We start from the raw sequence: 57,671 nt of genomic DNA on the forward strand, positions 1-57,671 counted from the left end.
CACCGTTCGGAATGAATGGCTCGACCAATATATCATCGAAAGTATTGAGGAGGCGCAGGAATTTGCCACGCAGTGGCTATGGACCTACAACAACGAACGTCCCAATATGGGCATCGGCGGCGTAACGCCCGCACAGAAACTGAAAATGGCCGCGTGATTTCTACTGACGAGCCCCGTTAAAAACGGGGGGATTACCACTCGACGACATGCTTCCATGGAACTTCAAGACGTCAAGCTAAGACACAAGTGGTTCGCAGTGGAGTGCTCCCCATTTCACCGGACAGGTCGGCTAGTTTGATTTAGCCCTGATGAACTGCCGAGGGGAAGCCATCTTGAGCGCGGAATGTGGATGGATTTCATTATAGTCCTCGATCCATCCGTCGATGAACTGGAGCGCTGTTTCTGCGTCCGGTAGTGCTGCGATGCGAATATAATCCCGCTTCAGGGTTTTGACGAAGGCCTCCGACATGCCGTTCGACTGCGGGCTGGCGACCGGCGTGAAGCAGGGTGTCAGATTGAGTGCTTGCGCAAACAGCCTCGTGTCCCTCGCGGTGTAAGCAGAGCCGTTGTCCGAGAGATGCTCGATTGCATGTGGGGCTCTGGTTCCATTGAAGCGTTTCTCGACCGCCTCCAGCATCATGTCGCGCACGTCTGAGCCGGAGATGCCCGCGTTGGCGACCGCCGTCCAGGCAATGATCTCGCGGTCGAAGGCGTCGATGATGAAGGCGAGACGGATGACCTCGCCGTTCCAGCAGGTGAACTCCAGCCCATCCGAGCACCAGCGCAGGTTGGAGCGCATGACCATGACCTTGCCATCGTGGAGGCGGCCCTTGCGAACGGCTGTGTGCTTTTCCAGCAGCATGGCGTGGTTGCCCATGATGCGATGGACCCGTTTGGCGTTGATGACAGGCTTATCGGCGGCTCGCCTTTCGCGATTGAGGAGCGCGGCGATCCGCCGATAGCCATAGGTTGGCCTTTGATCTACCAGCCTGCGAATGATGGGCAAAAGCTCTGCATCCTCGGCCTTGTGATAGGAGCCGCGCGGCTTCGATCTGCCTTTCAGCCGCTCGTTGAGGTTGGAACGGGATACGCCCAGCGTGTCTGCGACGGCCTTCATCGCGAACCGTCCTTCGGCAACAAGATCGGCCGCGATATCCGTTTTTTTGAGTCTGCTTTGGACAAGGCTTCCCGAAGGATTTCGACCTCCATCGTCTTGCGGCCGAGCATGCGCTCTAGCTCGCGGACGCGATCTTCCAGCTTCTTCACTTCCGAATTGCCGACCACCGGCTCGTCAGAATCCACAGCTGCAGCACCTCCCTCGCTCAAGAGCCTGCGCCACCGATAAAGCAGATTGGGCGCGACGCCATGGCGGCGAGCGGTGGACGATCCCGTCTCGCCTGGTTCGAAACTCTGCTCAATGATTGTCAGCTTTTGCTCGGTTGTCCACCGCCTGCGGCGAACATCACCCGTCAGCAATTCAACGTGTCGATACTCGTTAGACATAAGCCTATACCCAAGCCTGTGCTTGAGCCTTTCTGCTTATGCCGACTGTCCGGTCGAAATGGGGGGCAGTTCACGCAGCGAACGCTTACGATTCTCCTGCTATTGCTGAAGACCTTCTGGCAGAAACCTCACTCACCCCAAATGCCCTAAATCAATGGGACAGAGACGGCGCATACGTACCAACGTGGTTGCCGTCTCGGTCTTCGGTTCCTCGATCCGGCACAGCTCCTTGCGCCAACGGAACAACTGGCTGACATGGATACTGGCCGCACGGGCAATCTCGGAGACCACCGCGTCCGCCTCAAAGCAGGCCGCGACGAGGCGCTCTTTGTCTTCGCGTCACCAACGACGACGGCGCTCAACGGACGTGATCACCTCAACTGGATACTTCGTCATATGACTACTCCTAGTGTTACCACGAGGACTGGCAGTCAGAAGGCCGTCATCGCAAGACGGCCTTCACCGTGGGCTTACCGTATCGCATGGGCTTGGTATTTTGCGCCACAATTCAAAGGCGGTTTAAAATTAACTGCTTCGCTTGCTCAAAGTTGTCTCTTTGGACAGCCCTATTAACTCTTAACAAATGAACAATTTCATCGTAATTTTCAATTACCTTTTTGATCCGCTCAGCTATTAAGCTTGGATTATCTACATTCTTTTCAACTAGATAAGCGCCAAGTTTTTCATCAACTGTCGAATAGACATCGCCAGCTGGACCGACGATGCAAGGTATTAAACAGGCCCAACTCTCTAGCGCAATCATTGGAGAACATTCCGTATTAGTGATGTATAGATTAATGTCTTGTTTCTTAAGAACTGATATAAAATCCTGCCTATCCATATGATGAATATATTGCACCCTTTCGTGCTTTGGAAATGCCAACTCAACGTCGTTTTTTGCGATATTGGTAGTGAGTAGAATATTATCAAAACCTGAAACGGAGAGCAGTTGGGGAAACGGATTTTTAGCCCATGAAGATATAGAAGAAAACAATCCTACGTTGATAACTTCGTGCGATAGGTCTCCCGGTAATCGGATATCGTCAATAACTGGAACGGGGTTCATTAGATAGAAAGCACGTATCCCCATTTGGTTCAATGTCTCTTCGAGATTCCTCTTAAGACAAATTATCCCATCAATAATATTATTGTCATACTCACTGCGCCACATACTAAAGAAACGCAATTGGCCAGCGTCCACCCATTGTGCAGGAGACCCATGCCACATAAAATATTGCCGTTTATTTGGTGAAACAACTTTTACCAACCGAGCTAATTCTTTGTGAATTAGAGATCCTCCGCTATATATTATTACCTCCGCAGGAGATTGAGCCAACAACTCTGACATTCTCTTAAGATAAACATGCTCCTCCACTTCAGGATATTCATGCTCCGTAAATGGATATCTCAAATAATACTCTGGAAAAACAGCTTGTGTTGAGGCGGCTACCCCCTTCCACATTGGAGAACCAACGACGATTGGATCCGACATTTTCATACTCGATATCTTAGATTTGTAAAAACTCTCGATGATCGAATAATCAATGTCATGATTACGGTACGAGCCGTGTATCAGTCTATGATAGGTGGAAGCAAATCTCGGAGAAATTTGCTTTAGAACGTCAACCATTCCGAGTTTATTAATAATTCGACGTGTCCACCTTACTGCGGATAAAGTACGTGCCCTCATAAAGTTTATCTGAGTTGGAAGCATATTAATTTTTCGAGAAGGACCTTCAACTTCGTAGCGTCTCACTGCACTGTTTAGGAAGTCAAGCCATTTCTCACGTAAATCACTATCGACCCCAAAGTGTTTTTTCCATGCTTCATTGTTCTTGACACCCAGACTTCGGACGAGAACAGGATTGCTGAGTAATTTATCTAGCTTAGAGTAAAGTTCCCGGCTCGAGCGAGGGTATAAAAACTCTAACTGCTCTTGCGGAAGAATTTCAGACGCTATACCAACGTCAGTACTTACGATGGCGCAACTATTTGCCATAGCCTCAATCAATGTGAGAGGAGTCCCTTCTCTCTCTGAGGCTATAATTAAGATATCCGCACGATGCATTTCATCTAAAACTTCCTGATTAGTGATTTTTTCTTTTGATGAATCCATACATAAAAATTCAAAATTACTGTGCTTATCTTTCAACAAGGTTAAAGCTGGAGTAATCACGGTCTTCAACCCCTTGTAATCAACATGCCCGGCATATTCGCCCCACAAGGAATTTCCAGACCATACGATACGAACCTTATCAATCGCAGAGTTAGCAGGCTTTGTTGACGGTTCAAGCTCAATCCAATCATAAATTACACCCCAAGGGTCGGGGACAAAATGACTATCCCTATAAATTCCATGAAGATCCGAGTTGGTTGTGAAATAGGAATCTACAAAATTTAACAACCTCCTCCTGTTCATCAGTGATACTTCATCACTATATAAATAGTCAGGAATATGTGTAGTTATGGCCCGTTTGCAAAATATACGCAATAAATTGGATGAGACGTCGACATTTGATAATATGAGGGAAAGTTGTTCTCTGAAGAAAAAATGAACGCAATCCGGATTCATCTGATTTATGCTTTGTAAAAATGATAATATAGAAGGGAAATCCTCCCAATAAATAATATCAACTTTATAAAACTCCGAAAGTTTTCCTTTTAGGCTCTTTGCCACGTTATCAAAGGCCCAATTGCGTATGTCGACCACGAAAACAACGTTTATTCTAGAATTAACCATGTTGACCACCGGCTTTTTAAGTAAGTAAAGAGAAAGACGAAGTTTCTCGTTAGTTATTCGATTCTCCTAATAGGAAAAATTCTATAACTTAATTCGGAACCATTTAATTGAACAAAATTTTATGGTTCTGAAACTGAAATAAGTATACACTTTATAATACCTATAAAGTAATCCTGTATCATATTTTTCTCCTGTCCGCCCTGCTCTCATTTATTCCTTTCCCCTTGAATAGAACTTTCAACATCGGAGAACCCCAGCACATCAGCCACATTATCGGCTATGAGATCGCTTTTCGTCATGCGCAACCATAAGGCATAATCCTTCAAAGAGATTCATCACGTTCGTCAACAGCCTTTCTAGCACGTTCGTTTTGACACATTACAGCTGAGTGGCCAGATGAATGGGTAATCCTCCCCATTTTAGTGGGGTTCATCGGTAGAATTTACGCGGCCATTTTCAGTTTCTGAGCGGGTGTAATGCCGCCAATGCCCATGTTGGGCCGTTCATGGTTATATGTCCAAAGCCACTGTGTGGCGATCTCCTGTACCTCCGTTATGCTGTCAAATATATACAGATCAAGCCATTCATGCCGAACGGTTCGGCTGTAGCGCTCGACATAGGCATTCTGCTGAGGCTTGCCGGGTTGGATGTAGTTTAATGCAATCCCTTGCCTCTCTGCCCATTCGACCAGTTTTGAGCTGACATATTCGGGGCCGTTATCCACTCTGATCGCCAGCGGTTTGCCTCGCCATTCGATGATCTGGTTAAGACTACGCACGACCCGCTCGGCAGGGAGTGAGAAGTCCACCTCGATGCGCAGCCCCTCACGGTTGAAGTCGTCCAGCACGTTTAAAAGCCTGAACTGGCGACCGTCTGCCAGACGATCTGCCATGAAGTCCATTGACCAGACCATGTTCGGTGCATCGGGCACCGCCAGTTCCTCTGGCTTCTCGCGCTTCAGCCGCCGCCTGAGCTTGATCCTGAGGTTCAGTTTAAGCTCCCGGTAGACGCGGTAAACGCGTTTATGGTTCCAGCGGTGGCCCTGTACATTGCGCATATACAGGAAACAGCGACCGAAACCCCAGGTCTTTTTCACCCTCACAAGCCCCAGTAACAGATCAGCGATCTGCTCGTTGTCAGCATTGCATTGTGGGCTATACCGGTAACAGGTTTCGCTGACGCCAAATGTCCGGCACGCCAGCGCAATACTCACTCCACGTTGCGCCACTGCTTTCGCGGCCAGCTCCCGGCGCTGAGATGGCCGCGTCATTTTTTTCCGAGAGCCTCCTTCAGCAGTTCTGTCTGCATGCTCATTTCGGCATACATCTTCTTCAGCCGACGGTTTTCATCTTCTAAAGCCTTCATCTGACTGATCATGGAAGCATCCATTCCACCGTATTTGGGCCGCCACTTATAGAACGAGGCCGTACTCATTCCATGCTCCCAACATAACTCGGGTACAGGAACGCCGCCTTCTGCCTGGCGCAGAATGGCTAAAATTTGAGGTTCGCTAAATCGGCTCTTCTTCATCAAAATCTCCTCAAGCATCTTGCCGAGAAAATTCTACTTTTGAAGCTCTTTATTTAACGGGGGGATTACCCTTCAAGCGTTAGCTTGTCCAATTTATATCATTTGCCGGCCTGATAATTTATTTTCCACATGAGACATACGGGTATAAAGTTTCTGCTTTTAAAAAATAATTTAATATAATTCAGTATTAATACGATAATATAGAATCTGAATATTCCTGTTCTCGCTTCATTTTAAACAGAACAAAAATCTAACCTTCCCATTCTCTTATAAGATTCTCTATTTTCTTTTGCGCTTCAGCAATCATTGGAGTATAGTACTGATTATCAACACCCCATAGCGTAGATATAGCTTCCTCTTTATGGCCGACGACGAATGGGATAGCTACAACCACCCGAAGATCCTTTTGACTTTCCATGTATCTGTCAATCGTATTGGTTACGGCATTCGTGTTAAGAGGATCCCATCGGGACAAAAGCTCCAATGCCGATCTATTATAAATATTGAATACGGTGCTAGTCATCTTATCGATAGTCACATACGTTCGTTCGCCCACTTGTTCAACTGAATGAATTTTAGCAGAGGGATGAACGTCAGCCATCAATCCAGAAAAAATATCCCAACTCGCTTTTCTAGAGTCTAGATAAGCACGGACTTCATCAAGAATGCCAATAAAATTATTCGGTAGATCGGCATCATCTTCGATGACAGCCAATTGACGACAATCGGTTGAGAGTGCATAGCGTGACAATGCATTAAAACTGGCCCCGCAGCCGATCCAGCCTAAGCCATGCCTAATGCCATCAAATAATTCGCAACCATCTGGTAAATGATCCGCTATTGCCAAACGTCGTTCAATGGTCTCTGGCAACGATAGGGCAAAAAAGTTACTATCTCGGGCCAAGTACAGTGGATTTTCGAGCACAACGTTAGTCGACAGCATTCCAATCGCGACCAAGAACCGATCCATCATGAAATTAAATCGTGCTGAACTTGTAGCTACAGCACCTTTAATCGCCTTACTTTTCTCTTCTAAGGAACTTAACATTTCAGAAGCCCGAGCTGTCATACTCTCGGCTGCCCCCTCTTCAAAGAAACTCACAGCTTTTGCAACCTCAGGGTATTCGTCCTGGTCAGAAGAACTCTCAGACAAAACAGGTACGCCCAAAGAAATGCATTCACATATATGTGAAATTTCCAATAAATCTCCGGCGCAATAATGAATGTTGATTACAGCTTTGGCTTCTCGAATTGCACTGTGAAGATCGTCGCCATAAATACCATCACAAATACGGACAGTGTAGGTTTCCTGCAATTTAGACAATAAGTCTTGTGTCCTTTTACTACCCGCAGCATCGCCACAGAATATAAAATCATATTTTTTTGAGTTCTCTTCCGCTAAATTAAGATCGTTGAGCTGCGCTCCAATTGGAAGATAATGCACATGTGGAAAGCCCAACCCCTTCTTCGCGAAATAATCAATATTCGTTAAACAGTATTCTAAAAAACCCAGAGAATCTTCAAGCACTCTGATATACTCTCGAGTGATCTTTCTCGAATTCGTAGACTGCTCAAGCTGGAATATAAATCGCTTATCTGGCGGTGGAAGGAGCGCTAGCGTTGGCGCGCTAAGCACTATATAATAATCATGACTGAAGTTCTCGACGGAGCCCAGTATGGCTTCGGCTTTTATGTTATGATAAGCAAAACGTTGAACAATTTTTTTCGCGATAAAAAGTGTCTGCGGCGTACAAAGAACGCCCCAGACAATATTATTACTTCCACCTTCTAGCTTTCGTTGCATTTTCACATGAGAGTATTCCCGACCATGCCATTTTAAGCGCTTGAGTAAACCATCTATATCTCCCCGGGTTAGATAGCGTAGCGCGTTGGTCAATTGGCTTAGGCGTCTAGAAAAACTACGCATAATGGAGCGCTACCTTATCAGGGAATTAAAACATTCTCACATTAGATGATCTAGACTTATAGAATGAGGCTCATGGGTAGTCTACAGCAAATTTTCACCATAGAAACTAATAGAAGCCTGTGACAGTCCCATTTTAATTCATTCTATATGCTCTTACTCACCAAAATAGATTGGCAAAACCTCATCTGGAGAACCATCTAGTTTAACTTTTCCATGTTCAAGCCATATTACTCTGTTACAGTTCTTTCTCATTAATTCTTTTGAGTGACTTGCGAGAACGAGTATTCTCGTTGAGTTGACAAGATCATGCATGCGCGCGTTAGCGCGCTCTTTAAAATCTTCATCGCCTGTCGAAAGCCATTCATCCATTATCAGTATTTCGGGCCTAACAGCAGTTGAGGTCGCAAATGCCAACCTCAACTGCATACCAGATGAGTAGGTGCGGAACGGAACATCCAAGAATTCTCCAAGACCTGAAAACTCAGCGATTTGATCAAATTTTTCAGCAATTTCCTCAGGCGGCATCCCCATCATAGCGGAACGCAGACGAATATTTTCTTTTCCCGTCGCATCTGGGTCTATACCCAGATTGATATTGATCAGCGATACGCAGTTGCCATTAATGACCGAACTTCCATGTGTGGGCGTATAAATGCCCGATAAGACACGAAGGAGCGTGGTTTTACCAGATCCATTATGGCCAATAAGTCCAACCCGATCACCGTCTCTGAATGTCAACGAAACATCATCCAGACCACGTATAATCACAAGACGATCACTGCGCCTTTCGATTTTTCCACCCGTCGCAATGCTAAGAACGCGATTTTTTAGCGAGCGACTAGTCGAGTTATAGATCGGAAATTCGACACTAACATTCTGAAGTTGAATTAAACTCATTTTCTACAACCAATATGCTACACGCCAACGATAGCGCCCGAAAAATAAAATCGCGATGCCCCAACCTATTATTGCGCAAGCAAAACCGAACGTCCAATTAAGCAAAGACGGCGGAGATCCGAAAAGCGGCGCGCGAACCAGTTCAAGGAAATGATAAAATGGGTTCGATTCGATGAATGTCCGCGAAACATGATCAGGCAATATCTTAACCATCCACATAATCGGAGTAGCATAAAATAAAACTTGAAGAATATTTGTTATGACTTGCGTCATATCGCGAAATCTAGCGCAAGTAATAGCAAGCATTAACATAATCCAAGCCAAATTTATACATAAAAGGATGAATCCAGGAATCACCCAAAGAACATTAAAACTTATCATTCTACCCAAAATAATAAGGACAATAGGAAAAATAACAATATTGTGGGCAAATATTATTATATTCCTCCATATAGCGCGCATAACATGAGTAAAAAGTGGCATTCTAACTTGCAAAATTATCCCATCAGAAGAAATAAATGTGGTACAGCCCTCATTCAGACATGTTGAGATGAACCCCCAAGTGATAACACCTGCACAAAGATACGGTAGAAATTCACGCATTTCGCTTTGAAAAAGTGTTCCAAAAATCAGCCCTACCGCGCCAATAAATACAGCCATGTTCAGAGTCAGCCAGAATGCACCGACTCGCGAGCGGCGATATCGCTGGGCGACATCTTGCCATCCGAATATTAAAGCTAATCGATATTTTGATAGAGCGTCTACGATATCACGAAGGGCAACAACAGCTCCTTTTGTCGGCTCGGCGATTACAACTTCGTGGGGCGCATTTGCACTAGACGCGTTAGTACTCATGGTTTTACCTGGACTAATCTTTTATTTATCACAACTACCACTTTCTCGAACAATTTTGTTGCCGATGTCCTATAGGCTACTTGAAGAAATATCGCTGCCGAGTCAACTCCGTGGTTACCGGTGAATACGGCACTTTTGGGGTCTTATTCACCAGAATGTTTCATTATCGTATAGGCCGCCTTCGATAAAAAATTGCAAAACAGACCTAGTTCGGAGAATCTTGATAGCAAGGATAAGTAGGGTCTCAGCCTGACTTCGGCTTAATTCCCGAAACAGGAGATGCTTATGGTAACATAGCTGCGCCGGAACCATAGCCCTACTTTTAAGGCAAAATAACGCTTGCCCCCATCCAAGGCAAGCTGACTCTGGAGAATGATTTATATGATGGGTTACGTGTCAATATTCATTTTAAAGCCCCTATCGATTTCATCCCAAGCGAGCAGATTGGAGTTTTCGGTTCGATGGTGGTCTTGTGACCACATATCGCCAAAGTGCAACAATTAATTTGCGAGAAAGCGCGACCACAAGGATTTGCCTCGAATCTGCTGACGCCGATGGTAATTGCATCATAATCACGGCGGAAATCCAGTTAACGTAACGCTTGTAATAGTTCAGACAAACGGAGCCGCTTCTTGTGTCTTTTTCCTTCCCCCTCTCGCATCCTTTTGATGCGCAGGTGTGATTGAAACATTTTGCAGCGGCTTGCTACAAGCAGAAACATTTATCCAGTGCAGGGCTGCGGCCCCTTGGGGACAACGCCGGTTGAGCATATCATTCGCGAATATTTTTCATTCTTCGATAACCTGCAGAAGTCTGGGGCAAGTTGGGGGCAAATCGTGCGATTACTAAATAACGAAGGGTTGGTGTCGCCTCGCAGAAAGCCCATTGCGGCAAGCGTTCTGCGCTCTCAATATTCGAGGGTGCAACGAAATCGGCCGGGCCGTATTCCCAGTACTTCCAATACGCCTCAAACGCAACATGTCGCTCTGACGGCAATTTTTGTGCAAAGAAATGCATCGAAGAAGAATGGTCCTTGACCGAACCGTCATGCCCGCGTCGAGCAAAGTGGGCCGTTCTCCTCGCCCCTCTACACGGCCCTGCCCTTACTTACTCTCCCGATAGGCTTCCATTCTGTTCTTACAGACCGGCCTCAACGATTGCCATCCCGAAACCGGACTGGTTTACCCAGCCTGTAGAAGCGGCTGAATGTGCGTGCATATTCTCTTTCGGGGTCGATGTACCACAGTTCGGAGGTAATGCCGTTTGGCACGATAGGTCCCAGACGTGGATGATCCAGGAATGTACCAACAAGGCATACGGCATCCCGACGATCAATACGCCAGTTGTTGATCAATGGCGCGTCCACCAGCTTGCTTTGTTTTGGTTCCTCACCGTTGAGCAGACGCTCGAGATCACAAACAAGGGCTTTGAGTGTCTCGATCTCTGTTACCAGTCTTTGCCGGTTGAATGTGCCATCGTGTGCAATGGTTGCCATGAGATATTCCTTTCATCGGATATGAGGGATCGTTCGCGTTCGTGTTGGCGAGCGCGTTATGGGTGGGTTTGATTTATTCGTTGGATCTAATGTCAGCCCGAGGCGACTGTTCAGGACGGGCCGGGTGCGTTCGTCTCCTGAGACCGGTTACCCGCTGCATTCACCGAAACATGACTACCCTGCTGATCCTGGCGTTGGATGGCATCGTCAAGAATAGCGGTGACGGCGTCACCCTCCAGAACGCCATGTTCGAGCAATGTTTTGGAAAGTGTCCTGTGCGGGACCGCATAACGGATAAGTCCGTTACATGCGGCGTCATAAGCTTTTTGCATCCGCTCATCGACGCGTTTCGTGACGGGATGATTTGCACGGATCAGTTCCCGCCGTGCGATGCCGTCGCGAAACAGTAATGGCTGCTCTTTGGAAAAGCCGAACGTCGTTTCCATCCCTAACGCCAGGTCGGTGGCGTTAGCCAGATCACTATCCGACCGCATCCCGGAGCCGACAGAGACATCTCCAAGGACAAGCTCTTCCGCCGCCCTTCCCGCCAGCATCACAGCAAGCTTGTCTTCGCAATCATTTTCCAGCGGTATTAGCTTGCGACGCTCCGTTACAAACCCGAACCCCACCTGTTCTTCAATGCTGAGTGTCAGGGGATGACCGACTTGCAAAATATGACGGATGACCGCATGACCCGCCTCATGTACCGCCATGCGCCAGCGTTCCTCCGGTAGAATTGGTCTGCGATTGCCGGATATGCCCTTTTCAATATCCTTCCAGGTCAGCCGACGCTTTTCGCGACGCGCCTGTTGGCGAGCCTGGCGGACAATCCGCTCGATATCGGCCCCTGTCATGCCCTGTGCCTTCAGCGCCAGCGGGCGTAGATCGTGCGAACTGCGGACATATTCATCTGGTCTGGAACCTTTCATCACTGTTGCCCCACCTGTCGTGTTTCCAGTACAGCATTAAGGTCGGAGCCCAGATGATGCGTGAGAATGCCGATCAATGCATCCGTGTCAGGCTTCGGAACCCGGATATGGGTTTCCAGTCGCCCTGACCTTAACAATGCCTCATCAATATCGCCAGGCCGGTTAGTAGCACCCACGATAATGATGCCTTCCTGTTTAACCGCCCCGTCCATCAACTCCAGTAGCTGATTGACGACCGCATTCCAGTAATCTGCATAGTCGCGGGACGAATCCTGACGTCGCCCGATGCTGTCAATCTCATCAATGAACAGGATAACCGGGGCGTGAGATGCCGCTTCCTCAAAAGCAGTTTTCATGCGCAGCAACACATCACCCAGATGTCCCATCCGGAGCCATGTCGCGATAGAAGTCGCGAGGACGGGAATGCGCAGACTGTTACAAAGCGCCCGTGCAAAAGTGGTTTTGCCGGTGCCTGATGGGCCAGATAGAAGCAGCCGCGTGCTGATATCAGACCAGGCGAGCGATGCTGTGTTCCATAGCGCAAGGTCTTCCTTAAGCGCCAAAGCCCAGTCAACCGCATCGCCGTAGCCAGACAAGGTTTCCACACATAGAGCTGGTGTCCGCCGAATGGCGCTCTCTGCCGCACCGATGTCACTGAAGCCATCATCAAGCGGTTCTGGGTCAATCAATTGGCTGTCGGATACGATCTTTCGGCCATGTCGGCCGCGTTCTTCAGTCGAGAGCGATTTCTTGTCATCGGTTTTACCCTTTGTTTTGTCGACCTCGGCCTGCTTCTGTTTCTGCGACGGACGTGCGGACTTTCGCCCCTCCAGTTCCCATTGGGCCAGCAGATAGGCAAAAGTTTCCTGCCGTGTGTTTGCCTCCCTGAACGAATGTCTCAGCTCTTTCAATGAATTGAGTGTGAAATCATCTGGAAAGACGGTGTCGGCATCGTGCTCCGTCACCGTATCAAGCAGCCTGTTGAGAAGAGCGCCATCAAGCAGACCGGTGTCGAGGACTATATCTGCTACAATTTTCAGCTTTGTCGATATCTCGTATTGCGTATCAATGATACCCAGAAGCCATTCACCACGCGACAGGGCGTCCCCGATACTGTCTCCTTCGATCAACGCCAGTTTCTCGAACAAGTTAACATCGATAGTATTGATAATGATATCTGCTTGGCGGATGCGGCTTCTTGTACGCTTTAACTGTCGGACTGTTGTCGTTTCCCAATGCTCGAGAGGGCGCGCTACAACGTGCCCGCGATAAAGCCGCTGTTCTCGTAACATCCGTAACAGGATATCATCAAAACCTTCGATATCGGTGCGCACAATAACAAGCCCAGGCCGTCCGCGCGAACGCTCCAGAAGTGGTTTCGACCCCAAATTACCCTCTTCCAAAGCCCGTGCGAGAAGATGGCACGTAGCTACATCACCGATGTCCGGCTCGGCGCGAAAACAACGCAGGAGTTTCAAAAGATATGCTCGCTCGACCGGATAATGATCTGTGTCAGGCAAGGATTTTGGAAATGGCAGCGGGAGAGCGAACTGGTCTCTCACGCCGGAAGCATGCAGATCGAAGCCAGCACCGAGATAAGCGTTCAGTGCACGCATATCATGGACCGGGTGGCCGGTCAGAGGGAGTGCCGGTCGGTTTTCATCGGTGGAATCGGAAGTCTGTTCCGCCATATCGAAGCGCATCGCGAAAAATCCGTCGACATCGACTTCGGTGTGAGACAGTAGATCAAGTTCGCAGAACACCTGTCGCAGATCGCGATAAGCGGCATGTTTCAGACGGGCAAGCAGATGCCGTCCAAGCCGACCGGAGCCGGGTGGCGAAGTGGTCATGTAGCGACCTCATGGATATAAAAAAGTGAATTCCTAAGCACATTCCGAAAAGCGGGAACCTGCATTCCAGTCAGGGTGCACCTGAAAACAGAAAGACAGGGCATTTCCAGTGAATGAGCCTGATCTCGAGACGCCACGGCTACGTCCGGTCAACACGGTACGTCACCGAGTTTCAGGATTTGCGTTTGCGGTGCTGCCCCACTGTTCAGGGCTTCGAGGGCAATCTCCATCAGTTCCTGCTCCATCAACTGCGCTTGCTCGCTTTGTGTATCTGCAAAAGTGTCACCAATCCGCCTGAGAAGGTCTCCCCAGAGACCCTCCTGCAACGCCACTACCTGGTCCGCAATCCCAGCTTTGCCGAGCAATTGATCAAGATCAAATATCGACCAGACCCCGGTTTCTTCATCACTGTCATCAAGCAGCGGGTCGATCAGTGCGAATTCGCAGTGCTCAATGTCGATGTCATAATATTGCCGCGCCAAACGGGCCAATGCCGACGGCAGGGTCGCCACTTCATTGCGCCATTGATCCAGTGCGTCTTTATGCATGCCTATGCCATAAACCATACTGATCATCGACAACGCTTTCTTTTCAGCGTCGTAATGCACCAGATCAAAAGCGTATGGGGCGTTGTTGGGCAATGCCGAAGCTGCAGTTGCAAGGATGGCTTCACCCGGTGCAGATTTCCGGTCAGCCGAACTGACAATGCGATTAAGAATATCCCGTGTTATTGGCATCACACGTGTCGGGGTTGTATCACTTGGAACCTTCACACGTGCTGATGCTTCTTCAATCAAGCCAAAAATTTTTTCACCTTCATTCCAAAGTGACCATCGCAGCAATATATCACGAACGGCACGTTTCTGGCTTGCCTGATCATCGGCGTAGGCAATACTGTTAAACAGCCACGCTAAATTTTGCGACGCACGCAATTCTCGTCCAGCATTACGGACCGGGATTTTGTGTTCGATCAAATCGATGTAACCAACGACAGTTTCTACAGACATGATATGAGCCCTCTCTGTCCGGTGCGATATGATCGCCGGATCCAAATGACTATGAACGGTCGGTCGCGCTTGCCCTTGCAAGCGACGCCAGATTCTGAAGACAGCTAAGACCGTGCGTTGCGCGCGAACGCACACGACCAGAGTGCCAAAATGGGAAATTGGTGAGTTCGGCTTTAAAAAGCGTCGAACGCGTCAGAGGTGAAAATTACTTCCGCTGAGGAACCACAAAGCCGATGAGATTATCAGGCCACAGATCTTTTAATCCGGCACGAATATGGATAAGAGTCGTCATAAGCTTGGCTCCTGTTGTTGGCAGGCTAAGTTAGTCTCCATTCCGGTGTTCCCGCACCGGATGGAGACGTCTGATTGATCAGACAAGGTGACTATTGCAGGATCTCAAACGCGCTGCAAGGATTCGGAGCAAAAAAAGATCTCCAGACTGCATTTTTATCTAAGTCCCGGATATCACCGGCTTTTTCGGATTAGCCCCAAACGCTTCAAAACCCAGTAGCCACACGGCTTTTGCTTTAGTCGGCGACTGATCCGGGCGGTCGAAAGCTAGGCAAAAAATCATCCACAGGCGAGACATCAAGCCCGATTTTAACAGAGACAAGAGCTCTCATTCGCCGAATGCGCCCCTGCCGGATGTCTCGCCAGAAACAAGGCATGGATTTGAAAAACTTCGATTCCAAATACATTTCGGCCTTACTTTCAAACGACGTTTGCCGCTGAATCGGGCAAATTGCCTCGGGTAACTCTCTTCTCGAATTCTGAATCGGATTACTGTAAATTATTTCGATTTGAAACGCGTTGCCGACAAATCGAAATGACGTGCCTGCACATTGCGTGGCCCTACCTGCCTGCCATTTCTAGCTCGATATTTCCGATTCAGCTGCAAACGGCGTTTTATGAAGTAATGGGGGGAGAACAGACAAAAGGGACAAACGCCGTTTGTGAAACGAACCAGCTGAAATCAGGCAGCCACGGTTCTGAAAGCCATCGTCACTGTTCGGGGTCGTCGGCATCTCCATGAGGCATCAGATGCGTTTTGCGCCGGAAATCCCAGCCCCTTTTGGTGTATCTGTCAATCAGATCATCAATGACATCCAATGAAGCGTCTTTATCGAAGCCCTGATCTGCCAGCCCATCAAGCAGCAGATCAATCAGCTTCTCCATCCCGTCTTGGTTGCCAGACTTCATCGCTTTGGCAATCATGAAATGCAGGAACACCCGAGCAACATCATCTCGTGTCGGTTTACGCTCTGCTCTCATGCGATCCCGATATTCTTTCTGCCGCTCGCGCTGTTTTCGCAAGCGTTCTGCCTGCTGCTTGCTCGATGCCATTTCACCCCCCAGTTGCCCGCTAACAATTAAATTATGAGCCCGAAACCTGTCGGCGCAAAGCGTTTTTCGTTCCTCCGCCCGCCCACAAACGGCGTTTACGCTTGAATCGGAAATCTCGGGTTCAGCAACGATTGCCCGTAACTCCTTAACACTCTTCCCAAGTTTTGAATCGGGTTACTGCAAATTATTGAAATTTGAAATGCGTCGCGGGTAAATCGAAACGACTTGCCGACACATCGCGGCCCCCTACCTGCAACTTCAAATGAAGTACCGGGAAATTCTTACAATCCATATCGCGTACTGGTCCCATCGATGCAAACGTCGTTTGCATTATGGAATATATTCCCCGAACCTACGTCCGAAACACGGGTCTGCTACACTTTCCGTTCCGTTCGATGGATGCGTCCCACGTTGATAATAGATACAGCGCGACACCTAACGACGTCGCGCTGTTTTCTCGATTACGGATTGCGACGCCGGGACGGCTGCTCTTTTTCTTTTCTAAACCAGGGTGCGGGTTCTTTTGCCTCGACATACGGTAACAAGCGTAGGGGCGGTGGTTGCAGATGGCCCGTAATGACCGGATACACGTCAATTGTTTTTTTCATCACCGTCAAGCTGGCAATGTTCGTATAACGTGTCTCTCCCTCCGTTCGGCCCAGATGCCCGGTAATGTCTTCCATGATCGACATTTCTATCCCCTTCTGTTTCAGCGTGTTGCTGAACCCATGGCGCAGGGCATGGATTGCACGACCCCAAAGCTGATCACCAAGCCCCGTTTCCGCTTTCAGCAAAGGGACAAAGCTCTTGTAGAAACGATCACCGGTATCGTTTTTGCGTGTTGGAGCGACCAATTCCGGAAATAAGCATCTGTGTCCGAGTTCCTTCAAACGCTTTGCGTAGTCGATAAAACCCAGTCGGATAAGCTCATCTGGTACGGGGAGATCGCGGACTGATTGGAGGTTCTTCAATCCTCGGAGCTCATTTTTCCGAATTTTGATGGACCACATACCTTCATCCTTTGCGTAAACCACATCATCGATCATGAGGCCCGTAAATTCGACGCGTCTTGCGCCCAGATATGCGTAAAGCATGGGCACATAATAAAGGGATGAATGATATACGACCTGCCCGAACTCCCGCATTTCCTGCGGCATCGGCCCGGCACAACCGGTGAACACCGGAAGCTGGAAGATCGGTTCAACCTGCTCAGGGCCGGGTTTAGCAGTCAGCGCCCGAACAGATGCGAGGCTGCGCTTCTTCGGCTTGATCCCTTTAAACGTAAATGCCCGCAACATGAAACCTGACGCGACAAGATGGTTCAGGAATTGTTCGAGGTTACCAAGATGACGCCTGATTGTTCCACTCGACAAGCCGACCTTGGGTGCTGGCAAATTAAGCTTTTGTGCGCGGATTACTTCCCGTTCTGTCGCCTCACGTAATTGCACGGTCGTCATTGCCACGTAACGCGAACTACTTCCCCATCTGGCAAGGATGTTATTGAAATGCTGGCGCAACGCCGCCAAGTGGGTCTGGTTAATGCCGCTGCTCTTGAGAACATTGTGCTCGTCCAGAATACCGCAGAAAATGCGAACAACTGTCTTGACGTCCTTTGCCGTGTCTTCGTTCCAGTTCTCACGGTTGTTGGCGATCAGTAGGTCGCACTGCTTCATGAATTGCTTCACTGGCAAGTCCTGCCCAGTAAGCCCCAACACGTCAGATGCTGATACAGGAACAGGATTTTCCACAACTGGCTGTGGCTGTGGCTGTGGCTGTGGCTGTGGCTGTGGCTGTGGAATGATATCCGGCACAGGTTCCATATTTACAACCGAAACAATTGGTGCTGGCCGGGCAGGGTCTGGTTCAGCCTGCTCGTCAGGATAATCGATGAGATAGCGATCATCGGTATTGAGCAGAACGTCAGCGCGCGCTTTGAAATATTCAGCCTTGGCCTTTTCGAAATTAAGGATCGAATAAGACAGACCATGCTCTTGCATGAGAGCACGTATTTCGTAGACAAAGCGCGAAGATTCTGCATCTTGGCGTTCAGCACGATAAGATATCGCGATGCCTTGATGGAGGCTCTGCGGTACCTTCGATTGCTCAAGAACGCGCCAACCCTGGCAACCTTCTTCTTCAAACAAAACACGACGGGTGCCAAATTTTTCCAGAAGCCTGTAAGCCCACCCGACTTCCAGATCTGCCGTCAGATTACCGATCTGATGGAAACCTGTCGGAGTGCGCTGGCCTGCAAATTGCAGGTTCTCCATATGATCATTCATCCGCGCGATTTCGGACTGAAACAATCGTTCGAGGGCTTCTTTCGACATCAATACACTTCGCGGGTTTTCAGCAATTTCATAAAGCATAAGATTGAGCTTGCGGGCCATGTGGCCTGCTTGCCGATGATCAGATTGTTTGAGGCTTAAAGCAAGGTGACGCGAACCGATATTGCGTCCCAGATGTGCCGGAAGGCGCGCGCGCCAGTAAAAAATATTTCCGCGCCGTTGAAGATTCTGAACCTGATGTCTGACTGCCATAATGAACTCGCCGTTTGGAGCCACGAGACAAACCGACCAAGGCGAATCGGCATGTGTCATAGCTCTGTGTCACAGTTTTGTGCACAGTCGGCGAAATGGAAAAAAGTTTGAGGATTCCCACCCGGGGAAACATTAAGTAAAATCAATAAGATATTGATTTTACGCATGATTCATGGCTGGGGCGCCTGGATTCGAACCAGGGAATGGCGGTACCAAAAACCGCTGCCTTACCGCTTGGCTACGCCCCAACAAATCAAACCGAAGCAATCGGTTGCGCGGCCTTATAACCGCTTCGAAACCCGAGCGCAATCGCCTAATCACGAAATCCCGCATAAGCTTACAAGCCCTGTGAAGAACGTTTTCAACCGCATATCGTCGCCACTTGTTCCCTAAAACGAAACCGCCGATTTGCGTCCGGCTTCAAAGCTGCTACTTCCTAAAGGACAGGTGTATTTTCGGTATTCACTATGCTGTTTTTGCTGATTTCGTTTCTCGTCAGCGCTGTCTTGTGCAGCGTCGGTCTATATCTGCTGAACCGGCTCTTGCCCGAGCGCTTTCTCGCGGCGCGCATGAGTTCTCGCTCCAACCATACGACGGTAGCGCGGCAAATCGGCGGATTGGCACTTATTCCCGCAATTATCGCAACGCTGTTGATCTTTGCGCCGGATCTGGAAATCAACGCATTTCTGGCGCTTTGCCTTTCCGGGGCCTCGCTGCTGCTCTGGATCGTCGGCGGACTGGATGACCACTATGAGCTTTCAGAGATCATCAGACTGGGATCGCAGTTCATTGCCGCCGGACTGGTTGTCTACGGCCTGGGCCCGGATTTCCGGTTGCTGCCGGACCTCCTGCCCTACTGGCTGGAGGCAACTCTCATTGTCTTCGCGCTGGTGGTGGCCATCAATGTGACTAACTTCATGGACGGTCTCGATCTCATGACTGCCGCAGGCGTAGGGATTCCGCTGGCGGGGATCGGCAGTCTGGCCGCCCTTGGCCTTGCCGGGCTCGAAAGTGGCGGTATCGGCATCATCGCGGCAGGTGGAGTGCTGGGCTTTGCCCTGTTCAACCGTCCACCAGCAACGATCTTTCTGGGTGACTCTGGAAGTCTGCCACTTGGCCTGATCACAGGAACAGCGCTAATCCTGCTCGCACGGGAAACGCATATCGCCGTCGCGCTGATCCTGCCGCTCTATTATATTCTCGACGCAGGCACGACTATCGTGATGCGGTTAAGCCAAGGCGAGAACATCCTGAAAGCGCATTCCAAACATGCCTATCAGACGGCGAAGCGCTCAGGCTGGAGCGTGCTCAAGGTCGTCGGCCACGTGGCGCTTCTGAACATGATCCTCATTGCCTGTGCCATAGCGTTGCTCGCTCTCGATCACACAATTACCCAGATCGCGTTCCTGCTTGTAGCCATTGTCGCGACGCTGGTTCTGCTGCTGGATTTTCGCGGGCGCTTCAGGAAGCTATAACGTCGAACAGCACCTTGCGAACGGCATCAATATCGCCGCTTTCCATGGCAACACGGAGAGCCGTAAGGCTTGCCGGAACATCCACCGCAGCCTTTTTGCCCTGCGGGGCGCGCATGATCTTGGGATGGCGGGTCGGCTTCGCCTGTGAAGGATCGTAGAAGAGCTCTTCATACATCTTCTCGCCTTCACGAATCCCTGTCGTCTCAATTGCAATATCGCCGTGCGGATTCTCGTTATTTCGAACGGTCAGCCCTGCCAGCAGGATCATGTTCTCGGCCAGATCGCGGATCTTCACCGGTTCGCCCATTTCGAGCAGAACCGTATCGCCCGACGCGGCGATACCACCAGATTGCACGATAAGCTCGGCAGCTTCCTTGATCGACATGAAGTAGCGGGTCATGTCCTCATGCGTCAGCGTAATCGGACCACCACCGGCAATCTGCTCACGAAAAAGCGGGACGACAGAACCGTTCGACCCCAGCACATTGCCAAAACGGACAGAATAGAACGCCTTCTTCTTTCCCGATTGCTCGGCCAGCAAACCGCAATAATAGACGACCAGTTCAGCCCAGCGTTTGGTTGCGCCCATCACATTCGTCGGTCGCACCGCCTTGTCGGACGAGATGAGGACCATGCGTTCAACATCGGTATTGAGAGCGGCCTGCGCCACTTCCAGCGTGCCGAACACATTGTTGAATATACCGACCAGCGGGTTTTTCTCGACAAGCGGCACATGCTTGTATGCTGCACAATGATAGACCGTATCGACATTGTTGTCGCGAATGGCTTTCTCGACGCAGTCCCGGTTGCTGACCGTCCCAAGGATCGGCACAATCTCGCAACTGGCGATCTGCCTGAGCTGCCTCTCAATATTGTAAAGTGCGAATTCACTCGACTCGAACAAAACGATGCAGGCCGGGTTCCATTGTGAAATGGTACGGCAAAGCTGGCTGCCAATCGAGCCGCCCGCTCCCGTCACCATAATGCGCCGACCTTCGACCACTTCTCGCAACAAGGCCGCATCAGGCGGCACGGGCGAACGCCCGAGCAGATCATCGATCTCGACATTGCGTAGCGAGCTGACCAGATATTTCCCAGCCGTCAGATCTGCGATCGGCGGAAGAATACGCGTATTGACCGGAAGGCGCCCCAAAAGCCGCGCGAAATCCTGACGCTGTTTCTGTTCCAGCGACGGTTCAGATACCACGACCTGCTTGATACCGTAATTTTCGATCAAGGTGGGAATGTCTTCCACGCCATAGACCCGCAGCCCGATAATATCCATGCCATTAAGCTGGCCATCGGGATCGACGAAGCCGACGACCAGAGTATCGCTATGGCTGCGGAGCGCCGTTGCGAGTTGGCGAGCGGGCTCGCCCACGCCGATAATCAGTGCTGAACTCGTATAACGTTTGTCCGACTCGGAGCTACGCAAAAGCCATTTCGCACCAAAACGGCTAGCAGAGATGAATACAGTGCTCAAAAGCCAGTAAAGCAGAGGAACAGAGCGTGGCAGACCCGCACTACCGTAGAGCTCCATCAAGAACACCAGAGCAACCCAGAACAACGAGGCGATAGCAGTAGCCTGAAAGATCGGCCAGATCGCGCGTTCAGCCAGATAACGGATGATGGCGCGGTAGAGTCCGAAGCGAATGAAAACCGGAATTGCCAGAACGGGTGCGATGAAAATAAGAAACGTCTGCCCTTCGTTCGGCACGAAAACGAAGCCGAGACGGATGACAAAGGCCAGATAAGCACTCAACAACAGCAGGACACAGTCGCTCAGCATCAGAATGATCTGTTTGCTGGCGCGGGGCAAAAGCGCCAATCTCTGCCATGGATATTTCAAACTCATACGCGTGTTATCCCGCTCTCCGCCGGAGAGAAATACCGGAACGATTCCAGCGCCATAAGGCTATTTATACTACTAATGGGGATTAAAGCTTAGTCAATCCCTTCGCGGCGTGCTGCACGCCGTAGCTGCGAAGCATTCTAATTTCTCGCCACCGTTAACATGAGTCCTCCGGAAGGACTATATCAATTGCCGTTTCAGGCGCTTAACAAACATCTTTTGGCGAAATTACGGCCTGTAGACTGCGTCCAGGCAACAATGCAGGCCAATCCGCCGCATTTGTTGTCAGGCAATTATGGTGTTGGTGCGAATGCTGCGCCAATTGGTGCCATCAGAATAGGCTATCTCAGTACCGGATGGAGCGTTGGTCACGAAGACCATTGCGCCTGCGCCATGACTTCCGGCAGGCGTCAGCGCCGCGGTGGCATAGGATGCGGGACGTATAGGACCATCAACATCAAGCCGCGTCTGCGGCCAGATCGAACCGACTGCAACATTGCCGGTCGCGTGATCGATCCGGATTGCCTCCCGCCATTGTCCGGTATCGCTGCTTACCTTCACGCTGAAATCATTACTGCCGTTCAACCCCATTTCGGCGAAGCCGATCCAGTTGGCCTGATACAGAAGGCTTGCCGTATCGGTCACCGCCTGCTTGTTCACCTTCACCTGATGCCCTGCACCGGCATGGTTGAACAGGCTGGCATCCGACGAGATGGCCAGTCGGTTAACCGCATCGGCAGTGGCGTGAACGCCCAGCATGGAAAGGGACAAGTTTTCCGGAATCGACGAAACGCCCTTCCAGAGTATGCCATCGAAAACCAGCAACGATGCTTCATCCTCGACATAAGCCTGCCAGCCGATAGCAGGTGTCACGAAGAGCCACCCGCCATCAATGAAAGAGGCAATTGCGCCGCCTTTTCCTGCCCATGCCCCCGCAGCCACGAGATAGCGATCTCCGCTGGCGGGTGTTTCGGGCGCTTCAGCTCGATTCCGTGATTTGACGCTCAGATGCACAACAGCATCGAGCAACCGCAAGGCCTCATTGTGGGTGACATGTTTCTGCGCCTGACTGGGCAGAATATAGGGCATTTTCAGATTTGGGGTTTGGTCCATGAACAGCTCCTCGCAGTGGATAATGCTAGGAGTCTAGTTCGTCTGCCCGAAAAGAGGATAAGTCCGGATCAGCTTCCGCGATAGGTGGAATAGGACCACGGGCTGACAAGCAGCGGCACATGGTAGTTTCCATCAACATCAGCAATTGCGAAGCGGATCGGAATTAGGTCGAGAAACGGCGGATTGGCTTGTTCGGCACCGCGTCCCTCAAAATATTCGGCAACATGGAACTGCAACTCATAAGTGCCGGTGCGCAATTCATCACCGGAAAGCAGAGGCGCGTCCGTGCGTCCGTCGAGATTGGTCACCGTCCGCTTGATGAGTTCAGAAGCGCCGTTTGTGGCAATACGATAAAGCTCCATGCGCATCGCCGCCGCTGGACTGCCGTGGGCAGTGTCGAGAACATGTGTGGAAAGTTTACCCATAATATCCCTCGATAAAGCTCAGGCAGGTTGCGTCGTTTCAATGCGGTAGGCGTTATTGGAGAAGAAAAACTCCTCCAGATTGTCTTCCTTGCCTGCCCGGTCGACAATCAGAAAATCGGATTTCTGCTCAAGCGCCAGCAGCGGGTGGTGCCACACATTGCGCAGATAATTGACGCCCTGATCACCACGCGCAAGGAAAACACGCGGACGTGCAGGCTTGCCTCCGTCATCCTCGGCGACGATCACAAGGAACGGCCTGCCGTTCAATGGAACGAATGCCTGCGAGCCGAAAGGATGACGTTCCATCATGACGATGTCGATTGGCGCTTCGAACGATTGTCCGCGGAAAATATTGACGAGAACCCTTGCTTCAGTGCCAGCGGCTTCGACACGCGCGAGATCGTGGTATCGCTCGGTCGTGCCGTTATTGATCAGACGAAGCTCAGCTCCTTCTGTCTCGATGACATCACCAAATGGCGCAAAAGCGTCTTTTGTCAGCGGCTCGACCACCAGAGTTTCGACGTGCAAATCATCCTCCCCGTAAAAGCAGATTTCTTATAACGACAAAGCTTGTTGAAGAGGTCTCTGTCAATTGCGAAGCAGTTTCAACCGAAACAAGAAAAAGCCGGGCAAACGACCCGGCTTTCAACTTGCAGAACCGATAAGAATTCAGCGCTTCAAAAGTGATAGCACCGCAGGGACACCGCATGCCGCAAGTGCGAGTTTCACGAGATCGCCGACGATAAAGGCGCCGAACCCGAAGGCAATCGCCTTTTCCAGACCGAAAAGATAAGCCATCCAGCCTGCACCCATCAAAAGAATGACAGTTTCTGCGAGTAGCATTGCACCGCCGAGAGCGAGGGGGGTACGCGCCAGTCCCTTGTCGACAGCACGTCCGACGATCCAGGCAGCGGCAAGGTAGGAGAGCAGATAACCACCTGTCGGACCAATCATATAGGCAAGACCGATGCCCTTCTCCGGCGTTCCGGTGAAAACCGGCATGCCAAGCGCACCTTCGAGCAGATAAAGAGCGACCGTCGCCACGGCGAGCCGCGAACCGTAAAGAGCTGAAATTGCAAAGAGAGCGAAGGTCTGCATCGTCACATTGACGTAGACCAGATCGACTTTGACCTTGGCAGAAATGGTGAGAACAGCCGTTCCGATCAGCGCAAGCCCGACAAACCAGAAAGCACGGGCCAGTTGTCTTGTCGGCAGATATTCTGCTGCGAGAGAGGCGGTGGTGACGCGAGACTTTGCTCTATGAGGCATATCCAACTCCACTTTTGACGCGGCGACAGACACCGGGATGCGAAATTCTCCGGAAACTGCCCGCTGACGCGATTGTCAGCCCGCGTGACTGTTCACGTTTGCAACCCGACTATATAAGGCCTATGCCGTTTCATCAATCAAACGAAAGAAGAATGGAAGCTGCTTCAATGGCGCTTGTTTTCGACAGCAGTTTCACGCCCCAATATGGGAAGCCGGTTGAACTGAGTAAAGGCATTTTGCGCCTCACCGTCAATAATCCGAGCGCTTTCACCTTTCACGGCACCAACAGCTATCTTATCGGCACGGATACGCTGGCGATCATCGATCCCGGCCCTGAAGATGAGGCGCATTATAATGCCTTGATCGCAGCCATTGCTGGTCGTCCGGTCAGCCATATCTTCGTCAGCCACACCCATCGAGATCATTCACCTTTGGCCCAGCGTCTGAAGGAAAGCCTTGGCGCTCGCACCGTTGCCGAGGGACCGCATCGCCCTGCCCGCCCCTATTATGCGGGCGAAACAAACATGCTTGAGGCAAGCGCCGATACGGAGTTCGTTCCGGATATTGCACTGACCGACGGAAGCACGATCGAAGGTGATGGCTGGGCTCTGGAAGGAATTCATACTCCCGGACATGCCGCCAATCACATGGCGTTCGGCCTGAAAGGAACCGGCATTCTTTTCTCCGCAGACCATGTCATGGCCTGGGCGACGTCCATCGTCGCACCGCCGGACGGCTCGATGAATGACTACATGGTCTCGCTCGAAAAACTGCTGGCACGCGACGACAAGGTCTATCTGCCGGGGCATGGCGGCGCCGTGACCAAGCCTGCCGCCTTCGTTCGTGGCCTGCGTGCCCATCGCAAGATGCGTGAACGTGCCATTTTAGAGCGTGTTCTACAGGGGGACCGGACAATCGGCGACATGGTGAAAGTGATTTATCGCGAGACTGATCCGCGATTGCACGGTGCGGCAGCGCTGTCCGTGCTCGCACATCTGGAAGATCTGGTCGGGCGTGGGGAAGTCACGACAGATGGCCATCCGTCGCTGGGTAGCATCTATCTTCCCGGCTGATTATTCCACGTCGGCTGGAGCCTTGTTGACCTCGCCTTCCAGCGCCCCCAGAAAATCGGTAATGAAACCGGCATTCTGCCCCATATCGCGCTTGCCATAGCGTGACAGCGAGCGCACATCGACATAGGTAGTTTCGCCTTCGTCGAGCAGGCGGATGACGATATCGCTTTTCAGACCCAGTATGAAACTATGCGCGGTCACGGCAAATCGCGTCGCGTTCTGTTCCGGCGAAGACACATTGCGCGCGATCTCCTGCCACCCGAAAGTCCTCAGAACCGTCTCGACCCCCTGCGCAACGCGGTCCGGTGCGGCTTCATAGCGGCGTCCGACCACATCGGGATAGGCGGTCAACTGGGTCAGCGCATCGCCACTCACGGCCACGGTCAGCGGATTCATCCATTGCAGGCGTGGTGGCATATTGGACGGGAATTGCGGCGGCGTCTCGAAATCCGTGGATATGTCGTAGAGGGGTGGAGAGAGATACCACAGTGCCGTGACCAGTCCGACTGGAAGCAGCACGGCAAAAGCGAATATGCCGCCCCAGAAGGAGCGTGCGCCACCCTTGTCGCCATTGACCCAGAGATTGCGAAAACCTTTAGCCGAGCACAGAAGGGCCAGAGCGGCAAGACCAGTGCTCAATCCGGCAAGCAGCACCAAATCCGGTGTCTCCAGTGTCCAGAAGCGATGCAGAAGAAACGCCATCGCAAGCAGCACGAGCGCAAAAACACCAAGCCGAAGCGCCCATACTGCAGAGCGCGACTGACGCCGCTGGTAGCGAAGTTTTCTCATGCATTCTCCGAGAACATTTCCAGCTTATACTGAATCATTGGAGCCGCTCTGTCTCTCTGTTTTCACGCAGTATGCATAGCAGAGAGATTTTCGCTCAGCAAAACTTCGGCGTAGAAATTCAAATGCCCCACCTGGCTTGGACATGGCGGGGCACTTTTCTTGGCGATGTCATTTAGAGCGGCTCCGGTCAAAACTGAGTTGCCGGAACCGCCCTAACTATTTGTTTCGTCGCATTGTCCCACGCAAAACCGCTTCGCACTTTTGCTGGAAATGCTCTAATAACGCGCATCTTTCGGCTTCTTCATGTTCGGCCAGTCCTTCACCTTACCTGCGAAGTCGGGACGCGGCATGTGGGTGAAATATTCCGACACATCGATGGCTTCCTGATCGGTTAGAACACCGCCCTGTCCGATGGGCAGATTGTAGTTCTGTGCGGGCGGCATCGCATATTTGACGAATTGTGCCGCCTTGTACGTCCGTGCCATCCCGGCGCCGATATTGAAGCTTTCATCGCCCCAGAGCGGCGGGAAGATATAATCACCGGCCTGATCCTTCATGCCCTCACCGCCCGCGCCATGACAGGTCGAACATTGTGCGGCGTAGATTTTGGCGCCATTTTCCGGATTGGGAGCAAGGCTTTCGTCGATGGGACCGGCATTGCGGATCGCCACTTTCGTACCCTTCTTCACGTCCTGTCCTAGCCAGTCCATATAGGCGATCATCGCCCTCATGTCGGCTCCATCAGGCAGCAGTGGCTTGCCGTTCATCGAACGCTGGAAGCAGCCATTGATGCGCATCACCAAATCAACTTCCTTGCCTGCACGGGGCATGACGGCAGGATAGAAATTGCTGGTATTGATATAGGAGGCAACGTTATCCATCTTGCCCTGCCCCATGTGGCAGGAGTTGCAATTCAGACCGTTGCCGACATTGTCGGGCAGAAGCCGCGCGGTTTCGTTGAGCAACCGCTTGCCATGCATGATTTCGGGCGCGTTCGGCTGCTTGAGAATGTCACGGTCCGGCGGGATGACATAGGTTCCGACCTGATTTTTGTCCTTGTCCAGAACCGCATAGGCTTTGGGAGTCGGGGCATCCAGCGAAGGCCGCAAGTGATTGAAGAGAAATGCGCCGCCCGTTACTGCCACGGCAAAACTGGCACCAAGAACGACAATCGTACTGGTTTTCATTGCTTGTTCTCCGGAACGTAATGGACGGGCTTGTGAGCGATTTCACGCCGCATACGCGCGATATCCTGCTCCGTTATGGCAGCGCCGTGGTTGCCCCAGCCGTTGCGAATGAAATTCAGGATTTCGGCGACCTGCCAGTTCGGAAGATCGGCGAAGCCCGGCATGGTGAAAGCCATCTTGTCCGCCGGCGTGTCAGGCGTCCTGCCCCCGGTCAAAGTGACCTGAATGAGCGAGCTTGGATCATCGGCAAAGACAATCGAGTTGCCAGCAAGCGCCGGATAGATGCGCGGTGCGCCCTTGCCGTCCATACGATGGCAGACCGAACATTGCTCGACATAGGACAGAGCGCCCGGTGCACTGAAATCTCCCACCTTGAGGGCCGCCGTCGTCACATCTTCCTTCTGTTGCCATTCACGTTCGCGTCCTTCGCTTGGTGGCAGCGACTTCAAATAACGGGCAATTGCGCGCAAATCATCTTCCGCAAGATATTGGGTCGAATGCTGCACGACATCGGCCATCGAGCCGAACGCCGCTGTGCGATCGGTACGCCCGGTCTTGAGGAAGGTGACGATCTCGTCTTCGGCCCAGCTCGAAAGGCCTGTATCCTGATCGCGCAGGTTTTTCGCATACCAGCCTTCCAGAACCGAACCGGACAGGAACTTGCCCTTCGGATCGTTCTTCACCGCTTTTTCTTCATAGGCGAGACCACGTGGCGTATGGCACGCGCCGCAATGACCGAGCCCCTCGACCAGATAAGCGCCGCGTGCGATCACCGGATCGGTGTCGGCTGCAATCTCAAACGAACGCGAATTTCGAAAGAAAAGCTGCCAGTAGGCGAGTGGCCAGCGCATGTTGGTTGGCCACGGCAAAGTGCTGGGCTGGTTATCCTGTTGTACCGGCTCCACCTTCGACATGAAGAAAGCATAAAGCGCCTTCATGTCCTCGTCATTCACGACCGTATAGGAAACAAAGGGCATTGCCGGATAAAGATGGACATTATCCTGACGCACCCCCTGCCGTACGGCGCGCTCGAAGTCGGCATAGCTGTAGCCACCGATACCGGTTTTGCTGTCTGGCGTGATGTTCGTGGAATAAATCGTGCCAAGCGGCGTCTGCATGCCAAGCCCGCCCGCAAACGCCTTGCCTCCCGGAGCCGTATGGCACGCAGCGCAGTCTCCCGCATGGGCGACATACTCGCCTTTTTCGATCAAAGCCTTGTCGGTGACATCGACGGCGGCTTCGTGTTTCGCCGTCAGCCAATGGGGTGTTGAAAGCGCAAAGAGCCAAGCTGCGGCTAGCGCACCCGCGCCGCCGACCGCCGCTTTCCAGATCAGTTTCATGTGCCCTCCGACACCAATTCCCTTGTGATGAGGAGAACGTCGAAGATTCGGGATGAAAGAGCATTGACCGCGATCAAAACCTGTCGGGGGAATATTTAGCGATCTACAAAAGCAATAACTAATGCACGTTTGGCGTGCTTGATAGATTAGGCAAATCGCATTAGGGGCAGCACCCTCCAGGGGCGCAATTCAATCTGATTACGGCAGATTGGCGCTCCAATTGTTTGTTCAGCACGCATCTGATCCGAAAACCGTTTTGCACTTTTCGGGATGCGTTCTTAGCCTGCAAAGATCACCAGCTTTAAGAATAAGTGAGAAAAAGCTAGGTAAATCAAATAAAAAGGCATTGCAGCAACCGCTAACAGAAGGCATGATTGCGTATGTGGGGGCTTATATTGCAATCGTCGGAGAGGACGGAATGGATCGTGCCCTTCAAAATGGCAACCAGTCATCGGACGGCACAACCGCCGAGGATGCGATGACGCTCGAAGCCGTCGAACTGGAGTTTGCGCTTGGAGCCATCGACGTCCTTATCGAAGGTTTTGATTCCGCGCTCGCCAAGGCCGCAGAACGTGTGGGCGGCGAAGTTCTGTTCAATATGCCTGCTCTCGACACCAGCGAAGCACAGCGCATAGGTGCAATTGCCATTGCGGGGCAACCGGAAGATCAGGTTATCTTCGTCACATTGCGCAACGACGGCACGACGTTGTCCGTTGAACCGCCCACGGGCGAAAATGCCGTTTTTGAAAGCCTTGGCCGCAACTACGCCGCCGTCATGAAAAGTCTTTCCCCGAAGGAGAAAGTCAACGGCGCCTGAACGGGGTTATTTCGGCGCTACAGGCTTTGGAACGCCCGCATGAAGATTGTGCGGAGCAACCGGGTTGAGTGTCATCATCGTCTCGACATCCTTGAGTCGCACGAATTTCATCCCCTTCGCTTTCAAGGCCAGAACGCCTTTGGCCACCCCTTCACCCGCCGACCGCGTTGGTTGGTTGATATGCGAGATGATGACGTCGCCTTCACGCGCAGCAGCGATGCGGCGCTCAACCGTCGGCGCCAGCAACGAGGCGCCCTGATCGCCATTCAGCGAATAGCCACCGATCTTGTAGCCCATGCTTGTTGCCAGCTTGATGGCATCGGTCGAATAACGGGCAGTCGCATCGCGATACCAGACAGGCTTCGACACTCCGGCATCAGTAATCGCCGTCGCGCCGGCATCGATTTCCAGATAAACCGCCTCAAGTGATCCTGCTGTCTTGATGCCATACATTTTCGGCTCGTTGGTAATGGCCGGAACATGCATTGCGCCATGGTTCTCGATATCGAACAGATCGGAATTGGCCTTCAAAACCGCCATGGCTGCCGGGTTCTGCTTTATCCATCGCCCCGTCACGAAGATCGTCGCTGGAATACGGTTCTGCACCAGCATGTCCAGAATGCGATGGTCAGTCTTGCCCATGCAGGCATCAAGCGTCAGCGCTACCTGTGGCGCTGTATCGCCACCGCGCGCGATACGCAGTTGCGGCTCAACGATTTTGATCGTGTCGTGCGCAGCCTTATTCTCCGCGCGCTCCTGCGGCGAGATATCGTATGCGCTGGCAATGCCAGTCGTGGCGAGAATGACGGCTCCTGCCGAAGCAATAAAACGAAGCATGACAATATCTTCTGAAAATGGCTTAACCACCGGAGATTATTCCGGCAGCTAAGCCAAATTGTGGCGTGCTGTCAAACCTTGCGTATGGCCGACTGCGCAGCGGCAAGACGGGCAATCGGCACACGGAACGGCGAACAGGAAACATAGTCGAGACCTGTCTTTTCGCAGAAGGCGATCGACGCCGGATCACCACCATGCTCGCCGCAGATGCCGAGCTTCAGTTTTTCGCGGGTCTTACGTCCGCGTTCAGCGGCGATTTCCACCAGTTCACCAACGCCTTCGAGATCGAGCGACACGAACGGGTCCTGTTCGATCACACCACGCTGCTGATAGGAGGTCAGGAACGACGACGCATCGTCGCGTGAAATGCCGAATGTCGTTTGCGTCAAATCATTGGTGCCAAACGAGAAGAACTCAGCCGTTTCGGCGATTTCGGCAGCGCGCAAAGCCGCACGCGGCAGTTCGATCATCGTGCCGACCATATAGTCGATTTTGACGCCCGCCTCTGCCATGACTTCCTTGGCAACTGCATCGATGCGCGCCTTGACGAAATCGAGTTCGGCTTTCAGACCAACCAGAGGCACCATCACTTCCGGCACCACGTGCTCGCCGGTTTTTTTGCCTGCTTCGACGGCAGCTTCAAAAATCGCCCGGGCCTGCATTTCCGCGATTTCCGGATAGGATACAGCCAGACGGCAGCCGCGATGGCCCAGCATCGGGTTGAATTCATGCAGGGCATCCGCGCGTTCGCGCAGCTTTGTCGCATCGACACCCATCGACCGGGCAACCTCTGCGACTTCCTCGTCCGTATGCGGCAGGAACTCGTGCAATGGCGGATCAAGCAGACGGATCGTAACCGGGAGCCCCTTCATGATCTCGAAAAGTTCGACGAAATCCGAACGCTGCATCGGCAAAAGCTTTGCGAGAGCCGTGCGGCGGCCTTCTTCATTGTCGGAAAGGATCATTTCGCGCATGGCGACAATGCGGCTTCCATCGAAGAACATGTGTTCAGTCCGGCAGAGGCCTATGCCTTCCGCACCAAACGAACGCGCCGTGCGGGCATCCGCCGGGGTTTCTGCATTGGCGCGAACCTTCATCCGGCGGGTCCGGTCAGCCCATTCCATCAGCCTGCCGAAATCGCCGGAAAGCTCGGGCTGCAACATGGCGACAGCGCCTTTCAGGACCTGCCCGGTGCCACCATCGACGGTGACGACGTCGCCCTTCTTGAAAGTCTGGCCTGCTGCTAGCATGACGCCATTGCGATAGTCAACGCGAAGCGACCCCGCACCGGAAACGCATGGCTTGCCCATGCCGCGTGCGACGACAGCTGCGTGACTGGTCATGCCGCCGCGCGTCGTCAGAATGCCTTCTGCCGCGTGCATGCCGTGAATATCTTCCGGGCTGGTCTCGATGCGAACGAGAATGACCTTGCGGCCCTCCGACTTTGCCTGTTCGGCTTCTTCCGAAGAGAAGACGATTTCGCCCGTTGCAGCGCCCGGCGACGCTGGGAGGCCCTGACCAATGATCTGACGCTCCGCACGCGGGTCAATGGTCGGGTGCAGAAGCTGGTCAAGCGCGGCCGGATCGACGCGCAGTACCGCTTCTTCCTCGGAAATGAGGCCTTCGCCTGCCATTTCGACGGCCATCTTCAACGCTGCCTTTGCAGTGCGCTTGCCTGAGCGGGTCTGGAGCATCCACAATTTGCCACGTTCGATGGTGAATTCGAGGTCCTGCATGTCGCGATAATGCTGTTCCAGCCGGTCAGCGACCTTGAGGAATTCAGCGAATGCTTCCGGCATTACCTTTTCAAGCGACGGTTTGTCGGAACCGGCCGCAATGCGCGCTTCTTCCGTGATGTTCTGCGGCGTGCGAATACCGGCAACGACATCTTCACCCTGCGCATTGACGAGGAACTCACCATAAAGTCTCTTCTCGCCTGTCGAAGGATTGCGTGTGAAGGCAACGCCAGTCGCAGAGGTTTCACCCATATTGCCGAACACCATCGCCTGCACATTAACCGCCGTGCCCCAGGCCGCCGGGATATTGTGCAAACGACGATAGGTGATGGCGCGCGCATTCATCCAGCTTGAGAAAACGGCGCCTATAGCGCCCCAGAGCTGTTCGCGTGGGTCTTGCGGGAAAGGCTGGCCGAGTTCTTCCTCGACCTTAGCCTTGTAAGAGGCGATGACCCCCTTCCAGTCTTCGGCCGTCAGCGCCGTATCGACCTCAATGCCGAGATCGGCCTTCTTGTCTTCGAGAATTTCTTCAAAGAAGCCATGATCAACACCCAGCACGACATCCGAATACATCTGGATGAAGCGACGGTAGCTGTCATAAGCAAAACGCTCGTCACCCGCTTCGCGGGCGATAGCCTGCACCGTCTCGTCGTTGAGCCCTAGATTGAGCACCGTATCCATCATGCCCGGCATAGAAGCACGGGCGCCAGAACGCACCGACACCAGAAGCGGCTTTTCGGCATCGCCGAAATTACGCCCCGTCACTTTCGCAATATGGGCCAGAGCCGCCTGAACCTGATCATTGAGCTCGGATGGATAAGACCGGTCGTGATCGTAATAATAGGTGCAGACTTCGGTCGTGATGGTAAAGCCTGGAGGTACCGGAAGACCAAGGCTGCTCATTTCAGCCAGGTTTGCTCCCTTGCCACCGAGAAGATTGCGGTCGCTTGCCGCGCCTTCTGCCTTGCCGTCGCCGAACGTGTACACCCACTTCGCCATCATGGCCTCCTTACTGCAGGATAGGTTCATGAAAGGCTTGCAACAATTACAAGCACTCCTGGAACCAGCTCCTCGTTGCTTATGCGATAGGAAAGGCTGCTGCCAACCAAAAAAGCCCAACCGCGACAATAGAATCGATTAAACGCGAAATCAGCGCGGTAAAGGTTCAAATTGGGACGACGAGAAAGCAGAAAAATCATTATTGCGCCACCAATTGTGCTCAATCGTTCGCACAGCCGGAGAAGTAAATTTCAACAGCGCGGAACGTTCCATCGGTGCGTTTACATTGCACAACAACGTCAACCGAAATCTCCAACATACGTCGGATGTCAGCGCGTTCGAGTGCGCTTCCCCCTTCCGATTCCTTGACTAGTAAAGTCAGTTGCTCGAAGGCAAGTCTGGCAGAATCTGCATGAACTGTTGTGATGGATCCTGGATGGCCCGAGTTGATATTGCGAATATAATAAAACGCGCTTCCATCCCTGAGTTCCTGCAGCAATATTCGATCGGGACGCATTCGCAGACACGATTCGAGTAATTCCTTCGGACCTGCATTCGATACCCCCTGCGAGCCCTTTGAATAAAACAGACGCACCTGATTTGGTTGGGAAATTATAAGTTCCGGGCTGTCTTCAATCGAAATGACACGCTCGTGTTGTGGAATATGCTTGATAAGAGCTTTTGAAAGAGTGGTTTTTGCGGACCCTGTCGCACCAGAGATAATGATATTTTTCCGCGCGATAACAGCTTGACGAAGAAACTCCTTGAATTGCCCCCTTTTGTAGAGTTCTCGTAAACGTTCTTGTTCTTTTGAAAGGGCACGAAAGCTTGTTTGCGTATGAGAGAAAAAGCCATTGGCGTCCAGATCATCAAGCGTAAAATCAAGCGATGATGGTTTGCGGATTGTGATGCTGACCGTTCCTTTCGTGGTGGCGGGTGGAATGATAATTTGAATTCGCTCGCCAGCTGGAAGTGTTGCCGAAAGTATCGGTCGCGTTTCATTGATGGTTTGATGGGAAAAGCTCGCCACCGCCCGGGCAAGGCGCATGAGTTTTTCAAAGGAAAGCCCAGGAAGATCGTGTATCTGCCAACCACCCGGCCCTTCCGTCAGCACCTGACCCGGATGATTGACAATGATCTCATACAACGAGCAATCATCCAGGAAGACCGCAAGAGGCTTTAGAAGTTCACGAACGACGGTGATGTCCTGGGCTTCAGCCATTTGTCCACCTATTTTGTCACAAGCGTCGATGGCGGTTGGAAATCACCCAAAGCCGCCCGATCGAGAATGCGATTTCCAGGTTCGGTTACACGGAGCTGGTAAACGCCTGCAAAATCGAGATCGCGAGCGACAAAGATGGAGACCAATTCCCCCTGATGTTTGTGGAGTGTCGGGGCAATATTAATTGATTGCTCCACTGCAATGGCAGCAGCCTGTTTGCCGGCATCCGCGGTATTTTGTGCATCAAAATTGCCGTCTTGCAGACGACTGCTCGCGTAACTTGTCGCATCGCCGACGACGGAAAGGAGAAGCGCACTGCCGAAGCGCTCCCACCAATGCGTATCGACCTGCCCACCAACGCCAGCGCGGCCAAGCGCATCGGTTGCTGGCGAGGCAAGCGTAACGATCACACCTTGAGGCGTTTTCGCCCTATTCCAAAGCACAAACAGACGTTTTTGACCCCGTTGGAGACCACCACGATATTCCCCGACAAGCTGGGTTCCTTTTTCCATCAGCACCACGCGGCCGTTATCGGATAAAACGTCGCGGTTAATCACACAGCTTGCAAAGCCCGGCTGATCCGAGGCAAGTGCCGTTTCGAGCACACAAGGGATGGAAGTCCCCATGGCGATGATGAAATCACGATTTGCGAGCGTACCGGCGCGCGAACCCTCAAGTCGGGTCGGCCGCAGCAGATTTTCGAACCGTTGTTCATCGGCATTCTGCTGGTTCTGGCCAATAAAATTGCCGTCGATCGGTATAAAATTCCTATCTTCTACCGCATTATTACCGTTCCCCCCTCCGCCTCGTGAGGGCGAATTTTTCTGCCCTCCGCTATAAGCCATGACGGGCGCACGACGGGCGGCATCAAGCAATTCGTCCACTTCGGGCATAGGTTCTTCAAGGACCGGTGTTGGAAGTTTTACCTCCGGCTTTTCTTCAACCGGTTCTGTCTTTTCTCTTGCCGCCTCAAAGGGTGTTGTTTGGCGGATCACGACGCGCTCGGTCTGGCTATTGTTATCCTTTGTTTTGCTTCCAGATGTCGACCAAAGAGCAAAGCCAATGAACAACACAATGGCGAGTGCAACAGCCCCGCGCTTGAGAACAGGATTATTGTCGATGCGTGTAGCCGTAACCGTTTCGGCGCGCTCACCAGGGATCTTGTCTTCCTCATTCTCGGCCATCTTACTCACTTCCCCTGTCCCGCCAGATCCGGTTTCACGATGCGTTCAACGGACGGAGACGTCGTGTTTGTGGCAGGGTTGATGCCAACCCGGTCATAGGCTTCATTGAATACGCACAGCACATCTTTGCCCCGTCGCAGAATGAATTTGCGGCTTAACGTATGGACCATGACCAGATTGCCATCGACAGTTTTGGGCACGAGGCTCTCCGAACCGTCAGAATTTTCCATATAGATTGCAGGCATTTCCTGATTACCCGCAAAGGAGAATGTTGTGATTTTACCGTTGTCGTAGACGCTTTGCGGCTCCAGTGCCTGTGCCCCTTGTGCGGAGTAGCGCCAATTGCGCGGACCATATGCCTCGTGAAGCGACAGCACATTATCAGCATCTCTGGCTTGGGCTGTGCGCGCCTGAGCCGCAGCTTGCTGGCGACGCAGTTCAGCTTCGTCGTGTGGATATCGGAATTTCACGTAAAAGTAAGTATTCTCTCCGACTTCTACCGAACCCTCCCGCACCTTAAGTTCCATCTGGTAACTGCGCGTAGACCCGTCCCGACGTGTCGTTACAACGGAGATATTGGTAACCGGCTGGTTTTCTCGTGGTTTTAAAAACAGGATATTACCGGCTGGTGCGACTTCCCAGGCGACGCTGTTGCCAAGCGCCACATGTGCAATTTCCTCATCCCGGGCAAACTCGACTTGAACCGAGGAGCGCAAGGATCCGATGATCCTTGTGATATTGTAGGGCTGATAACTGACAAAACGGACACGACTGTCCTGCGATGCTGTTGTTGGTATCTCCAACGCGAGGACACTGGAAGCGGATGAAGCCAGAAAAAATGTGACAATGATTGGAAAACGCATCAATCGATTGCCTCCGGATCTGCACGATATTCACTAACCGCGAAACCAAGCGGGTTCACCAGTCGGTCTGTCGATGACATGGGAGCGTTGGCGTAGGAATAGGTAAGGGTCGCAACAAAATGAGTTGTCCGGACTTCTTCACCGCGCGTTAGGCTACGTATGTAGCGTACCGACACCACGTTTTGATTGATGAGCGCGATGGAGACGATGTTAATCCGCACCGTGGCAGAGCGGCCATAGACATTTTGTGGTGATTGCGGGTTGCTGCCGCGATAAGTGGCCGCAAACCGCGCCTGTTCTGCCTGTGTGGATAGAAGCGCAATTGTTCGAAAATTTTCCTGGGCTTCGCTCCAGACGTAGCCTTCGCGTCCACGAACATATTTTGCTGCAAAATATTTGGTCACGGCTTCGTCGTAAGTACCAGCAGTCGCCGACAGCGCGGAAACGACATCAACGATCCCGGTGGAATTGTCGACGCGAACCACGAAAGGTTCGACAGTTTTCAGCGGCGCAAGGCTTGCAACTGCAAGGATTGATATGCCAGCAACAATTCCGGCCGCAATTGCGATCGACCAGGCCAAGCGATTTGAACGCTCAACCTCGATCATGCGGTCTTGATCAAAGCGACGCGCTTTTTCGAAATAGCTTTTGAGATTGTCTGTCGTGACCATCAATCCTCGCAATCGCCGAAAGAGGCATCAATATCGAAATGATCAAAAGCGCTCGATTGTTTGTTCTCATGGACAAAGCGCGTGATGGCTTGCGCATCGGGCTTCGGCGATGCACTCGATCTTTCCCATTGCCACATTGCGCGGTTCAGAGGTCTTCGCGCATTTCCATCGCATTTCGGCAAGGGATTTGTCAGCGACGCACAACTGACAAGTGCGAGCGCGATCCCGAGAAACAAGGTCGGTTTGATTACTGACAAATACCTGTTTTTCATCGCCGCAGACGAGGTCATAAGCAGGTCTCCTTCGCTCACAATGCTCTTCTCATCATGCGTGTGCCGCGAGCCACAAACCCCGCGCTCCGCGACGTTGCTTTGGCAAGCAATCCTTCATGCGCATCGCGTGAAGCTGTGTAGCCATAAGCCAGAGACGCTCCGCCGGACGCGAGAGCCGAAGCGATGCCTGGAAGCTGATAAAAGACATAAAGAGCGGCAATGCCGATGGCACAAAGCGCGATGGGACGCATCAAGACGTCGGAATAGCCCTCGATTGCTGTAAAAGTTGTGTCGAGGCATGCAATCAGCAGCGCTCCAACAGCGACGACAAGAACCTGAAGAATGACAAAATTTGCCACTTGTCCGATCCAGGCCTCTGTGAAGCGTCGCGTCGACTGGAACATGGCAAATGCAATGAAGATTGGGCCGATCGCCAGCACGATGGCTAGTGCCAATCGCGCATAAAGTGAAACGACATAGCCTATTCCCGCGACAAGAAAGCTCACGCCAATTACCAATAATCCGCCAACACCAGTTACAATATCGATGGGCCAGGAGGATCGTGACCAGATGTCGGTCGCTGAGTTCTGTCCTTTATCCAGCAGACTATCGAAGGTCGATGCGCTCGGCGCCGCACCGGAATTTAAAGCTTGCGAAATCTCGCGCGGCAGCTGTTCGAAAAAAATATTGGTGACATAGGTCTGGTATTCGCTGGCGTTCTTGACCAGCGTCATGATGATCGCAAGCTTGATCGCGCGAAAAGCAAAATCAAGGATGGGTTCATGCACCGAACCGCGCAAAATAAGATAACCAAACAAGATAACGTAAAGGGTCACGGCAACAGTAAGCGGGCCGGAAACCCATTCGGCAATGTTCGACGTCCCATCGGATATGAACATCTCCAACGGCCGCTTGAATTGTCCATCAATAAACTCGAAAACGTGATACACGGTGCTAGCCTCCAAGCGCCTTGCGCATATTCTGGAAACGCAACTTGCTATTGGCTGCTTCGGCATTCATGCAGTTAACCGTATTGCGCAACTCACCTGGATTATTGCGACACTTGTCGAGAATGCGTGACAGCATTCCGTGATCGGTCAACAATTCTTCGACCGTATAGGTCGCTTCAGCTTTCTCTGTGCATGCAGACAGAAGGACGGACGCTGTCAGGATCAGGACATTTTTCATTTCAGCGCCCCCTTCATTGCATCCATGCGACGGCGCCAATCTTCTGCCTTGCGCTGATCATCAACCTGCGTTTGCGCCTGCTGAACCATGCGCAAGCCTTCCATGCGCAGCACATCGGTTTGCACAAAGGCTTGCTCGGCCAGAAGCCTTGCTTGCAAATCGGCAATTTCCTTGGCTTCACTTGCCGTGGAAATTTTCTGACGTAGTTCATCAATTCCTTCGATGCGTTTTGTTGCTGTGTCGTAAATTTTCTGGCCGATCCCCATCTGGCCGGCATTTTTGTTCTGCACACGGGACAGTTCTTTTGCGTAAAAATCGTCAGCGGAAGTTTTGTAGGTCGTATTTTTGTCGAGGAATTTTGTTGCAGCATCGTTCAACGCCCCACTGCCATTGCCTTCAAATAATCCTTCCAGGGCAGAAAATTCCGGCGGAAGGGCTTTTCGGATCGCTGGATCATTGAGAACCTGTGCGACATCCGCCATATCTGTCAGCTTGTTGAAAGAGGTATAAAGCTCTTCGGCCTTCTCAATCTGCTGATGAAGAGCATCGAGCTGCGATTTCAACTGCGCGATACTTTCCAGATGTTTGGCGATCGCTGTTTGATCAATGACAGGGATGCCCTGCCCCATCGCAGCTCCTGTCGACAAGGTCAGCACTGCAGCCATCATTGCGCAAAAACGTCTATAGGAAGCCATCAACTTGCACTCCTTCTTTTCAGGAAAACTGGAAGCCAGTCCGCAGGATCGTTCCCGATTTCAGCGCGGATCGTATCGACAAGCTCGACATTTCCGGTACGACCGGAAAGAACAGCCAGTTCATCATCAAGGCCGTTCAGGTCGAGCTCTGCAACGACGCTGTTGTGACCCTGTTTCAACAAGAATTGCCGGCTTTCGACTGATAGTTCGCGCGCAATCAGTTCGTATTCACGTTCGGTAAGCTTGAACCCATTGACATAGTCAGCGTGATTACCGCGCGAATTCGGGAGGAAAATCTGCGTGGGACATTGCTCGATAATCGTATGAGCAATTGGAGAGACAATCGCATCGCGCGGGCTTTGTGTTGCAAACAGCATCAGACCATTTTGCTTGCGGATGGTTTTGAGCTTGTTTTGCGCCAGATCGCGAAAGCCATCGTCCTGCAGCGCTTTCCAGAATTCATCGATGACGATGAGTATGCGTCTTCCGTCAATCAGCTGTTCGACACGATGAAACAGATAGGCCATAAGGGGCGTGCGGATTTCTTCATGGTCGAGAAACTCCGTCATGTCGTAGCCGACGAATTTCCCGCCTCTTCCTGCCCTCATCGGGGCAAATTCGTTGAGGCCAATATCGTCATCGTCATTGTCGAACACCCAGCCAAGCGGCCCTTCGAGTTCCCAACGGCGAAGCCTGGCAGCGATCCCTTCAGGATCGGTATTGTTCAAGAATGTGCGTAGTGCACCAATCGTTCGGCGCTCTCTAGGCAGATCTGATAGGCCATCGATCGCAACAGCGATGTCACGCAGTTCGGTTACGGTCAAATCTCGAACGTTGGAGCGAACAAGTTTGCCAACCCATAAAGCAAGGAACACTTTATTTTCAGGCGTGAGCTCGAGCGCCTTTAAAGGAGCGCATCCGGTCGGACTACCATTTTTAAGCGGAAGATATGTTCCGCCGGCGGCCCGCACATAAAGGTCGGCTCCACGATCCTTGTCGAAGAACACAACATGAGGATCGTGTTTTTCGAGTTGAGAAAGCATGAAGTTGATGATGACCGTCTTACCGGTACCCGATGGTCCGCACATGAAGGTATTGCCGAGATCGCCGTAATGAAAATTGAAATAGAACGGTGACCCGGAAGCCGTCTTCAATAGCGCGACAGCTGGTCCCCATTCGTTATTGTCCTTCTGACCGATCGGATACGAATGATAGGGTGAAAGCGCTGCAAAATTACGCGATGTAATCGCCCCGGACCGTGCACGGTAGCGGAAATTCCCAGGAAGCTGTGCCCACCAGGCGGCTTCCAATCCAAGATCTTCGCGTGCAACGACGGCCCCACCGCTCGTAAGACTTGCCCGCGCCTTGGCGAGGTTATCGGCGAGATCTTTGACGGAGGAAGCAAAGACGGCAAGCGAAAGATGATGCCCGCCCAGAACAAATCGATTTGATTCAAGGTCGTCCATCGCTCGGTCGAGGTCACCAATCTGGGATGCTGCTTTGTCACCACTGCTAAGCATCTGATTTTGCTTACGACCCAGGATCGATCGAGCGTCTGATTTGGAGGTGAATGCAAAGGATTGCGTCAGGATAAATTCAAATGGACTAGAGAGCACTCCATCGAGCATGCCTGTTCTGGTGCGAGCTGGATATTCTTTGAAACTCAGTATACCGGCATAGCGGTTTTCGGCCTCGTGCCGGATCTCGACAGTTTCTCGCCCGATGATAACGCGGTCAGAGTAAATAGCGGAAGAAACTGGTCCTTCCGTCAACGGAACGGGCTCGCGCCTACCACCAACCAGTTGGTGCAAAACTTCGCTCAGTTGTGAATATACAAGCCCGCCTCGCTCGTAAAGCGAAAGCACGCGCGGCTGAAACCGCTCCAGGCCTGCAGTTACATTAATCACCTTGTCCTGAAGATCTTTAAACGCCTCCTCATCAAGTTCGACATTTTGCGCTCGTCTTAGCTTTGAAAAAAATCGCGTGGTTTTATCTGCACCGTAACGGGCCGGAGACCAGAGCAGCGTGAGATAAAGGTCGTTACAAAAGAGGTTTTCGCCAGCCATCTTGAGGCGATATTTTTCGTTAAGGGCGTTCGAAAACGCTGCCGAAAATTCTCCGTCCGGATAACTGTCGTTCCGCCGCCTGATAACATGCGTCCATAAGGCAAGCCGCTCATCGGCGATGTTGCGATAAAGGGTGTTGAGGTCACGGTGTAATCCATTCAAATCGAGCACATCTGCCGTTTCGAATGACACTCCTTCCAGTGCGATCATCACCATCAGCGTTCCGGCGTTAAGAGCAATCGTCGTCTCATCGACATGACGGACGTAAGGAATGTAGATTTCCGGTCGAAGTTCTCGGACCTTTAGCTTCATGATGTCAGGCAAGGTTGAGATCCCTTTCATCATATCGACGTATCAGGCAAAGCGGAGATAGCGTTGCCCCACCCCAATATCCGCTATTGCGAGATCGACCACGCGTATCCACCCATGCGAGCACAATGCGAAACATGTTATGGTCGTGTTTGATGAGAGCTCGAAAAACGAAATGGAAAACGATGCCGACAAGAGCATAGGAAATCGAGCCAGCAAGGAGATAGAATATCGTCGTTGCCATGACGTTGATGCCCATGGCCTCCATCGTCACGCCAGCAACCATAGCGGGTCGGGTGCAGGCGAGAAACAACGTGTCTTCTTCGAAGATTGGTCCAACACTTGTCATCGCTCAGCTTCCAACGATCGTGCCAACAAGCTCGGATGAACCAGCAATTATGCCGATCCCGATGATCCAGTACCCTGCCCGACGCAAATCCATGTAACCAAACATCCATGCGATGGCGATCACGATCACCGCAATGGTCGCAAGCAGTCTGAATATGTTGCCGGTGAGGAGATCAACGATGTTTTGGAGAATGGTTTCGATGCCAGCGGCTTGTGCAAATGCAGGCGCGCTCACTATTGGCACAATGGCAACAGCCATAACACAAGAGGCGACAATTGGGCGGAGGCGGCAATAGAAATTCATTCGCTTTGCTCCTTTTGATTGTTCTCAAACACGAGAACCGATAAATTGCGTGGGCTCCTGAAGACATCCCACGAGGATAGAGATGGGACGGAAGCTGCTTCCTCCGCAGCATTATTGGCCGCACTCTGTCCGCTTTTGCTTGTCACAGCGCCAACAGATGTTTCATGCGCCCCGCCCCTTTTCTCCACGGCATTTTCGATGACGAGCTTGGCCATGCTTGGCCGGAGCTGTTTGATTTTCTGGAAGACCTGTTCGTCGTATCGGACCATTTCACCGATCGAGGCGTCACCACGCCCATACCAGGATATCAGCATCCGTTTTTCAGCCCTTATCGGGTCGAAATTTTCCTCGACTGCATGGCGATAATAGCCATCGAGAAGATGAGCAGTTGTTTTGAGATTCAAACAGGGATCGAATGCGTCAGCGATCGATAGATTTGATTTTCTCAAGTCCTCAAGGCTGATACCGCCCAGACCAAGCTGAATGTCCTGCTGCCCGGCGACAAGTGAAGTTGCAACCTCGATCGCTTCGGCTTTGGTCGCCGGTTGCTGCTTGAGCGGCAAACCGCTGTTAATGCGAATATTAAAAGGGGCAAAACCACTTTCCAGGCTGACGACACCGGCAAGCGTTTCGGGCGAAACAAAAGCTGCGCAAGTTTGAGCGAGAACGAGAAACGAAACAGGCATGGCTTAGTACCACACTCTGTGTTTACCCAAGCGGTCGATGGTCACATCGATATAACTCGGTTTTTCGCGAACGAATGGCCGGGTGGTTACATATGCCAAGCATTGATTGCGGCTATTGTTTCGCTGCATTCGCGGCGAGATGACCGTCTTTTCAGTGGAGGCGATGCTTCTTTCGTTCCGGCAAAAGGCGCCATCCACAGCCTGAAGAGATGTTGAGATACATGTCGCCGCACGTCCGCCTGCACTTTGTCCGGCAAATAGACGATATCCGGATTGACAATAATACGGCTCATAGCGCGGCCGCGAGCTTTTGAAACCAATACCATTGCAAGTGGGAAATGAATGGCCTCTGGCCAGCCAACTCCAAAGTTTCTGGATAGGCGGTCGACATTCGGAATATTGCATTGGGCCGCCAGGATTGGATAAACACAGGATAACTTGGCATCCCCAGCTTTCGGCGCGAGCGTCGGGAGCTTGAATGAGGTATAGTGAACCGCAACCCATAACCCCTATCGCAAGTTTTAAGAGAAAGCTTCTCATGCTCATAACTCCGTTATCGACCGTCTTTCGACGTTATGATGAAGTAAGGTCACCAGCACTCATACTAATCAAATAATGCATAGTTAAAAGAATGGCAAGCTTTTTAAGTGATCGATGGCAAAGTCAGGCATTGGCGGTCTTCGCGGTTCGTGAAATTCTCGAAAAACCGCTCGCGGATGAATCACCTCAATCCCGCATCAAACAGATTGGAATGGTAAACATTCTCTACATGATGCATCAGGCTCACGAGCCTTTAACCCTTGCAAATGTTATGGTTTTTACAGGAATGACCCGTGGCGGCGTCATTGAAACGATGGAATCCCTTGTGCAACGCGGCATTCTGACCGAAACAATGGGCAAGAATTCCATGGGTAGAGGCACAGCACGACAGTTCGAGTTTGCGCCTGAGGTTTTTGCGCAAATTCGTTCTGTTGGTTAGGCTCCCTCATTTTTACTGATAAAATTAATATAGAAAAAACGGTACGGAAGTCGAACTGACCAGCATTCACGACAGCTTCCATTTACACAACTGCTGAATATTTTGGTCGGTTCGGTGAGTTAAACGACGGTTGATTTGTGATCACCACTGACACGCACTTTTGTTTAATATTATCGACACCTAGCTTCAAAGTTGAAGTCAGCCTGCACATAACGGAATTTCATTCTCTTCTAAATATTTTTTCTGGACGGAAACCAGTATATACTATTTTCTTTAATTAACGATAATATATAACAATAGATAATTGATCGAATTCCATAAAACTCAACAACGCCATTGGCCGAAATGAAAATAGAAATTCCATTTTTCTCATACTTCATTACGGCCTTTCCATTTGAAAACACAAATGAAGTCGAGTGTCGTTCAGTCGATACCGAGAGACAAAATGGTTTAATCTTGTCTGTTATTACCCTCGACACACCAACAGCATCTACCGAACGAATGAAACCCTCAATACTCAATTCGTGCATTGCAAACCCTTTCCATATTCTGGATCGCGCTTCAAAGCCGACTATAATCCGAGTTCTGCTGCCTTCTTTTTCGCCTTCATTCCGAATTCGCGCACTACCTTAACGGTATTTATATCGAAGTCGCGCTCGAGGTAGGCGTGAAACGCCACAAAACTTCTGAAACCTTCTTCATCTTCAAGAGGCACCAAGATCCCAGTCACCAAACGGAATCGCTTTAGAAAATTAAGAAAGCTCTGGCTTCGAATATCCCTGTAGCGGTCGTAGGTGCTATCCCAGACGAAAGCGCGATTACCACCAATTAATTGTGCAAGCAGGACATCACTCTCAATCCAGTTCAGACGCTTATATTCACGCATGACATCCAACGGAATGGTACAGTATGTTGGGTCGAGCAACAGCGATTCCTTGGTTGATTTGTGGCAGGAAAGAATGACAGCATCAAAACCTAAGACGGCACAACTCTTGTCAATCGCCCCAAAAAATTGTTCAGGAGACTGCGCATTCGCAATCGACTCGCTGAGCCTATGAAAACGGGCGGCATTAAAAAGCGGTGCGCGCGATCCACCGTTCGTATTGGCTCCGTGTTTTGTCGCTAATGGAAATGGCCCACTGCCCTGTGGCGCAAACCCATGCGACTTGTTGAATACCGATATTTCGGAGTGACGAATTGCTTCAACAACCGCATGCGTTTTATTCGTCGCACCTAGCTTGATACGTGAATTTCGCAGATGAGTTACGACTGTGGTTTCCGCAACCCCCAGAATAATAGAGATTTCCCATCGTGTTTTTCCCTCCGCGGTCCAATACAACACAATTCTCTCCTGTGAGGTCAGCAGCTTCCGATTGGATTTCTTGAATACCCCATCTTTTTGCAACTGTTTTACCTCTAACTGTCGAGCGAAACAGAAGCCCGTGACCTAGAGATCATTGAATATTCTCTCATATCTTCCAGGAAAAAGACTGCAGAAATCCTTTTGAACTACAAATCCACTGCCAGCTAAATTCGTTCAAAGAAATATCGCTCTAAGCTACGGTGCCGCAAGACCGACCACATGCGTTTGATTATTATAGTAGGTGGCTTTGATCGTGAAAATTTGGATTGCTAGATTGCATGAGACTCACAGCTATCTTTGCGAGAAATTTGCGGCTTTGTCGTCAAGAATCTGGCCTTACTCAAGAACGCTTGGCCGAGTTCGCTGGCCTTGATCGAAACTTCATTGGCAAACTCGAACGAGAAGAATGCTCTCCCACCTTGGAGACCATTGAGGCATTGTCTCTTGCCCTGCAATTTAATGCGGAACGCCTCATTGAGCGCCCCTTCCTAACGCCACAAAAATAAAGGTGATTGGGCCGCTATTTCCTTATTTATCAACCTTCTGCTGTCGGCGGAGTAGATCGTTCGGCTCGACCGCAAGGGCATCGGCCAGCATCGCGAGCGTTAAAATGGTCGGATTGCGCTTCCCCGCTTCCAGCCCACTAATATAGGCACGTGTCTTCGCCGCACGGAAGCTCAATTCTTCCTGCGACAGGCGGCGTTCTCGCCGAATTCTCTGAACATTGAGACCAACAACCGAGCGTATGTCCATCTGACGACGGTTGCAGTGGCGTACACTATATGACGACACACTATAATGAACATTCCGCTTGACACGCAGTCGACGTAAGGACTTTAATGTACATTATATGGAACAATGTTCTTATAATTGGAACAAAATATGAGTAGCAATCTCTCGCTTGAAAAAGGCCTTCTGATCCTCAATTTGCTCAAAGACGCACGTGAACCCTTAGGTGTGCGGGAAATTGCACGACGGCTCGAATTGACACCCTCAGTTGCCCAAAGGCTGCTGAATACATTGGCTGCGCAAGGTCACGTGGAACAAGAAAACAATCGCCGCTACCAAATTGGTTACGCTGTGCTTGGGCTTGCGCAGCATGTTTTTCAACGCAGCAGACTTCTGAAACTTGCGGAAATAGAACTCAAACAGCTGGCGGCTGGCGGATGTTTCAACGGCTTCCTTGGCGTTAGACGCGGATCTGCTGGCGTTTATGTACTCGCCGTACAATCCGACAGTCCTGTCGTCATTCGCGCCCATCCTGGTGAGTCGATGGCGCTTCACTCAACCGCTCTCGGCAAGGCTTTGCTATTCGGTATGAGCGATAGGTTGATTGCAGATCTGCTTGGCCATGAACCGCTCCGGCGCCTTACAGAACGAACAGTCGTGGAAGTAGACAAATTGGTTGAGCAACTACGTCTTGGACGCTCGCTCGGGTACGCCACGGCCATGTCGGAGAATCTAGAGGGAGTCATTTCGGTTGGAGCTCCAATTTATGACGCGGCGGGCTCGGTAGCAGCCGCAATAAGTATCGCATTTCCGCGTGCGGTCTACCCAAAGGTCAAGATCAGCGACGTAGCGGATAAGATAGTTACGGCTGCGGATCGTATCTCGAAAGGATTGGGTTTTGAAGAAACGTAAATTTTGAGGAGGAAAGGATAGCCAATGTTACTACACGAAGAACGTCTTCAAACAGCAATGATCAAACATGATCTAGCGGCAATAGTGGCTACGTCACCAGAAAATGTCCTTTACACAAGTGGTTTCTGGTGTCTGCCACAATGGATCAGGCGCGGACCGCAGGCCTTCGTGTTACGTCAAGCGAAAACGGACATTCAATCCTCGGTTGTCATCACTGGAACTTCCACACTCGATCTCCTCGCCGATCAAAACGTTGATACGAAAGTCCGTAGATTCGGCTCCTTCACTGTCGATACTGCCTCTTCAACGGAACTCGACGCGGTAAGTTTTAGACAGAAAGAACTCTTCAATCTGCCTGACGACAGCAATGCAATTGATGCCCTTATAACAGAAATCCGCTTACAAAGGCTGTTGAAGGCCCGCATTGGCCTTGATGAAAGCGGATTATTGCCTGGCGATATGGAGAAGCTGCGTAGCGAGCTCCCCGACGTCAACTGGATTAACGCCGCTGCGCTGTTCCGATGGGTTCGGGCGGTCAAGACTTCTGAAGAGATTGAAAGACTCACGACCGTCGGCGCGATTACCGAGAGATCCATTGCTTCTGCGCTTAAAGTTGCGACCGTCGGCGCGACAGAACATGATCTCGCCAGAGTATTTCACGGCCAGACGGTCGAGGAAGATGGCTTTCCGGTTTTGGGTTGTATCGGTTTTGGCGAGCGTAGCGCATTGATGAATGTCCAGCCTTCAGATCGTGCACTCAAGGCTGGCGATATGATCCGTTTCGATGTCGGCGGCCACTTCAGGCACTATCGTGCGGATATTGCGCGAAATGTCAGCTTTGGAGAGCCATCGCAGGAAGTTCGGACCAAGTACAATGCGCTGAACAGAGGCGTTCAGCGAGGCATTGAGCAAATCCGCCCAGGCGTTTCCGTATCGAAGATCTTTGAAATCGTTGTCGATACGGTACGCGCAGAGGGCATCCCTCATTACCAACGCAGTCATGTTGGCCATGGCATCGGTCTGGATGGATATGATCTTCCGCTTCTTGCCGCAGGCAGCTCCGATATCCTTGAGGAGGGAATGGTTCTCTGTATCGAGACGCCGTATTACGAACTGGGACATATTGGCCTTCAGGTCGAGGATATGCTTGTCGTCCGTTCGGGCGGCGCGGAATTGCTGACCAACAATGGCGACAGCCTGATGGTGCTGTGATGATGAACAGGATCGCAGCATATTCCTGCTATCGATGCGGTAACGAATTTCCGATCGACATGCCGATCGATTCACGCGGTTGCCCGTCATGTCTGGAAATCGCTCCTTCAAATCTGAAAGTGCTTTATCGTGCTCCCACTCCTGCAACCTCGACCGTTAAGGGAATAGCCCGGCTGCCTTCGCTCTGGCGTTATGCTGAAAGGCTCCCTTTTGATGAGAGCTCCGCTGTCTCTCTGGGCGAAGGTCTGACACCACTCCTTCGATCGGAACGGATCGGTGCAGTGATCGGCGTGCCAAATCTTTTCATCAAGAACGAGGGCTACAATCCAACTTGGTCACATAAGGATCGGTTCTCAACCGTCGCGGTAACGGCCGCGGTAGAGGCAGGTGCATCAGTCGTCGCAACGAGTTCAAGCGGAAACGCTGGTGCATCGCTCGCCGCTTATGCAGCGCGCGCGGGACTTGAGTGCATCGTTGCGACCATTGCGGGTTCTGCGGGGCCCATGCTCTCGCAAATCCAGAAATATGGCGCCAAAATCGTACCCTTCGAAAACAAGCAGGAGCGCTGGCCGTTTCTCGCCAAGGGTGTCGAACGCTATGGTTGGTTTGCAACGTCGCCTTACAGACATCCAGTTGTCGGCAGCCATCCGATCGGCATCGAGGGGTACAAAACCCTCGCCTACGAAATAATCGAACAGTTCAATGGGAAAGTGCCGGACTGGTGCGCGTTTCCGGTCTGCTATGGCGACGCGATCGCGGGCGCCTGGCTCGGATTTCACGAGTTGATGGTAGACGGATTGATCGCCCGGATGCCGCGCCTGCTTGCGGCGGAAGCGCATGGCTCTCTCGCCACAGCGCTTGAGACTCGAAGCGACCAGATACCCGACATGGCCGCTTCGTTCAATGCGCTCGCCGTTTCGGTTGGAGCGACAAGAAGCACATACCAGGCCCTCAAGGCGCTACGCGCTTCCAACGGCACCGCCATTCCCGTCGCCAATGACGGTCTGGTCGCCTTTCAAGAGCGAATTGCCGCGAGCGAAGGCGTATTTTTGGAGCTTTCTTCCGTGATGCCGCTCGCTGCTATCGCGACAGCACGACGTCGAAACATAATCCGCGGAGATGAAAGCGCTGTCGCGGTTGTCACGGCTTCTGGTCTGAAGGACATCGACAAATCCATTTCGGAAAAGCCTCTCCCGCGCTTCAGCAATATCGAAGACGCCCTCAGGCATTGCGACATCTAGCAAAGAAATACCGATACGCCCGCAATTCCACTAATCAAATTGAAGGGGAAGGAAAATGAGACGACGGGAATTTCTGGCTGCAACAGCCTTCTTTATCGGAGCCGGCCATCGTTTGGCATGGTCGGCTACCAAACCTTATCCCGCGGACAATCCGATGCTGATCGTCGGCTTCGCAGCCGGTGGCGCGGGCGATATCGCATCTCGTGTCGTGACCAGTTATGTGAAGCGGGAGCGCGGTCTCGTTGCGACACCGGACTTTCGGCCCGGCGCAGGCGGAACAATCGCAACCGACCAGGTGCGAAGAGCATCGCCGGATGGCTCCGTCCTGTCGTTATATTCAGTCAGCCCGGTATTGGTCGCACCCCACCTGCAGAAAGTTCCGTACGACGCGACAAAGGACTTCACCTATATTGCGAGCTATGCTGGGATTTCCGTTCCCTGTTTTGTGCGAAAAGACAGTCCGCATCAGACCTGGGATCAATTGCTGGATTTTTGCCGTAACAACCCATCGAAGTTGAAGTGGGCCACCGCCGCACCGCGGGGACTTGCCCATATCGCGACAGACGCCGCGTTCCGCAAGGAGAAAGCGAAAGCGACATTCGTTCCCTTTCGCGGAGGCGCCGATGCTGTAACCGCACTCCTTGGCGGGCACATCGATATGGTTGTGTCGTCAGATTTCGGACCGCATCTGGCGGCGGGATCTGTACGTTTGCTGGCTGAAACCAGTCCGAACCCGCAAGCGAGCCCGAAAGGCATCGTCAGTTTTGCAGAGCGGGGTTATCCAATCGCCATTCCCGCTTCATACGGTCTGTTCGGGCCCGCCGGGATGCCTTCCGACATCGTCTCCTGGTGGGAAGAGGCAATCGGCGAAATGGTGTCTAGCCCGATGTATGCGGACTTTCTAAAACTCATCAATGGCTATCCTCTGTTTCAGAAGAGTGAAGAATTCACGAGCATGGTCAAGGAGGCATATACCAGGATCGGAAGTCAGATTGAAACGATGGAGGAGCATTTATGAACCCGGCTCGTTTCGTTCCCTACGCACTTTCTGGAATCGGGCTTGGAGCCGCAGCAAGTGGACTTCGCATGCACCTTTGGGAGAGTGGCGAACCTGCGGCAGGTCTGTTTCCCTTCCTGGCCGCCCTGCTGTTGATTGTCACGAGCCTGCTTTGCACGACCCAGGGCGTCGTGCCCGACGAAGACCCAATCGAGATTCCACGCGTCATCGCCTATTGCGTGGCACTCGCTCTCTTCTGCGTCTTGCTCGAAGTCCTCGGGTTTGTCGCCGCGGCGTTCCTGTTCCTCTCAGGAGTCCTGTTGTTCATCGAGCGCATGAAATGGCAGATTGCCGGTTTGCTCTCGGCCGCTGTCGCCGTGGCAACCTGGGTCCTGTTTGAAATTCTTCTCTCGGTCCCCCTACCGCACGGCATTTGGAGGCTATAAATGATCGATTCCCTTTCCCAACTCATGATGGGCCTCGGCATTGCTCTAGAACCCACCAATATCGCGGTAGCGCTTCTTGGCGCCGTCCTAGGGACCGCGGTTGGCGTCCTACCTGGTCTAGGGCCTTCCGCGACGGTTAGCTTATTGTTGCCCATTACCATGGTACTGGATCAAACAAGCGCTATTATCCTGCTCGCCGGCATCTACTATGGATCGCAATATGGTGGTTCGATAACCTCCGTCCTGATGCGGGTCCCCGGAGAAGCCTCAAGCGTGATGACGTGCTTCGACGGCTATCCCATGGCCAAACAGGGCCGAGCCGGCGCCGCTCTCGGCATCAGCGCATTTGGAAGCTTTATCGCAGGCATTTCCGCGACTCTCGCGATTGCGATTATTGGGCCTGCCTTTACCAAGGTTGCACTTGCTTTCGGGCCGGTCGAGAAGTCATCGATCGTCCTGTTGGGCCTTGTGCTAGCGGCAAGCGTTGGCGAGGGGCCGCGTATCCGCGCGTGGACGATGGTGGCGCTCGGTCTGCTTCTCTCAACCGTTGGCGTCGATCTGATTTCCGGAGCGGAACGTTTCACTTTTGAAGTCAGTTACCTGCGTGATGGCTTCAACATCGCCATACTGGCCATGGGCCTGTTTGGCATGAGCGAGGTCCTGATGCTGATCCAACAGAAAGAAGCGCACGAAGCCACGAGAATGCCTTCTTATCGGTTGCGCGACCTTCTGCCGAATCGGAAAGACTGGAAAGCCTCGGGCGGACCGATTGCGCGTGGTACGGTTCTCGGCTTTTTCCTGGGGCTTTTGCCGGGCGGCGGTGCGCTCGTCGCCGGCTTTGCGAGTTACCTCATGGAGAAGAAACTCTCCCGCTCACCTGAGCGGTTCGGCAAAGGGGCGATCGAAGGTGTCGCGGGACCCGAAAGTGCTAACAACGCTGCGGCACAGGCGAGCTTTATTCCCATGCTTTGCCTCGGTATCCCAGCAAATGCGGTGATCGGCATCATCATGGGAGCGCTTCTGATGCAAAATGTCGTTCCAGGACCCCAGATTATCTCGGAACATCCGCAACTCTTCTGGGGGATCGTCGCCAGCATGTTAATCGGCAACGCAATGCTCGTCGTTCTCAACGTTCCTATGATCCGCGTTTTTGTCCTTTTGCTGAAGGTTCCTCAGGCCGTTCTGGCACCGCTGATCGTTCTGTTCTGTGTCATAGGCGCGTTTAGCCTGAACAACAGCATGTTCGACGTCGGCGTCGTGATTGGATGCGGATTTGTAGCCTACGGGTTGCGTAAGGCCGGTTTCGACATGGCCCCTCTCCTGCTGGCCTTTCTGCTCGGCTCCCTACTTGAGGAAAATCTGCGTCAGAGCCTTATTCTCGGCGAAGGTAGCCCTATGATTTTCACCGAAAGCCCGATCAGCATCTGCCTGATCCTGTTCACGCTGGCCATTCTGATCATTCCAATGATCAAGAACATTGGCGTCTGGTTCGTCCGCCGGCCCTCGTGAAAAAAGGAGCTACGACGTCAAACCGTCGCGCCGCCATCGATCTCCGAACGCTTGATCACTTTAACAGCATATTGACGCGGCCCGAATTCTGCGAGCCAATCATATGCGACTACAACGCGAGAGGCCCAATCAATATGCAGCATGAACATCTCAAGACGATCGAACAACGGCTTTTATGGCTGTCACACTGGATGATTCATCATGCCAACCACATCCGTCCAAAGGAGGACGGGATCAAGGTTGGCGGGCATCAGGCGTCGTCCGCTTCTCTGGTATCAATTATGACGGCGCTTTATTTCTCCGCACTGCGCCCGCAGGACCGCGTTGCCGTCAAACCCCACGCCTCACCTGTTTTTCATGCCATCCAGTATCTGATGGGCAACCAGACGCGAGAGAAAATGGAAAACTTTCGGGGGTTCCATGGGGCACAAAGCTATCCCAGCCGCACCAAAGACATCGATGACGTTGATTTCTCGACTGGCTCTGTCGGCCTCGGTGTCGCGATCACGTCCTTTGCTTCCATGATTCAGGACTACATTACATCGAAGAACTGGAGCAAAGACTTATGCCTTAGCCGGATGATCGCATTGGTCGGAGATGCCGAACTCGATGAAGGCAATGTCTATGAATGCCTGCAGGAGGGTTGGAAACACGGCTTGCGCAACACTTGGTGGATCATCGACTACAACCGGCAATCACTCGACGGCATCGTTCAGGAAGGCTTGTTTCGACGGATCGAAGACATTTTCAACGCTTTCGGCTGGGACGTTATCAGGATCAAATATGGCGCATTGCAACGCGCGGCCTTCGAGGAACCCGGTGGGGAGCGGCTCCGAGAATGGATCGACAATTGCCCAAATCAGCTTTATTCGGCGCTGACCTTCATGGGCGGAGCCGTCTGGCGCAGGCGTCTCATGGACGATCTCGGCGATCAGGGCGATGTCACCGCTCTGATCGAAAAGCGCAACGACGTCGAACTCGCCGAACTTATGGAAAATCTCGGCGGCAATTGCGTGAGCACCATGGCCGGGACATTTGCCGAGATCGATCATGACCGACCGGTGTGCTTTCTAGCATATACTATCAAAGGATGGGGCACCCCGATCGCCGGACATAAGGACAATCACGGCGGCCTTATGACAAAGGCCCAGATGGCTGAATGGCAAACGCATATGGGCGTTCCTGAAGGGCAGGAATGGGATCGATGGGCAACGGTCGAGGATCCGCAGCAGTTGCAGACGCTTCTAGACACAGTGCCATTTTTTGCCAATGGTCGGCGACGTTACCACGACGCTCCCATTGTGGTACCAGCGATCCCGACAAGCGCCGAGCGAGAAATCTCGACACAGATGGCTTTTGGCAAAATCCTGGACGAATTGTCGAAAACAGACTCGGAACTAGCCGCGCGAATTGTAACGATGTCACCCGATGTTACAGGAACGACCAACCTTGGGCCATGGGTCAACCGGCGCAAACTGTTTGCCCGCGAAAAGCGCCCTGATACTTTCATCGATCATAAAATACCTTCAACCGCAAAATGGGAATTCACCCCGGCTGGCCAGCATATTGAACTCGGCATTGCGGAAATGAATCTCTTCCTGCTGTTGGGCGCGGCAGGCCTTTCACACTCTCTTTTCGGCAAGCGCCTTCTACCGATCGGAACTGTCTACGACCCATTCGTAGGGCGCGGCTTGGATGCCTTGAATTACGCCTGCTATCAGGATGCACGATTCATCATCGTGGGAACGCCTTCCGGTGTGACATTGGCGCCTGAAGGTGGCGCGCACCAATCGATTGGATCTCCACTCATCGGGATGTCGCAGGATGGGCTTGCTGCTTTCGAGCCAGCTTTCGCCGACGAACTTGCTGTTATTATGAACTGGGCCTTCGACTATATGCAGCGCGACGGAAGCGGCGATCCCGATGAACGGACCTGGCTTAGAGACGAAACCGGTGGGTCGGTCTATCTGCGCCTTTCAACCAATCCGATCGAGCAGCCGACCAAGCGGATCGATGATCGATTCCGACAAGGCGCGATTGACGGTGCCTATTGGCTGCGTGAACCTGGACCGAATTGCGACGTGGTCATCGCCTACCAGGGTGTGATCGCGCCCGAGGCTATCAAGGCTGCTGGCATCATCGGTGAAGGGCGGCGCGATATCGGCGTGTTGGCAGTTACATCTGCCGACCGGCTTCATGCGGGCTGGACCGCCGCACAACGCGCGCGTGCCCGGGGTCTCACGCAAGCTGAGTGCCACGTCGAAAAACTGATGAACGATGTCCCCCCACACTGCAAATTCGTTACCGTTATCGATGGGCATCCCGCGACCCTGTCCTGGCTCGGTTCGGTTACCGGTCATAAGACGATTCCGCTCGGGGTCGAGCATTTCGGTCAGACAGGAACGATTGGCGACCTTTACAGCCATTTTGGTATCGACGCGCGTGGGATCGTCGATAAGGTGAATGGCCTCACCCATGGTAAACCCTTACTGGGTGCGGTTGCCTGAGACGACCTGCTATTGCGATGTATGACTTGACCGAAGCGCCAAACTTCTACTGCTTAAGGCGCTTCACGGCTAATTCACTTCAAAATAAAAACTACTGGTCAGAATTCGAGACCGTATCCATTCGTACGCAGCGTAACAAAATCGTTTACTCATGTTCAAGTTGCGGCTCGGTGATAACTTCCACAATCCTGCGAGACCGAATGAAGCCGCCCAAATCTCCATTCATTCCATTGAAAAGTTCTACGAGTGCCCTTTGGTTTATTGGACATGTACGCAGTTCAATGATCTTCATATCGGGCAACAGTTGGTCTCTATCATCGTCTCTAATCAACGACGCGCGGAAGGTTACCAGATCCTCTCGCGCTTCTGCCTGCGAACTGTAGAACTGTCCCGCGGATTGATTAGGATCATCACCGTAAGTGTACGTATAAAGGGCGAAGCTATATTCGATTTCATGTTCGATATTAGCCATTGTCACGATTTCCAATTGAAGCATTTGCGGTACGCCCCCGCTCAATGCTCATTGACCCCTTGGTGATCGGGGAGTTGCAAACCGTGTTAGGCGGCCCTGTGGCCTTTAGCCGGAGGCCTGTTGCATACGCCACAGGCTCCCCGACCAGAAGGTCAAGGAGTGTGATGTTGTAACGGCCAACACCAACCGCTAACAGAGGTTTGCACGCCCCAAGGCAGCGCGTCACTGCCTTATGTTCACTCTAATATAACTGCCATCAGTTGTCTCTATTTTTTTGCCAACTACATCGCTCATCGACGAGCATCAATCGCGTCCAATCAATAGAATGAGCACCAACAGTGTTCATCACAAATGCACAATGCCGCGCCGCGAGAGGCTTATTAAATTGGACACAAGCCGAACTGGCGCGACGCCTCTCGATTAGTGTCGTTTCCGTTCGCGCCGTATGCGGCGTTCACGCCCCATTGATTTTTCAATTGCAGCGATCTGAGGCCGATCCTCGGCGGTCAAATGAGCTCACCGAAGAGTACCTGACGAGCTCATTGTGAGGCCTTGATGCGGGCGGCATAGGCCCATGGCATCAGGGCATCGATGTCCTTGGCGAGGTGGCCGTTTGCGAGGCGGGTGAAGAGATCGCACAGATAGGCGTAGGGCTCAACGCCGTTCATTTTACAAGTGCCGATCAGGCTGGCAAACCGGGCCCAATTGCGGCCCCCTTCATCGTGCCCCGCAAAGAGCGCGTTGCGGCGGTTCATGGCGGGTCGGCGGATCGCGTTTTCCACCAGGTTGGAATCGATATCGACGTGGCCGTCGTCCAGGAACAGCCGGAAGCCGTCCTGCCGCGTCAGCATATAGGCCAGGGCTTTTCCGAGGTCAGACTTGCGTGAGACGCGCTTGGCTTGCGCTGCCAGCCAGGTGAAGAACTCGTCCACCAGCGGGAGGGACAGGTCCTGTCGAACTGCCCGGCGATATTCGGGATCTGAGCCCCGGATACTGTCTTCGATCTTGTAGAGCGCGGCAATCTGCACCAGCGCCTCGTCGACTATGGGCGATCCACTCTTTGGCGTGGCCTTGATCAGCTTTCTGCGCCCGTGCGCCCAACAGAAAGCCAGCTTCAAGGGATCGCCACCCACCCGGTCCGACGTGGCGAGGTGAGAGTAACCACCGTAGGCATCCACCTGGATTGTCCCGTTAAACCCGTCGAGGATTTCAGCGGCATATTCTCCTTTACGCCCAGGTCGATAATGGAACACCACGCCCGACGGCGCGGAGCCATTCCAGCCGCGATCGTCACGCAACACGGCCCATAGATAGCCGGTCTTCGTCTTGCCCCGCCCCGGATCCAACACCGGAGCCGTGGTCTCATCGACATAGAGCCGCGTGCTTTCCCACAGCAGCCGTTTGGCCATGTGGTCGACCACCGGTGCGATTTCGCTGCCCGTGCGCCCCATCCAATCGGCCAGGACCGTGCGGTCTATCGGCACCCCGTGTCGCGCCATGACCTCGGCCTGCCGGTTGAGCGGCATATGTTCGGAATGCTTGGAGACGACAATCTCAGCCAGAAGGGCTTCCGTCGGCCAGCTCCCTTCCAGCAGATGCGCTGGCGCTCTGGCCTGGATGACGCCCGTTCGACCCTTGGGGCATGCGTATTTCGGGCGGATCGTGACGATCACCTCGTAGCGCGCCGGAATCCGGTCGAGCCGTTCCGTCCGATCCTCGCCGATCCGGACCATGTTGCCGCAACCGCAGGGACAAACGATGCTCTCGGGCTCGATCACTCTCTCGACCCGCGGCAGGTGTTCGGGCAGCGCCCGGGCCTTACGCTCCTTGCGAGGAGCGACTTTTTCCGGATCGGATGCGCTGGCTTCGATCTTTTTCTCGACGGCGGCAATCCGCGCCTGTGTTTCGGCGATTGCCGTTTCAAGGTCTTCCAGCGCCAGTTCCATCTGCGCCGGATCGAGCTTTTC

53 protein-coding genes, 1 tRNA gene and 1 pseudogene (1 of these 55 running past the window's edge) are annotated in these 57,671 nt (G+C 52.3%); 13 read left to right on the top strand and 42 right to left on the bottom strand.

The window, feature by feature from the left end:
- On the top strand, positions 1-157 hold a 157-nt coding region (locus tag CES86_RS01775), incomplete at its 5' end, for an integrase core domain-containing protein (RefSeq protein ID WP_143851055.1).
- Positions 158-289: 132 nt separating this feature from the next.
- Here CES86_RS01775 and CES86_RS01780 read toward each other — a convergent pair.
- From CES86_RS01780 to CES86_RS01845, 15 genes and pseudogenes are all read right to left on the bottom strand, one after another.
- A protein-coding gene (locus tag CES86_RS01780; protein WP_094513414.1) for an IS3 family transposase occupies positions 290-1,503 on the bottom strand; the annotation gives its coding sequence in 2 pieces (ribosomal slippage) (positions 290-1,167 and positions 1,167-1,503; 1,215 coding nt in all).
- A 132-nt stretch (positions 1,504-1,635) separates the two neighbouring features.
- Positions 1,636-1,827, bottom strand: a pseudogene (locus CES86_RS28250) (transposase); the annotation flags it as partial.
- 184 nt (positions 1,828-2,011) lie between these two features.
- Positions 2,012-4,243 carry a glycosyltransferase gene (locus tag CES86_RS01790; RefSeq protein ID WP_143851057.1) on the bottom strand — a complete coding sequence of 744 codons (2,232 nt, stop codon included), beginning with the start codon at positions 4,241-4,243 and terminating at the stop codon, positions 2,012-2,014.
- 442 nt (positions 4,244-4,685) lie between these two features.
- Positions 4,686-5,773, bottom strand: a protein-coding gene (locus tag CES86_RS01795; RefSeq protein ID WP_094513418.1) for an IS3 family transposase whose coding sequence is annotated in 2 segments (ribosomal slippage) — positions 4,686-5,512 and positions 5,512-5,773 — 1,089 coding nt in all. Because the reading frame shifts where the segments join, the coding sequence is not laid out codon by codon here.
- A 250-nt stretch (positions 5,774-6,023) separates the two neighbouring features.
- Positions 6,024-7,577, bottom strand: coding sequence for a methyltransferase type 11 (locus CES86_RS01800; RefSeq protein WP_235819860.1), 1,554 nt, complete (start codon positions 7,575-7,577; stop codon positions 6,024-6,026).
- A 276-nt stretch (positions 7,578-7,853) separates the two neighbouring features.
- A complete protein-coding gene (locus tag CES86_RS01805; RefSeq protein ID WP_094513421.1) occupies positions 7,854-8,597 on the bottom strand; it encodes an ABC transporter ATP-binding protein in 744 nt (247 codons plus the stop codon).
- A gap of 3 nt (positions 8,598-8,600) precedes the next feature.
- The gene (locus tag CES86_RS01810) at positions 8,601-9,452 is read right to left on the bottom strand and encodes an ABC transporter permease (protein ID WP_094513422.1); all 852 of its coding nucleotides are present in this window, start codon (positions 9,450-9,452) and stop codon (positions 8,601-8,603) included.
- A gap of 771 nt (positions 9,453-10,223) precedes the next feature.
- Positions 10,224-10,469 (bottom strand): hypothetical protein, encoded by a 246-nt coding sequence (locus tag CES86_RS27405; RefSeq protein WP_167387081.1) that lies wholly within the window; start codon positions 10,467-10,469, stop codon positions 10,224-10,226.
- A 133-nt stretch (positions 10,470-10,602) separates the two neighbouring features.
- Positions 10,603-10,947 (bottom strand): DUF6634 family protein, encoded by a 345-nt coding sequence (locus CES86_RS01815; protein WP_094513423.1) that lies wholly within the window; start codon positions 10,945-10,947, stop codon positions 10,603-10,605.
- Positions 10,948-11,057: 110 nt separating this feature from the next.
- Positions 11,058-11,876 (bottom strand): ATP-dependent metallopeptidase FtsH/Yme1/Tma family protein, encoded by an 819-nt coding sequence (locus CES86_RS01820; protein WP_094513424.1) that lies wholly within the window; start codon positions 11,874-11,876, stop codon positions 11,058-11,060.
- Positions 11,876-13,726, bottom strand: coding sequence for an AAA family ATPase (locus CES86_RS01825; protein ID WP_094513426.1), 1,851 nt, complete (start codon positions 13,724-13,726; stop codon positions 11,876-11,878). The genes CES86_RS01820 and CES86_RS01825 overlap by 1 nt, the downstream gene beginning before the upstream one ends.
- Positions 13,727-13,875: 149 nt before the next feature.
- Positions 13,876-14,733 carry a hypothetical protein gene (locus CES86_RS01830; protein WP_094513427.1) on the bottom strand — a complete coding sequence of 286 codons (858 nt, stop codon included), beginning with the start codon at positions 14,731-14,733 and terminating at the stop codon, positions 13,876-13,878.
- Positions 14,734-15,735: 1,002 nt separating this feature from the next.
- Positions 15,736-16,077, bottom strand: a complete 342-nt coding sequence (locus CES86_RS01835; protein ID WP_094513428.1) for a hypothetical protein — start codon at positions 16,075-16,077, stop codon at positions 15,736-15,738.
- Between the two features lie 461 nt (positions 16,078-16,538).
- Complete coding sequence (locus CES86_RS27670) at positions 16,539-18,617, bottom strand: DUF6538 domain-containing protein (protein ID WP_208617811.1); 2,079 nt, start codon at positions 18,615-18,617, stop codon at positions 16,539-16,541.
- Between the two features lie 173 nt (positions 18,618-18,790).
- Positions 18,791-18,865, bottom strand: a tRNA-Gln gene (locus CES86_RS01845).
- A gap of 219 nt (positions 18,866-19,084) precedes the next feature.
- Between CES86_RS01845 and CES86_RS01850 the strand changes: the two genes are divergently transcribed.
- A complete protein-coding gene (locus CES86_RS01850; protein ID WP_094513429.1) occupies positions 19,085-20,092 on the top strand; it encodes an MraY family glycosyltransferase in 1,008 nt (335 codons plus the stop codon).
- On the opposite strand, the gene CES86_RS01855 is transcribed toward CES86_RS01850, so the two are convergent.
- The 5 genes from CES86_RS01855 to CES86_RS01875 form a co-directional block, all read right to left on the bottom strand.
- Positions 20,079-21,947 (bottom strand): polysaccharide biosynthesis protein, encoded by a 1,869-nt coding sequence (locus CES86_RS01855; protein WP_094513431.1) that lies wholly within the window; start codon positions 21,945-21,947, stop codon positions 20,079-20,081. The two genes, CES86_RS01850 and CES86_RS01855, sit on opposite strands and share 14 nt — an antisense overlap.
- 282 nt (positions 21,948-22,229) lie before the next feature.
- A complete protein-coding gene (locus CES86_RS01860) occupies positions 22,230-23,057 on the bottom strand; it encodes a DUF2793 domain-containing protein (protein WP_094513432.1) in 828 nt (275 codons plus the stop codon).
- 68 nt (positions 23,058-23,125) lie between these two features.
- The gene (gene uraH / locus CES86_RS01865) at positions 23,126-23,482 is read right to left on the bottom strand and encodes a hydroxyisourate hydrolase (protein WP_094513433.1); all 357 of its coding nucleotides are present in this window, start codon (positions 23,480-23,482) and stop codon (positions 23,126-23,128) included.
- A gap of 18 nt (positions 23,483-23,500) precedes the next feature.
- Entirely contained in the window at positions 23,501-24,010 is a 510-nt protein-coding gene (locus CES86_RS01870) for an ureidoglycolate lyase (protein WP_094513435.1), read from the bottom strand.
- Positions 24,011-24,151: 141 nt separating this feature from the next.
- Positions 24,152-24,751: a biotin transporter BioY gene (locus tag CES86_RS01875; RefSeq protein WP_094513436.1), complete on the bottom strand. Its 600-nt coding sequence runs from the start codon at positions 24,749-24,751 to the stop codon at positions 24,152-24,154.
- Positions 24,752-24,918: 167 nt separating this feature from the next.
- Between CES86_RS01875 and CES86_RS01880 the strand changes: the two genes are divergently transcribed.
- A complete protein-coding gene (locus CES86_RS01880; RefSeq protein WP_061345179.1) occupies positions 24,919-25,824 on the top strand; it encodes an MBL fold metallo-hydrolase in 906 nt (301 codons plus the stop codon).
- On the opposite strand, the gene CES86_RS01885 is transcribed toward CES86_RS01880, so the two are convergent.
- From CES86_RS01885 to CES86_RS01895, 3 genes are all read right to left on the bottom strand, one after another.
- Positions 25,825-26,613, bottom strand: a complete 789-nt coding sequence (locus CES86_RS01885) for a DUF1499 domain-containing protein (RefSeq protein WP_094513438.1) — start codon at positions 26,611-26,613, stop codon at positions 25,825-25,827. It abuts the gene before it with no gap.
- Positions 26,614-26,888: 275 nt separating this feature from the next.
- Positions 26,889-27,800, bottom strand: coding sequence for a c-type cytochrome (locus CES86_RS01890; protein WP_094513439.1), 912 nt, complete (start codon positions 27,798-27,800; stop codon positions 26,889-26,891).
- Positions 27,797-29,140 carry a c-type cytochrome gene (locus CES86_RS01895; protein WP_094513440.1) on the bottom strand — a complete coding sequence of 448 codons (1,344 nt, stop codon included), beginning with the start codon at positions 29,138-29,140 and terminating at the stop codon, positions 27,797-27,799. Before CES86_RS01895 ends, CES86_RS01890 begins: the two co-directional genes overlap by 4 nt.
- 418 nt (positions 29,141-29,558) lie before the next feature.
- Here CES86_RS01895 and CES86_RS01900 point away from each other — a divergent pair, with 418 nt between their 5' ends.
- Positions 29,559-29,957, top strand: a complete 399-nt coding sequence (locus CES86_RS01900; protein WP_094513442.1) for a hypothetical protein — start codon at positions 29,559-29,561, stop codon at positions 29,955-29,957.
- A gap of 6 nt (positions 29,958-29,963) precedes the next feature.
- On the opposite strand, the gene CES86_RS01905 is transcribed toward CES86_RS01900, so the two are convergent.
- The 15 genes from CES86_RS01905 to CES86_RS27795 all read right to left on the bottom strand — a co-directional run bounded on the left by CES86_RS01905 (position 29,964) and on the right by CES86_RS27795 (position 43,877).
- Entirely contained in the window at positions 29,964-30,794 is an 831-nt protein-coding gene (locus CES86_RS01905) for a polysaccharide deacetylase family protein (protein WP_094513474.1), read from the bottom strand.
- Positions 30,795-30,865: 71 nt separating this feature from the next.
- Positions 30,866-33,529, bottom strand: coding sequence for a pyruvate, phosphate dikinase (gene ppdK / locus CES86_RS01910; RefSeq protein WP_094513444.1), 2,664 nt, complete (start codon positions 33,527-33,529; stop codon positions 30,866-30,868).
- 220 nt (positions 33,530-33,749) lie between these two features.
- Positions 33,750-34,751 (bottom strand): P-type DNA transfer ATPase VirB11, encoded by a 1,002-nt coding sequence (gene virB11, locus CES86_RS01915; RefSeq protein WP_094513445.1) that lies wholly within the window; start codon positions 34,749-34,751, stop codon positions 33,750-33,752.
- An 8-nt stretch (positions 34,752-34,759) separates the two neighbouring features.
- The gene (gene virB10, locus CES86_RS01920) at positions 34,760-35,935 is read right to left on the bottom strand and encodes a type IV secretion system protein VirB10 (protein WP_094513446.1); all 1,176 of its coding nucleotides are present in this window, start codon (positions 35,933-35,935) and stop codon (positions 34,760-34,762) included.
- Positions 35,936-35,940: 5 nt separating this feature from the next.
- The gene (gene virB9, locus CES86_RS01925) at positions 35,941-36,798 is read right to left on the bottom strand and encodes a P-type conjugative transfer protein VirB9 (protein WP_094513447.1); all 858 of its coding nucleotides are present in this window, start codon (positions 36,796-36,798) and stop codon (positions 35,941-35,943) included.
- The gene (locus tag CES86_RS01930; RefSeq protein ID WP_094513449.1) at positions 36,798-37,469 is read right to left on the bottom strand and encodes a virB8 family protein; all 672 of its coding nucleotides are present in this window, start codon (positions 37,467-37,469) and stop codon (positions 36,798-36,800) included. The genes virB9 and CES86_RS01930 overlap by 1 nt, the downstream gene beginning before the upstream one ends.
- Positions 37,469-37,741 (bottom strand): hypothetical protein, encoded by a 273-nt coding sequence (locus CES86_RS28255; RefSeq protein WP_080728170.1) that lies wholly within the window; start codon positions 37,739-37,741, stop codon positions 37,469-37,471. The genes CES86_RS01930 and CES86_RS28255 overlap by 1 nt, the downstream gene beginning before the upstream one ends.
- A gap of 35 nt (positions 37,742-37,776) precedes the next feature.
- Positions 37,777-38,691, bottom strand: coding sequence for a type IV secretion system protein (locus CES86_RS01940; protein WP_040129683.1), 915 nt, complete (start codon positions 38,689-38,691; stop codon positions 37,777-37,779).
- A gap of 4 nt (positions 38,692-38,695) precedes the next feature.
- Positions 38,696-38,929: an EexN family lipoprotein gene (locus tag CES86_RS01945; protein ID WP_012090934.1), complete on the bottom strand. Its 234-nt coding sequence runs from the start codon at positions 38,927-38,929 to the stop codon at positions 38,696-38,698.
- Positions 38,926-39,624: a P-type DNA transfer protein VirB5 gene (gene virB5 / locus CES86_RS01950; protein WP_094513450.1), complete on the bottom strand. Its 699-nt coding sequence runs from the start codon at positions 39,622-39,624 to the stop codon at positions 38,926-38,928. Before virB5 ends, CES86_RS01945 begins: the two co-directional genes overlap by 4 nt.
- Entirely contained in the window at positions 39,624-42,032 is a 2,409-nt protein-coding gene (locus CES86_RS01955; protein ID WP_192802344.1) for a VirB4 family type IV secretion/conjugal transfer ATPase, read from the bottom strand. The genes virB5 and CES86_RS01955 overlap by 1 nt, the downstream gene beginning before the upstream one ends.
- On the bottom strand, positions 42,007-42,348 hold the full coding sequence (locus tag CES86_RS01960) for a type IV secretion system protein VirB3 (RefSeq protein ID WP_094513453.1): 342 nt from the start codon (positions 42,346-42,348) through the stop codon (positions 42,007-42,009). Before CES86_RS01960 ends, CES86_RS01955 begins: the two co-directional genes overlap by 26 nt.
- A 3-nt stretch (positions 42,349-42,351) precedes the next feature.
- Positions 42,352-42,651: a TrbC/VirB2 family protein gene (locus CES86_RS01965; RefSeq protein WP_094513454.1), complete on the bottom strand. Its 300-nt coding sequence runs from the start codon at positions 42,649-42,651 to the stop codon at positions 42,352-42,354.
- Positions 42,648-43,337 carry a transglycosylase SLT domain-containing protein gene (locus tag CES86_RS01970; RefSeq protein WP_094513455.1) on the bottom strand — a complete coding sequence of 230 codons (690 nt, stop codon included), beginning with the start codon at positions 43,335-43,337 and terminating at the stop codon, positions 42,648-42,650. Before CES86_RS01970 ends, CES86_RS01965 begins: the two co-directional genes overlap by 4 nt.
- A gap of 3 nt (positions 43,338-43,340) precedes the next feature.
- Complete coding sequence (locus CES86_RS27795; RefSeq protein WP_012090928.1) at positions 43,341-43,877, bottom strand: hypothetical protein; 537 nt, start codon at positions 43,875-43,877, stop codon at positions 43,341-43,343.
- A gap of 91 nt (positions 43,878-43,968) precedes the next feature.
- On the opposite strand from CES86_RS27795, the gene CES86_RS01980 reads away from it, so the two are divergent.
- Positions 43,969-44,316: a hypothetical protein gene (locus tag CES86_RS01980; RefSeq protein ID WP_012090927.1), complete on the top strand. Its 348-nt coding sequence runs from the start codon at positions 43,969-43,971 to the stop codon at positions 44,314-44,316.
- A gap of 571 nt (positions 44,317-44,887) precedes the next feature.
- Here the strand turns inward: CES86_RS01980 and CES86_RS01990 are convergent.
- Positions 44,888-45,721 (bottom strand): LuxR C-terminal-related transcriptional regulator, encoded by an 834-nt coding sequence (locus CES86_RS01990; RefSeq protein WP_012090925.1) that lies wholly within the window; start codon positions 45,719-45,721, stop codon positions 44,888-44,890.
- Between the two features lie 236 nt (positions 45,722-45,957).
- Between CES86_RS01990 and CES86_RS01995 the strand changes: the two genes are divergently transcribed.
- Positions 45,958-46,185 (top strand): helix-turn-helix domain-containing protein, encoded by a 228-nt coding sequence (locus CES86_RS01995; protein ID WP_094513457.1) that lies wholly within the window; start codon positions 45,958-45,960, stop codon positions 46,183-46,185.
- Positions 46,186-46,207: 22 nt separating this feature from the next.
- Here CES86_RS01995 and CES86_RS02000 read toward each other — a convergent pair whose 3' ends face one another.
- Complete coding sequence (locus CES86_RS02000) at positions 46,208-46,432, bottom strand: helix-turn-helix domain-containing protein (RefSeq protein ID WP_040129697.1); 225 nt, start codon at positions 46,430-46,432, stop codon at positions 46,208-46,210.
- Positions 46,433-46,561: 129 nt separating this feature from the next.
- Between CES86_RS02000 and CES86_RS02005 the strand changes: the two genes are divergently transcribed.
- From CES86_RS02005 to CES86_RS02035, 7 genes are all read left to right on the top strand, one after another.
- Positions 46,562-47,320 carry an IclR family transcriptional regulator gene (locus CES86_RS02005; protein ID WP_012090922.1) on the top strand — a complete coding sequence of 253 codons (759 nt, stop codon included), beginning with the start codon at positions 46,562-46,564 and terminating at the stop codon, positions 47,318-47,320.
- A gap of 24 nt (positions 47,321-47,344) precedes the next feature.
- Positions 47,345-48,532: a M24 family metallopeptidase gene (locus CES86_RS02010; RefSeq protein ID WP_012090921.1), complete on the top strand. Its 1,188-nt coding sequence runs from the start codon at positions 47,345-47,347 to the stop codon at positions 48,530-48,532.
- On the top strand, positions 48,532-49,773 hold the full coding sequence (locus CES86_RS02015; RefSeq protein WP_012090920.1) for a pyridoxal-phosphate dependent enzyme: 1,242 nt from the start codon (positions 48,532-48,534) through the stop codon (positions 49,771-49,773). The genes CES86_RS02010 and CES86_RS02015 overlap by 1 nt, the downstream gene beginning before the upstream one ends.
- Positions 49,774-49,828: 55 nt before the next feature.
- Complete coding sequence (locus CES86_RS02020) at positions 49,829-50,791, top strand: tripartite tricarboxylate transporter substrate binding protein (protein ID WP_040129699.1); 963 nt, start codon at positions 49,829-49,831, stop codon at positions 50,789-50,791.
- The gene (locus CES86_RS02025) at positions 50,788-51,216 is read left to right on the top strand and encodes a tripartite tricarboxylate transporter TctB family protein (RefSeq protein ID WP_012090918.1); all 429 of its coding nucleotides are present in this window, start codon (positions 50,788-50,790) and stop codon (positions 51,214-51,216) included. Before CES86_RS02020 ends, CES86_RS02025 begins: the two co-directional genes overlap by 4 nt.
- A complete protein-coding gene (locus tag CES86_RS02030) occupies positions 51,217-52,725 on the top strand; it encodes a tripartite tricarboxylate transporter permease (RefSeq protein WP_012090917.1) in 1,509 nt (502 codons plus the stop codon). It begins immediately after the preceding gene.
- Between the two features lie 134 nt (positions 52,726-52,859).
- Positions 52,860-55,232 carry a transketolase gene (locus CES86_RS02035; protein WP_012090916.1) on the top strand — a complete coding sequence of 791 codons (2,373 nt, stop codon included), beginning with the start codon at positions 52,860-52,862 and terminating at the stop codon, positions 55,230-55,232.
- Between the two features lie 145 nt (positions 55,233-55,377).
- Here CES86_RS02035 and CES86_RS02040 read toward each other — a convergent pair whose 3' ends face one another.
- Together CES86_RS02040 and tnpC are read right to left on the bottom strand one after the other, a co-directional pair.
- Complete coding sequence (locus CES86_RS02040; protein ID WP_040129701.1) at positions 55,378-55,704, bottom strand: hypothetical protein; 327 nt, start codon at positions 55,702-55,704, stop codon at positions 55,378-55,380.
- Between the two features lie 539 nt (positions 55,705-56,243).
- Positions 56,244-57,671, bottom strand: the 3' portion of a protein-coding gene (tnpC, locus tag CES86_RS02050; protein ID WP_040129702.1) for an IS66 family transposase. Its footprint extends 225 nt past the window's final position; 1,428 of the gene's 1,653 nt are visible here — the last part of the coding sequence; its start codon lies beyond the right edge, outside the window; its stop codon occupies positions 56,244-56,246.

This window comes from Brucella lupini, from assembly GCF_002252535.1.
Lineage (GTDB): Bacteria > Pseudomonadota > Alphaproteobacteria > Rhizobiales > Rhizobiaceae > Brucella > Brucella anthropi.

Coding starts and splice junctions, on each gene's coding strand:
- CES86_RS01790 (WP_143851057.1), bottom strand. CDS start 4,243: ATGGTTAATTCTAGAATAAACGTTGTTTTCGTGGTCGACATACGCAAT.
- CES86_RS01800 (WP_235819860.1), bottom strand. CDS start 7,577: ATGCAACGAAAGCTAGAAGGTGGAAGTAATAATATTGTCTGGGGCGTT.
- CES86_RS01805 (WP_094513421.1), bottom strand. CDS start 8,597: ATGAGTTTAATTCAACTTCAGAATGTTAGTGTCGAATTTCCGATCTAT.
- CES86_RS01810 (WP_094513422.1), bottom strand. CDS start 9,452: ATGAGTACTAACGCGTCTAGTGCAAATGCGCCCCACGAAGTTGTAATC.
- CES86_RS27405 (WP_167387081.1), bottom strand. CDS start 10,469: ATGCATTTCTTTGCACAAAAATTGCCGTCAGAGCGACATGTTGCGTTT.
- CES86_RS01815 (WP_094513423.1), bottom strand. CDS start 10,947: ATGGCAACCATTGCACACGATGGCACATTCAACCGGCAAAGACTGGTA.
- CES86_RS01820 (WP_094513424.1), bottom strand. CDS start 11,876: ATGAAAGGTTCCAGACCAGATGAATATGTCCGCAGTTCGCACGATCTA.
- CES86_RS01825 (WP_094513426.1), bottom strand. CDS start 13,726: ATGACCACTTCGCCACCCGGCTCCGGTCGGCTTGGACGGCATCTGCTT.
- CES86_RS01830 (WP_094513427.1), bottom strand. CDS start 14,733: ATGTCTGTAGAAACTGTCGTTGGTTACATCGATTTGATCGAACACAAA.
- CES86_RS01835 (WP_094513428.1), bottom strand. CDS start 16,077: ATGGCATCGAGCAAGCAGCAGGCAGAACGCTTGCGAAAACAGCGCGAG.
- CES86_RS27670 (WP_208617811.1), bottom strand. CDS start 18,617: ATGGCAGTCAGACATCAGGTTCAGAATCTTCAACGGCGCGGAAATATT.
- CES86_RS01850 (WP_094513429.1), top strand. CDS start 19,085: ATGCTGTTTTTGCTGATTTCGTTTCTCGTCAGCGCTGTCTTGTGCAGC.
- CES86_RS01855 (WP_094513431.1), bottom strand. CDS start 21,947: ATGAGTTTGAAATATCCATGGCAGAGATTGGCGCTTTTGCCCCGCGCC.
- CES86_RS01860 (WP_094513432.1), bottom strand. CDS start 23,057: ATGGACCAAACCCCAAATCTGAAAATGCCCTATATTCTGCCCAGTCAG.
- uraH (WP_094513433.1), bottom strand. CDS start 23,482: ATGGGTAAACTTTCCACACATGTTCTCGACACTGCCCACGGCAGTCCA.
- CES86_RS01875 (WP_094513436.1), bottom strand. CDS start 24,751: ATGCCTCATAGAGCAAAGTCTCGCGTCACCACCGCCTCTCTCGCAGCA.
- CES86_RS01880 (WP_061345179.1), top strand. CDS start 24,919: ATGGCGCTTGTTTTCGACAGCAGTTTCACGCCCCAATATGGGAAGCCG.
- CES86_RS01885 (WP_094513438.1), bottom strand. CDS start 26,613: ATGAGAAAACTTCGCTACCAGCGGCGTCAGTCGCGCTCTGCAGTATGG.
- CES86_RS01890 (WP_094513439.1), bottom strand. CDS start 27,800: ATGAAAACCAGTACGATTGTCGTTCTTGGTGCCAGTTTTGCCGTGGCA.
- CES86_RS01895 (WP_094513440.1), bottom strand. CDS start 29,140: ATGAAACTGATCTGGAAAGCGGCGGTCGGCGGCGCGGGTGCGCTAGCC.
- CES86_RS01900 (WP_094513442.1), top strand. CDS start 29,559: ATGGATCGTGCCCTTCAAAATGGCAACCAGTCATCGGACGGCACAACC.
- CES86_RS01905 (WP_094513474.1), bottom strand. CDS start 30,794: ATGCTTCGTTTTATTGCTTCGGCAGGAGCCGTCATTCTCGCCACGACT.
- ppdK (WP_094513444.1), bottom strand. CDS start 33,529: ATGGCGAAGTGGGTGTACACGTTCGGCGACGGCAAGGCAGAAGGCGCG.
- virB11 (WP_094513445.1), bottom strand. CDS start 34,751: ATGGCTGAAGCCCAGGACATCACCGTCGTTCGTGAACTTCTAAAGCCT.
- virB10 (WP_094513446.1), bottom strand. CDS start 35,935: ATGGCCGAGAATGAGGAAGACAAGATCCCTGGTGAGCGCGCCGAAACG.
- virB9 (WP_094513447.1), bottom strand. CDS start 36,798: ATGCGTTTTCCAATCATTGTCACATTTTTTCTGGCTTCATCCGCTTCC.
- CES86_RS01930 (WP_094513449.1), bottom strand. CDS start 37,469: ATGGTCACGACAGACAATCTCAAAAGCTATTTCGAAAAAGCGCGTCGC.
- CES86_RS28255 (WP_080728170.1), bottom strand. CDS start 37,741: ATGAAAAACAGGTATTTGTCAGTAATCAAACCGACCTTGTTTCTCGGG.
- CES86_RS01945 (WP_012090934.1), bottom strand. CDS start 38,929: ATGAAAAATGTCCTGATCCTGACAGCGTCCGTCCTTCTGTCTGCATGC.
- virB5 (WP_094513450.1), bottom strand. CDS start 39,624: ATGGCTTCCTATAGACGTTTTTGCGCAATGATGGCTGCAGTGCTGACC.
- CES86_RS01955 (WP_192802344.1), bottom strand. CDS start 42,032: ATGAAAGGGATCTCAACCTTGCCTGACATCATGAAGCTAAAGGTCCGA.
- CES86_RS01960 (WP_094513453.1), bottom strand. CDS start 42,348: ATGACAAGTGTTGGACCAATCTTCGAAGAAGACACGTTGTTTCTCGCC.
- CES86_RS01965 (WP_094513454.1), bottom strand. CDS start 42,651: ATGAATTTCTATTGCCGCCTCCGCCCAATTGTCGCCTCTTGTGTTATG.
- CES86_RS01970 (WP_094513455.1), bottom strand. CDS start 43,337: ATGCCTGTTTCGTTTCTCGTTCTCGCTCAAACTTGCGCAGCTTTTGTT.
- CES86_RS27795 (WP_012090928.1), bottom strand. CDS start 43,877: ATGAGAAGCTTTCTCTTAAAACTTGCGATAGGGGTTATGGGTTGCGGT.
- CES86_RS01980 (WP_012090927.1), top strand. CDS start 43,969: ATGGCAAGCTTTTTAAGTGATCGATGGCAAAGTCAGGCATTGGCGGTC.
- CES86_RS01995 (WP_094513457.1), top strand. CDS start 45,958: ATGAGACTCACAGCTATCTTTGCGAGAAATTTGCGGCTTTGTCGTCAA.
- CES86_RS02000 (WP_040129697.1), bottom strand. CDS start 46,432: ATGGACATACGCTCGGTTGTTGGTCTCAATGTTCAGAGAATTCGGCGA.
- CES86_RS02005 (WP_012090922.1), top strand. CDS start 46,562: ATGAGTAGCAATCTCTCGCTTGAAAAAGGCCTTCTGATCCTCAATTTG.
- CES86_RS02010 (WP_012090921.1), top strand. CDS start 47,345: ATGTTACTACACGAAGAACGTCTTCAAACAGCAATGATCAAACATGAT.
- CES86_RS02015 (WP_012090920.1), top strand. CDS start 48,532: ATGATGAACAGGATCGCAGCATATTCCTGCTATCGATGCGGTAACGAA.
- CES86_RS02020 (WP_040129699.1), top strand. CDS start 49,829: ATGAGACGACGGGAATTTCTGGCTGCAACAGCCTTCTTTATCGGAGCC.
- CES86_RS02025 (WP_012090918.1), top strand. CDS start 50,788: ATGAACCCGGCTCGTTTCGTTCCCTACGCACTTTCTGGAATCGGGCTT.
- CES86_RS02030 (WP_012090917.1), top strand. CDS start 51,217: ATGATCGATTCCCTTTCCCAACTCATGATGGGCCTCGGCATTGCTCTA.
- CES86_RS02035 (WP_012090916.1), top strand. CDS start 52,860: ATGCAGCATGAACATCTCAAGACGATCGAACAACGGCTTTTATGGCTG.
- CES86_RS02040 (WP_040129701.1), bottom strand. CDS start 55,704: ATGGCTAATATCGAACATGAAATCGAATATAGCTTCGCCCTTTATACG.